Annotated in this window: 57 protein-coding genes and 1 pseudogene (2 of these 58 cut by a window edge); 23 read left to right on the top strand and 35 right to left on the bottom strand. The window is 60.6% G+C overall.

The genetic code is table 11. The features are described 5' to 3' along the window. The 14 genes from nuoF to ABWL43_RS17250 form a co-directional block, all read right to left on the bottom strand. Positions 1–335 carry the 5' end (the start) of an NADH-quinone oxidoreductase subunit NuoF gene (gene nuoF / locus ABWL43_RS17315; protein ID WP_106579872.1) on the bottom strand. 1,024 nt of this gene lie to the left of the window's left edge, so only the first 335 of its 1,359 coding nucleotides appear in the window; the start codon lies at positions 333–335; the stop codon falls past the left edge of the window. Next, a complete protein-coding gene (gene nuoE, locus ABWL43_RS17310; RefSeq protein WP_003174721.1) occupies positions 332–829 on the bottom strand; it encodes an NADH-quinone oxidoreductase subunit NuoE in 498 nt (165 codons plus the stop codon). The genes nuoF and nuoE overlap by 4 nt, the downstream gene beginning before the upstream one ends. A gap of 2 nt (positions 830–831) precedes the next feature. Beyond that, positions 832–2,616 carry an NADH-quinone oxidoreductase subunit C/D gene (gene nuoC / locus ABWL43_RS17305; protein ID WP_106579871.1) on the bottom strand — a complete coding sequence of 595 codons (1,785 nt, stop codon included), beginning with the start codon at positions 2,614–2,616 and terminating at the stop codon, positions 832–834. Between the two features lie 72 nt (positions 2,617–2,688). Continuing rightward, positions 2,689–3,363 (bottom strand): NADH-quinone oxidoreductase subunit B family protein, encoded by a 675-nt coding sequence (locus ABWL43_RS17300; RefSeq protein WP_003174719.1) that lies wholly within the window; start codon positions 3,361–3,363, stop codon positions 2,689–2,691. A 10-nt stretch (positions 3,364–3,373) separates the two neighbouring features. Next, positions 3,374–3,787, bottom strand: coding sequence for an NADH-quinone oxidoreductase subunit A (locus tag ABWL43_RS17295; RefSeq protein ID WP_003219575.1), 414 nt, complete (start codon positions 3,785–3,787; stop codon positions 3,374–3,376). A gap of 569 nt (positions 3,788–4,356) precedes the next feature. Then, complete coding sequence (gene aceA / locus ABWL43_RS17290; RefSeq protein WP_003219577.1) at positions 4,357–5,682, bottom strand: isocitrate lyase; 1,326 nt, start codon at positions 5,680–5,682, stop codon at positions 4,357–4,359. A 492-nt stretch (positions 5,683–6,174) separates the two neighbouring features. Beyond that, positions 6,175–6,912, bottom strand: a complete 738-nt coding sequence (locus ABWL43_RS17285) for a secretin N-terminal domain-containing protein (protein ID WP_404483269.1) — start codon at positions 6,910–6,912, stop codon at positions 6,175–6,177. Positions 6,913–7,172: 260 nt separating this feature from the next. Further along, entirely contained in the window at positions 7,173–7,595 is a 423-nt protein-coding gene (locus tag ABWL43_RS17280) for a GNAT family N-acetyltransferase (RefSeq protein ID WP_404483267.1), read from the bottom strand. Continuing rightward, a complete protein-coding gene (locus tag ABWL43_RS17275) occupies positions 7,588–8,754 on the bottom strand; it encodes a cupin domain-containing protein (protein ID WP_124417851.1) in 1,167 nt (388 codons plus the stop codon). Before ABWL43_RS17275 ends, ABWL43_RS17280 begins: the two co-directional genes overlap by 8 nt. An 84-nt stretch (positions 8,755–8,838) precedes the next feature. After that, complete coding sequence (purB, locus tag ABWL43_RS17270) at positions 8,839–10,209, bottom strand: adenylosuccinate lyase (RefSeq protein ID WP_119736269.1); 1,371 nt, start codon at positions 10,207–10,209, stop codon at positions 8,839–8,841. Positions 10,210–10,333: 124 nt separating this feature from the next. Next, a complete protein-coding gene (gene hflD / locus ABWL43_RS17265; RefSeq protein WP_046068637.1) occupies positions 10,334–10,957 on the bottom strand; it encodes a high frequency lysogenization protein HflD in 624 nt (207 codons plus the stop codon). Beyond that, positions 10,954–12,078: a tRNA 2-thiouridine(34) synthase MnmA gene (gene mnmA / locus ABWL43_RS17260; protein WP_262207367.1), complete on the bottom strand. Its 1,125-nt coding sequence runs from the start codon at positions 12,076–12,078 to the stop codon at positions 10,954–10,956. Before mnmA ends, hflD begins: the two co-directional genes overlap by 4 nt. 59 nt (positions 12,079–12,137) lie before the next feature. Next, positions 12,138–12,584, bottom strand: coding sequence for an NUDIX hydrolase (locus ABWL43_RS17255; RefSeq protein WP_124417848.1), 447 nt, complete (start codon positions 12,582–12,584; stop codon positions 12,138–12,140). A gap of 220 nt (positions 12,585–12,804) precedes the next feature. After that, complete coding sequence (locus ABWL43_RS17250) at positions 12,805–15,030, bottom strand: NADP-dependent isocitrate dehydrogenase (RefSeq protein ID WP_404483264.1); 2,226 nt, start codon at positions 15,028–15,030, stop codon at positions 12,805–12,807. 493 nt (positions 15,031–15,523) lie between these two features. Between ABWL43_RS17250 and icd the strand changes: the two genes are divergently transcribed. Further along, positions 15,524–16,780 (top strand): NADP-dependent isocitrate dehydrogenase, encoded by a 1,257-nt coding sequence (gene icd, locus ABWL43_RS17245; RefSeq protein WP_122729012.1) that lies wholly within the window; start codon positions 15,524–15,526, stop codon positions 16,778–16,780. Between the two features lie 79 nt (positions 16,781–16,859). Here the strand turns inward: icd and cspD are convergent, their stop codons facing one another. Next, complete coding sequence (cspD, locus tag ABWL43_RS17240; protein WP_145164692.1) at positions 16,860–17,171, bottom strand: cold shock domain-containing protein CspD; 312 nt, start codon at positions 17,169–17,171, stop codon at positions 16,860–16,862. 223 nt (positions 17,172–17,394) lie between these two features. On the opposite strand from cspD, the gene clpS reads away from it, so the two are divergent. After that, on the top strand, positions 17,395–17,763 hold the full coding sequence (gene clpS / locus ABWL43_RS17235) for an ATP-dependent Clp protease adapter ClpS (protein ID WP_005789091.1): 369 nt from the start codon (positions 17,395–17,397) through the stop codon (positions 17,761–17,763). A gap of 29 nt (positions 17,764–17,792) precedes the next feature. After that, on the top strand, positions 17,793–20,063 hold the full coding sequence (gene clpA, locus ABWL43_RS17230; protein WP_106579861.1) for an ATP-dependent Clp protease ATP-binding subunit ClpA: 2,271 nt from the start codon (positions 17,793–17,795) through the stop codon (positions 20,061–20,063). Positions 20,064–20,281: 218 nt separating this feature from the next. Here clpA and infA read toward each other — a convergent pair whose 3' ends face one another. The 3 genes from infA to aat all read right to left on the bottom strand — a co-directional run bounded on the left by infA (position 20,282) and on the right by aat (position 22,045). Continuing rightward, on the bottom strand, positions 20,282–20,500 hold the full coding sequence (gene infA, locus ABWL43_RS17225; RefSeq protein ID WP_002553999.1) for a translation initiation factor IF-1: 219 nt from the start codon (positions 20,498–20,500) through the stop codon (positions 20,282–20,284). A 100-nt stretch (positions 20,501–20,600) separates the two neighbouring features. Next, positions 20,601–21,308: an arginyltransferase gene (locus tag ABWL43_RS17220; protein ID WP_145164694.1), complete on the bottom strand. Its 708-nt coding sequence runs from the start codon at positions 21,306–21,308 to the stop codon at positions 20,601–20,603. A gap of 56 nt (positions 21,309–21,364) precedes the next feature. After that, complete coding sequence (gene aat, locus ABWL43_RS17215) at positions 21,365–22,045, bottom strand: leucyl/phenylalanyl-tRNA--protein transferase (RefSeq protein WP_404483261.1); 681 nt, start codon at positions 22,043–22,045, stop codon at positions 21,365–21,367. A gap of 498 nt (positions 22,046–22,543) precedes the next feature. Between aat and ABWL43_RS17210 the strand changes: the two genes are divergently transcribed. The 6 genes from ABWL43_RS17210 to cysG are packed head-to-tail and all read left to right on the top strand — an operon-like array spanning position 22,544 to position 30,045. After that, on the top strand, positions 22,544–24,952 hold the full coding sequence (locus tag ABWL43_RS17210; RefSeq protein ID WP_145164713.1) for a DNA translocase FtsK: 2,409 nt from the start codon (positions 22,544–22,546) through the stop codon (positions 24,950–24,952). A 54-nt stretch (positions 24,953–25,006) separates the two neighbouring features. After that, positions 25,007–25,630, top strand: coding sequence for an outer membrane lipoprotein chaperone LolA (gene lolA / locus ABWL43_RS17205; protein WP_106579857.1), 624 nt, complete (start codon positions 25,007–25,009; stop codon positions 25,628–25,630). 27 nt (positions 25,631–25,657) lie between these two features. Beyond that, positions 25,658–26,980: a replication-associated recombination protein A gene (locus ABWL43_RS17200; RefSeq protein WP_106579856.1), complete on the top strand. Its 1,323-nt coding sequence runs from the start codon at positions 25,658–25,660 to the stop codon at positions 26,978–26,980. Next, a complete protein-coding gene (crcB, locus tag ABWL43_RS17195) occupies positions 26,980–27,354 on the top strand; it encodes a fluoride efflux transporter CrcB (RefSeq protein ID WP_034098661.1) in 375 nt (124 codons plus the stop codon). The genes ABWL43_RS17200 and crcB overlap by 1 nt, the downstream gene beginning before the upstream one ends. 15 nt (positions 27,355–27,369) lie before the next feature. After that, entirely contained in the window at positions 27,370–28,650 is a 1,281-nt protein-coding gene (gene serS, locus ABWL43_RS17190) for a serine--tRNA ligase (protein ID WP_262207354.1), read from the top strand. Next, positions 28,651–30,045, top strand: a complete 1,395-nt coding sequence (gene cysG / locus ABWL43_RS17185) for a siroheme synthase CysG (RefSeq protein ID WP_119736257.1) — start codon at positions 28,651–28,653, stop codon at positions 30,043–30,045. Between the two features lie 190 nt (positions 30,046–30,235). Here cysG and ABWL43_RS17180 read toward each other — a convergent pair whose 3' ends face one another. From ABWL43_RS17180 to tusD, 6 genes are all read right to left on the bottom strand, one after another. Beyond that, entirely contained in the window at positions 30,236–31,231 is a 996-nt protein-coding gene (locus ABWL43_RS17180) for a glutathione S-transferase family protein (RefSeq protein WP_404483257.1), read from the bottom strand. A gap of 88 nt (positions 31,232–31,319) precedes the next feature. After that, positions 31,320–32,321, bottom strand: coding sequence for a glycosyl transferase family protein (locus ABWL43_RS17175; RefSeq protein WP_404483255.1), 1,002 nt, complete (start codon positions 32,319–32,321; stop codon positions 31,320–31,322). Further along, positions 32,318–32,653 carry a TusE/DsrC/DsvC family sulfur relay protein gene (locus tag ABWL43_RS17170; protein ID WP_145164721.1) on the bottom strand — a complete coding sequence of 112 codons (336 nt, stop codon included), beginning with the start codon at positions 32,651–32,653 and terminating at the stop codon, positions 32,318–32,320. The genes ABWL43_RS17175 and ABWL43_RS17170 overlap by 4 nt, the downstream gene beginning before the upstream one ends. Next, positions 32,650–32,928 (bottom strand): sulfurtransferase complex subunit TusB, encoded by a 279-nt coding sequence (gene tusB, locus ABWL43_RS17165; RefSeq protein WP_404483253.1) that lies wholly within the window; start codon positions 32,926–32,928, stop codon positions 32,650–32,652. Before tusB ends, ABWL43_RS17170 begins: the two co-directional genes overlap by 4 nt. Next, on the bottom strand, positions 32,928–33,278 hold the full coding sequence (gene tusC, locus ABWL43_RS17160; RefSeq protein ID WP_145164725.1) for a sulfurtransferase complex subunit TusC: 351 nt from the start codon (positions 33,276–33,278) through the stop codon (positions 32,928–32,930). The genes tusB and tusC overlap by 1 nt, the downstream gene beginning before the upstream one ends. 1 nt (position 33,279) lies before the next feature. Then, positions 33,280–33,672: a sulfurtransferase complex subunit TusD gene (tusD, locus tag ABWL43_RS17155; RefSeq protein ID WP_145164727.1), complete on the bottom strand. Its 393-nt coding sequence runs from the start codon at positions 33,670–33,672 to the stop codon at positions 33,280–33,282. Positions 33,673–33,829: 157 nt separating this feature from the next. On the opposite strand from tusD, the gene ABWL43_RS17150 reads away from it, so the two are divergent. Continuing rightward, positions 33,830–35,011 (top strand): CaiB/BaiF CoA transferase family protein, encoded by a 1,182-nt coding sequence (locus tag ABWL43_RS17150; RefSeq protein ID WP_404483252.1) that lies wholly within the window; start codon positions 33,830–33,832, stop codon positions 35,009–35,011. 91 nt (positions 35,012–35,102) lie between these two features. On the opposite strand, the gene ABWL43_RS17145 is transcribed toward ABWL43_RS17150, so the two are convergent. Continuing rightward, positions 35,103–35,597 carry a SprT family zinc-dependent metalloprotease gene (locus ABWL43_RS17145; RefSeq protein ID WP_064454959.1) on the bottom strand — a complete coding sequence of 165 codons (495 nt, stop codon included), beginning with the start codon at positions 35,595–35,597 and terminating at the stop codon, positions 35,103–35,105. A gap of 128 nt (positions 35,598–35,725) precedes the next feature. Continuing rightward, the gene (locus ABWL43_RS17140; RefSeq protein ID WP_106579846.1) at positions 35,726–36,328 is read right to left on the bottom strand and encodes a Yip1 family protein; all 603 of its coding nucleotides are present in this window, start codon (positions 36,326–36,328) and stop codon (positions 35,726–35,728) included. Positions 36,329–36,690: 362 nt separating this feature from the next. Between ABWL43_RS17140 and ttcA the strand changes: the two genes are divergently transcribed. Together ttcA and ABWL43_RS17130 are read left to right on the top strand one after the other, a co-directional pair. Beyond that, entirely contained in the window at positions 36,691–37,515 is an 825-nt protein-coding gene (ttcA, locus tag ABWL43_RS17135; RefSeq protein WP_106579845.1) for a tRNA 2-thiocytidine(32) synthetase TtcA, read from the top strand. A gap of 67 nt (positions 37,516–37,582) precedes the next feature. Beyond that, entirely contained in the window at positions 37,583–38,254 is a 672-nt protein-coding gene (locus ABWL43_RS17130) for a DNA-3-methyladenine glycosylase I (protein ID WP_404483249.1), read from the top strand. Between the two features lie 94 nt (positions 38,255–38,348). Here ABWL43_RS17130 and ABWL43_RS17125 read toward each other — a convergent pair whose 3' ends face one another. Genes ABWL43_RS17125 through arsC form a run of 3 tightly spaced genes read right to left on the bottom strand, consistent with a single transcriptional unit; the run spans position 38,349 to position 39,716 of the window. Further along, on the bottom strand, positions 38,349–38,768 hold the full coding sequence (locus ABWL43_RS17125; protein ID WP_404483247.1) for a DUF2069 domain-containing protein: 420 nt from the start codon (positions 38,766–38,768) through the stop codon (positions 38,349–38,351). Continuing rightward, positions 38,752–39,366: an NAD(P)H:quinone oxidoreductase gene (gene wrbA / locus ABWL43_RS17120; RefSeq protein WP_106579842.1), complete on the bottom strand. Its 615-nt coding sequence runs from the start codon at positions 39,364–39,366 to the stop codon at positions 38,752–38,754. Before wrbA ends, ABWL43_RS17125 begins: the two co-directional genes overlap by 17 nt. Further along, a complete protein-coding gene (arsC, locus tag ABWL43_RS17115) occupies positions 39,363–39,716 on the bottom strand; it encodes an arsenate reductase (glutaredoxin) (RefSeq protein WP_404483245.1) in 354 nt (117 codons plus the stop codon). Before arsC ends, wrbA begins: the two co-directional genes overlap by 4 nt. Before the next feature lie 116 nt (positions 39,717–39,832). On the opposite strand from arsC, the gene ABWL43_RS17110 reads away from it, so the two are divergent. Next, positions 39,833–40,294: a TlpA disulfide reductase family protein gene (locus ABWL43_RS17110; protein ID WP_197628999.1), complete on the top strand. Its 462-nt coding sequence runs from the start codon at positions 39,833–39,835 to the stop codon at positions 40,292–40,294. A gap of 116 nt (positions 40,295–40,410) precedes the next feature. Here ABWL43_RS17110 and ABWL43_RS17105 read toward each other — a convergent pair whose 3' ends face one another. The 4 genes and pseudogenes from ABWL43_RS17105 to ABWL43_RS17090 all read right to left on the bottom strand — a co-directional run bounded on the left by ABWL43_RS17105 (position 40,411) and on the right by ABWL43_RS17090 (position 45,160). After that, entirely contained in the window at positions 40,411–40,815 is a 405-nt protein-coding gene (locus ABWL43_RS17105; RefSeq protein ID WP_145164738.1) for an META domain-containing protein, read from the bottom strand. Next, positions 40,812–41,252, bottom strand: a complete 441-nt coding sequence (locus ABWL43_RS17100; RefSeq protein ID WP_106579838.1) for a hypothetical protein — start codon at positions 41,250–41,252, stop codon at positions 40,812–40,814. The genes ABWL43_RS17105 and ABWL43_RS17100 overlap by 4 nt, the downstream gene beginning before the upstream one ends. A 71-nt stretch (positions 41,253–41,323) precedes the next feature. Then, positions 41,324–42,313 (bottom strand): 2-hydroxyacid dehydrogenase, encoded by a 990-nt coding sequence (locus tag ABWL43_RS17095; protein WP_404483242.1) that lies wholly within the window; start codon positions 42,311–42,313, stop codon positions 41,324–41,326. A gap of 94 nt (positions 42,314–42,407) precedes the next feature. Further along, positions 42,408–45,160, bottom strand: a pseudogene (locus ABWL43_RS17090) (response regulator). Positions 45,161–45,365: 205 nt separating this feature from the next. Here ABWL43_RS17090 and ABWL43_RS17085 point away from each other — a divergent pair. Then, entirely contained in the window at positions 45,366–46,091 is a 726-nt protein-coding gene (locus ABWL43_RS17085) for a response regulator transcription factor (protein WP_404483240.1), read from the top strand. Further along, the gene (locus ABWL43_RS17080) at positions 46,078–47,436 is read left to right on the top strand and encodes a histidine kinase sensor domain-containing protein (RefSeq protein ID WP_404488442.1); all 1,359 of its coding nucleotides are present in this window, start codon (positions 46,078–46,080) and stop codon (positions 47,434–47,436) included. Before ABWL43_RS17085 ends, ABWL43_RS17080 begins: the two co-directional genes overlap by 14 nt. Before the next feature lie 3 nt (positions 47,437–47,439). On the opposite strand, the gene ABWL43_RS17075 is transcribed toward ABWL43_RS17080, so the two are convergent. Next, a complete protein-coding gene (locus ABWL43_RS17075) occupies positions 47,440–47,955 on the bottom strand; it encodes a DUF2062 domain-containing protein (RefSeq protein WP_404483238.1) in 516 nt (171 codons plus the stop codon). Positions 47,956–48,090: 135 nt separating this feature from the next. On the opposite strand from ABWL43_RS17075, the gene ABWL43_RS17070 reads away from it, so the two are divergent. From ABWL43_RS17070 to murB, 8 genes are all read left to right on the top strand, one after another. Continuing rightward, positions 48,091–50,316, top strand: coding sequence for a DNA internalization-related competence protein ComEC/Rec2 (locus ABWL43_RS17070; protein ID WP_404483236.1), 2,226 nt, complete (start codon positions 48,091–48,093; stop codon positions 50,314–50,316). Between the two features lie 109 nt (positions 50,317–50,425). Beyond that, on the top strand, positions 50,426–51,061 hold the full coding sequence (locus ABWL43_RS17065; protein WP_106579832.1) for a MotA/TolQ/ExbB proton channel family protein: 636 nt from the start codon (positions 50,426–50,428) through the stop codon (positions 51,059–51,061). Continuing rightward, positions 51,058–51,486, top strand: a complete 429-nt coding sequence (locus ABWL43_RS17060) for a biopolymer transporter ExbD (RefSeq protein ID WP_106579831.1) — start codon at positions 51,058–51,060, stop codon at positions 51,484–51,486. The genes ABWL43_RS17065 and ABWL43_RS17060 overlap by 4 nt, the downstream gene beginning before the upstream one ends. Then, positions 51,486–52,496, top strand: coding sequence for a tetraacyldisaccharide 4'-kinase (lpxK, locus tag ABWL43_RS17055; RefSeq protein ID WP_262207330.1), 1,011 nt, complete (start codon positions 51,486–51,488; stop codon positions 52,494–52,496). Before ABWL43_RS17060 ends, lpxK begins: the two co-directional genes overlap by 1 nt. Positions 52,497–52,520: 24 nt before the next feature. Further along, positions 52,521–52,706: a Trm112 family protein gene (locus ABWL43_RS17050; RefSeq protein ID WP_003174668.1), complete on the top strand. Its 186-nt coding sequence runs from the start codon at positions 52,521–52,523 to the stop codon at positions 52,704–52,706. Next, positions 52,703–53,467, top strand: a complete 765-nt coding sequence (gene kdsB, locus ABWL43_RS17045; RefSeq protein WP_145164751.1) for a 3-deoxy-manno-octulosonate cytidylyltransferase — start codon at positions 52,703–52,705, stop codon at positions 53,465–53,467. The genes ABWL43_RS17050 and kdsB overlap by 4 nt, the downstream gene beginning before the upstream one ends. Then, positions 53,467–53,931, top strand: coding sequence for a low molecular weight protein-tyrosine-phosphatase (locus tag ABWL43_RS17040; protein ID WP_242199496.1), 465 nt, complete (start codon positions 53,467–53,469; stop codon positions 53,929–53,931). Before kdsB ends, ABWL43_RS17040 begins: the two co-directional genes overlap by 1 nt. Continuing rightward, on the top strand, positions 53,928–54,947 hold the full coding sequence (gene murB, locus ABWL43_RS17035) for a UDP-N-acetylmuramate dehydrogenase (protein ID WP_369303011.1): 1,020 nt from the start codon (positions 53,928–53,930) through the stop codon (positions 54,945–54,947). Before ABWL43_RS17040 ends, murB begins: the two co-directional genes overlap by 4 nt. Before the next feature lie 62 nt (positions 54,948–55,009). On the opposite strand, the gene ABWL43_RS17030 is transcribed toward murB, so the two are convergent. Then, a protein-coding gene (locus tag ABWL43_RS17030; RefSeq protein WP_145164757.1) for a Bax inhibitor-1/YccA family protein crosses the window boundary here: on the bottom strand, positions 55,010–55,342 show its final stretch. 339 nt of this gene lie beyond the right edge of the window; only the last 333 of its 672 coding nucleotides appear in the window; the start codon falls outside the window, past its right edge — the gene reads right to left on this strand; the stop codon is at positions 55,010–55,012.

Genomic DNA, 55,342 nt, shown 5'->3' with positions numbered 1-55,342 from the left:
AGCATGCGGTCTTTCCAGGTGTTGGGCTCCATTTCATCCGCGTTGCACAGCAGGTAGCGGATGTTGATGGATTCGTCTTTGGGCATCAGGCCCCACTTCACGCCCGTGGGGAAGCCTGCACCGCCGCGGCCTTTGAGGCCGGCGTCTTTCACGGTCTGGACGATGTCGTCCTGAGCCATGTCGGCGAAGGCTTTGCGCGCGGCGGCGTAACCGTTCTTGGCCTGGTACTCGTCGAGCCATACAGGCTCGCCGTCGTCACGCAGGCGCCAGGTCAGCGGGTGAGTCTCGGCCGAACGCTTGATCAGGTTGGCCGGGCCGAAAGATGTAAGGGTCATGGGTAGCCCTCGAGCAATTGGGTCACGCCAGCAGGCTGCACGTCACCGAATGTGTCGTCGTCAATCATCAACGCCGGCGCCTTGTCGCAGTTGCCCAGGCAGCACACCGGCAGCAGCGTGAAGCGGCCGTCCGGGGTGGTTTGGCCCAGGCCGATGCCCAGTTTGTTCTGGATCTCGCTGACCACTGACTCGTGGCCACCGATGTAGCAGACCATGCTGTCGCACACGCGAATGATGTGGCGGCCCACCGGCTGACGGAAGATCTGGCTGTAGAACGTGGCCACACCTTCAACGTCGCTGGCCGGGATGCCGAGGATCTCGCCGATGGCGTAGAGGGCGCCGTCCGGCACCCAGCCACGTTCCTTCTGGACGATCTTCAAGGCTTCGATCGACGCCGCGCGCGGGTCTTCGTAGTGATGCAGCTCGTGCTCGATGGCCGAGCGCTCGGTTTCACTCAGGGTGAAACGATCTGTTTGGATAAGCGTGCTGTTCATGCTTAGCGGTCCACGTCGGCCATAACGAAATCGATACTACCCAGGTACGCAATCAAGTCCGCGACCATCTCGCCTTTGATCACCGAAGGGATCTGCTGCAAGTGCGCGAAGCTTGGGGTACGAATCCGGGTGCGGTAGCTCATGGTGCCGCCATCGCTCGTCAGGTAATAACTGTTGATACCCTTGGTCGCTTCAATCATCTGGAAGGATTCGTTGGCCGGCATGACCGGGCCCCACGAAACTTGCAGGAAGTGCGTGATCAGGGTTTCGATGTGCTGCAGCGTGCGTTCTTTCGGCGGCGGCGTAGTCAGCGGGTGATCCGCCTTGTACGGACCTGCCGGCATGTTGCGCATGCACTGCTCGATGATCTTCAGGCTCTGGCGCATTTCTTCGACGCGCACGATGCAACGGTCGTAGGCATCGCCGTTGGCCGCCAGCGGTACTTCGAATTCGAAGTTCTCGTAGCCGGAGTACGGGCGTGCTTTACGCAGGTCGAAGTCGCAGCCGGTGGAACGCAGGCCGGCACCGGTGACGCCCCATTCCAGGGCCTCTTTGGTGTTGTACTGCGCGACGCCGATGGTACGACCCTTGAGGATGCTGTTGTCCAGCGCGGCTTTCTGGTACTCGTCCAGACGCTTGGGCATCCAGTCGATGAATTCCTTGACCAGGCGCTCCCAGCCGTTTGGCAGGTCGTGCGCCACGCCGCCGATGCGGTACCAGGCCGGGTGCAGACGGAAACCGGTGATGGCTTCGATAACCTTGTAGGCGCGCTGACGGTCGGTGAAGGTGAAGAACACCGGGGTCATGGCGCCAACGTCCTGGATATAGGTACCCAGGAACAGCAGGTGGCTGGTGATCCGGAAGAACTCGGCCATCATGATGCGGATGGTGTCGACGCGGTCCGGCACCTTGATGCCGGCCAGCTTCTCGACCGAGAGCACGTACGGCAGGTTGTTCATCACGCCGCCGAGGTAGTCGATACGGTCGGTGTACGGAATGAAGCTGTGCCAGGACTGACGTTCGGCCATCTTCTCGGCACCACGGTGGTGGTAACCGATGTCCGGCACGCAGTCGACGATTTCTTCGCCGTCCAGTTGCAGGATGATACGGAAGGCACCGTGGGCCGAAGGGTGGTTCGGGCCCAGGTTGAGGAACATGTAGTCCTCGTTGGTGCCGGAGCGTTTCATGCCCCAGTCTTCCGGACGGAAGCGTGCAGCCTCTTCTTCCAGCTGCTGCTTGGCGAGCGTCAGGCTGAACGGATCGAATTCGGTGGCGCGCGCAGGGTAGTCCTTGCGCAGCGGGTGACCTTCCCAGGTGGGCGGCATCATGATGCGCGTCAGGTGCGGGTGGCCCGGGAAGTCGATGCCGAACATGTCCCAGACTTCGCGCTCATACCAGCTGGCGTTCGGCCAGATGCCGGTGATGGTCGGAATGCTCAGGTCGCTTTCGGACAGGGCAACCTTGATCATCACGTCGCTGTTACGCTCCAGCGACATCAGGTGATAGAACACGGTGAAATCGGCGCCGCTCGGCAGCCCCTGGCGCTTGGTGCGCAGACGCTCGTCCACGCCATGCAGGTCATAGAGCATGACGTACGGCTTGGGCAGGTTGCGCAGGAAAGTCAGGACTTCGACGAGCTTGGCACGCGCCACCCACAGCACCGGCATACCGGTGCGTGTGGCCTGGGCGGTGAAGGCGTCAGGGCCAAAACGGTTATTGAGTTCGACAACCACATCCTGGTCGTCTGCCTTATAAGGCGGGATGCGTCGAGCACTGCCTGTAGTCATGGTTTTTTATCGCTTTCGGTCAACGTAAAGAATGAAGCCAGGTTTTCGTTCTATAAAAGAACCGGTGCTGGATCAGACTTCGTCGGGGCTGCGCAGGTTGGTGACTGCGATTCGCTGTTCGCGGCGCTGTTCCTTTTGTGACGGCATCTCGGCGCGATACACGCCTTGATCGCCGACAACCCAGGAAAGTGGGCGACGCTCCTTGCCAATCGATTCCTGCAACAGCATCAAGCCTTGCAGAAACGCTTCGGGGCGGGGCGGGCAGCCAGGCACGTAGACGTCCACGGGCAGGAACTTGTCCACCCCTTGAACGACGGAGTAGATGTCGTACATGCCACCGGAGTTGGCGCACGAACCCATGGAGATAACCCACTTTGGCTCGAGCATTTGCTCGTAGAGACGCTGAATGATCGGCGCCATCTTGATAAAGCAGGTGCCGGCGATAACCATGAAATCCGCCTGGCGCGGTGATGCCCGGATAACTTCGGCGCCAAAGCGCGCGATGTCGTGGGGCGCCGTGAAGGCGGTGGTCATTTCCACGTAGCAGCACGAAAGACCGAAGTTGTACGGCCACAGGGAGTTCTTACGCCCCCAATTGACCGCGCCACTCAGCACGTCTTCGAGCTTGCCCATGTAGATGTTTTTGTGGACTTGGTCTTCTAACGGGTCGGAAACGGTTTCGCGTTCGCCGATTGGGTACTGCTCGTTAGGAGCATCCGGGTCGATCCTGGTGAGATTGTATTGCATCGCCAAAGCCTCATTGTTTCAGCTTCGCTTGCCGCTTGCGACGAGCTTCCGGAGCCCAGTCAAGGGCGCCCACTCGAAATAGGTAGACAAGGCCTGCCAACAGAATTGCTATGAAAACGAGGGCTTCGACGAATCCGGTCCAGCCGCTTTCGCGGACGGACACAGACCAGGCAAAGAGAAAGAGGGCTTCGATATCGAAGATCACGAACAGCATCGCGACCAGATAGAATTTGGCTGAGAGCCGCAAGCGGGCGCCACCTGTAGGCAGCATGCCGGACTCGAACGGTTCATTTTTGCTGCGGCCCCAGGCTTTTGACCCGAGGAGGCTGGAGACACCAAGCATGAAGGCGCAAAGGCCGACAACACCGAGGAGGAAAATGGCAAAGCCCCAGTTGTGGGCCATGAGTCCTGTCGCTTCGGTCATGCTGGAAATCCTTAACAGAGAGCAAAGGTCTCTGAGCTCGAAAAAGTAACGATGCAGTGACGATATGTCGCACTGCAATCAATCGCGGTGATTTTATGGCTAAACACCGGGCAAGTAAAATTCCGATAGCGAAATTATTCGACGGAATAAGCACATAGTGCACCTTCTTGGGGCTGTAGCCCTTGTGGGGCGGGGATTAGCGGGCATTTAATCAATTCTGTTTTGTTTAACGGGTAACGAAGTTTTCATGCGCTAAATGATAATGAATATTGTTTGCGCAGGGTTTAAGCGAATGTTTCTCGTGTGGCGGGGGAAGTTGCCGTTACTTGCTTGATTGGTGCTTAGTTGCTGGTGGGGATCTTTTAACTGATTTGATTCGGGCAAACACCGCTCTGGATCAATGTTTTGCGCAAAACCTTCAGGTTGCATGCATTCCCACATTTTTAATCTCCTGTGTCTCAGGGCGTTTTTTCCGGGCAAAAAAACGCCCCGAACCAGTCGGGGCGTGATTGTTGTGCGGCAATGCGGTTAGGTCTTCCATGGGGCCGCAATGGCCGTGTACTCGCTACTTAGTGGAACTGCTCTTCTTCGGTCGAACCGGTCAACGCGGTCACGGACGAGGTGCCGCCCTGGATCACGGTGGTCATGTCGTCGAAGTAGCCGGTGCCCACTTCCTGCTGGTGCGCCACAAAGGTGTAACCCTTGGCGGCGTCAGCGAATTCCTGCTCCTGCAGCTTCACGTAGGCGGTCATGTCGTTGCGGGCGTAGTCGTGCGCCAGGTTGAACATGCTGTGCCACATGTTGTGAATGCCGGCCAGGGTGATGAACTGGTGCTTGTAACCCATGGCGGAAAGTTCGCGCTGGAACTTGGCGATGGTCGCGTCGTCCAGGTTCTTCTTCCAGTTGAAAGAAGGCGAGCAGTTGTAGGACAGCAGCTGGTCCGGGTATTCCTTCTTGATCGCTTCGGCAAAGCGACGCGCTTCGTCCAGGTCCGGCTTGGCGGTTTCGCACCAGATCAGGTCGGCGTACGGCGCGTAGGCCAGGCCGCGAGCGATGGCCTGGTCGAGGCCGGCGCGCACTTTATAGAAGCCTTCCTGGGTACGTTCGCCGGTTACGAATGGCTGGTCGTACGGGTCGCAGTCCGACGTCAGCAAGTCAGCGGCGTTCGCATCGGTACGGGCCAGGATGATGGTCGGGGTGCCAGCCACGTCGGCAGCCAGGCGAGCAGCAGTCAGCTTCTGTACGGCTTCCTGAGTCGGCACCAGTACCTTGCCGCCCATGTGGCCGCATTTCTTCACCGACGCCAGTTGGTCTTCGAAGTGCACGCCGGCAGCGCCAGCCTCGATCATGCTCTTCATCAGCTCGTAGGCGTTGAGTACGCCGCCGAAACCGGCTTCAGCGTCCGCCACGATTGGTGCGAAGTAGTCGATATAGCCTTCGTCGCCCGGGCCTTTACCGGCTTTCCACTGGATCTGGTCGGCGCGGCGGAACGAGTTGTTGATGCGCTTGACCACGGTGGGTACCGAGTCCACCGGGTACAGCGATTGGTCGGGGTACATGGATTCAGCGGAGTTGTTGTCCGCTGCCACTTGCCAGCCGGACAGGTAGATCGCCTGGATACCGGCTTTTACCTGCTGGACTGCCTGGCCGCCAGTGAGGGCGCCCATGCAGTTGACGAAATCTTTTTCGGGACGGAAGGACGGCTTGGCACCCTGGGTGACCAGCTTCCACAGCTTCTCGGCGCCGAGTTTTGCAAAGGTGTGCTCAGGTTGAACCGAGCCACGCAGGCGGACGACGTCAGCAGCGGAATAAGCGCGGGTTACGCCTTTCCAGCGTGGGTTTTCAGCCCAATCTTTTTCAAGGGCTGCAATTTGCTGTTCGCGTGTCAGTGCCATGGGAAAAACCTCGTCGCATAGGTCTAGGTGGAAAATTCCATTTGCCAGCCACGTACTCAGTGCGTGGTGATGGCTGCTCGCTGACCAGAAGCTTGGCGGTCAAGCCGGGTTTGGCGGGGAGGGCGACGGGATGAACGACAGGCTCAAGGGGGAGTTGAGCAGGTAAGGGCGAACTGCGAACGGTCTTCGGGCATCGTGGGCCTTTGTACAATCCATCAGTGTGTAGCCGGGTTACCTGGTTAGCTTCCGTCCCTCGGGACAACTTCGTTCCAGTCGCAACCTCGTCAAACACACCTTGTGGGCGGTACAGACACGAATCGGCTCAGGTGGGTAGCTTAGAGCGGCGATCCGAAGGCCCTTGCCAGGGCCCCTGATTAGCGGGAGCGAGGCCATCATGCACAGGCTTTTTTGGCTCGTCAAATGTTTTGTAGTGCTTTTTTTAAAGCACTACATCTTTAGTCTAAGACGACTCATCAGTCAGTTTTTGGTGCTTCAGTTCAAGGTGTCGACCTTGACCCGCAAAGTCAGGTCATCACGGCCTTGAGTAGAGTAATTGCGGGCTGTAGAGGATTTGTCGGCCTGGGTCTCACGGTTGACGCCAGCCAGGGGGATCCACTCGCCCAGCCTGCCGCTGACAGTTGTGTCGGTACTCTGAACGTTCACTACATCGGGACGTTCCTGGCTCATGCGGTCACGGTTGGTGCTGATGGCCAGGTGCACGGTCTCGCCGGTGACGCTGGCGGTGACGTAAAAGCCTTGGGTGACGTTGCGATACTGGGTCTGGTTTTGCGGGCGGCCGTAGGCGTCGGGCTGAGTAGTGGTCAGCGGTACGCTCTGGCCAACCTGGATCAGCGCGGGCACGCCTTCACTGGCCTGGATCTGCTGGATGCCGCCGTCGCGGCTGGCGGTACCGTAGCTGATGATGCGCGTCTGGTTGTCGCCGCTGTTCTGCTGGTTGTTTTCGTTGGTGTCGACGGTAATCAGCAGGCGCTTGGCGGGTGTGTCCAACTGCGCGAGCAGCGCGCGCAGGTCCTCGATCTTGCCTGGGTCGGCGTTCACAATCAGCTGGTTGCCGTAGGCGCTGACGCTGCCGTCCTTGCCGATGAAGTTCTGCGCCACCGGCAGCAGGTCGGCGCTGGTGCGGTTGCTCAGGTTGACGACCGCGGTGTCGGCGATTGCCGAGGCGCTGACAGTCAGGAGGAGGGCGGTGAGCAGGGTGCGTAGGGACATGTCCGTTATCTCTGCGAGTCATTTAGCGTGATAGTGCCAGTTTGTCGGCCTGGCAGGTCGCAAGTTTAGTCGTGAGCCGGCTTGGTGCAGTGAGCGGCCTCGTTGTGACGAGCGAGCTTGTTGTGGCGAGCGGGCTTGCCCCGCGCTGGGCTGCGCAGCGGCCCCAATAAAAAACGCCGCGTTCTTTCAGAAAGAACGCGGCGTCTGGTTTTAGGGTCGCTGCGCAGCCCAGCGCGGGGCAAGCCCGCTCGCCACAGGGATCAGCTTTCGCGCACCATGTCCACATGCGGAATACCGACTTCAAGAAACTCATCGCTGACAATCTTGAAGCCCAGCCGCTCATAGAACGGCGCCGCATACACCTGCGCACTCAGAAACTGCTTGGTCTGACCGCGTTGCTCGGCCAGCCCAATCACCGCTTCCATCAGCTTGTCGCCAACCTTCAGGCCGCGCCAGTCCTTGAGCACCGATACACGCCCGATCTCGCCACTGGGCAGCAGGCGCGCAGTACCAATCGGAAAATCGCCTTCGAACGCCAGAAAATGCACGGCGTCGGCGTCGTCCGCGTCCCACTCAAGCTCAGGTGGAACCGATTGCTCAGCGATAAATACCGCTTCACGAATGCGCCGAATCTCGTCGATATCCTTTCGCCAGTCCGCGACACTTACGTGAATCTTATTCATCGGCAAATCCCAGGCTTCCTTGCTTGACCAATTCGCACAGCAGGTCGCGACCGTCTTCGTCTGCGAGCCACTCGCCGAGGTTTTCGCTGTGCAGGGCGTCGGCCGAGCACACCAGCTTCAACAGCTCGCGCAGTTTGCCTGGCAGGTAACGGCTTTGGCCGCTGGCGAACAGCAGTACATCGTCATCGACTTCCGACCACGCCATGCGCGCGCTTGGGTTGCGCACCAGGATCGCGCCGCCTTCCAGGCTGTTGACGAAGTCCTCTTCGCCCAATTCTTCGCCCGCCACCAGTTCAGGGTAGCGCGGCTCGGTCATGAACTGGCCAAACCAAGTCAGCAGCATGCGCTCGTCGCTCATGTGCTCGGCCAGCAGGCTCTTCAGGCGGTCCAGCGCGTCACCCTGGATCTGGTGCGGGTCGCTTGCCGGCTGGGCGTCGGCGTCGGTGTAACGCTCTTCGTCTGTCAGGTACTGGCTGAGGAAGTCGGTGAAGTGGGTCAGCACTTCAGCGGCGCTTGGCGCGCGAAAGCCTACCGAATAGGTCATGCAGTCATCTTCGGCGATACCGAAGTGTGCCAGGCGTGGCGGCAGGTAGAGCATATCGCCCGGTTCCAGCACCCATTCTTCGCTTTGTTCGAATTCGGCGAGGATGCGCAGGTCGGCATGCTGCAGCAGCGGGCTTTCGGAGTTGCACATCTGGCCGATTTTCCAGTTGCGCTTGCCTTGGGCTTGCAGCAGGAACACGTCGTAGTTATCGAAGTGCGGGCCAACGCTGCCGCCAGGTGCGGCAAAGCTGATCATCACATCGTCGATGCGCCAGCTTGGCAGGAAGCGAAAGTGCTCCAGCAACTCGGCGACTTCCGGCACGAACTGATCGACGGCCTGCACCAGCAGGGTCCACTCACGCTCGGGCAGGGTGCTGAAGGCGTCTTCGGCGAATGGGCCGCGACGCAGCTCCCACGGGCGTTCGCCGTGTTCGATCACCAGGCGCGATTCAACTTCTTCTTCCAGGGCCAAGCCGGCCAGTTCGTCGGCGTCGATCGGGCTTTCGAAATCAGGGATGGCCTGACGGATCAGCAACGGTTTTTTCTGCCAGTAGTCGCGCAGGAATTCGCGTGCCGTGATGCCGCCCAGAAGTTGAAGAGGAATATCAGGATTCATGTGTAACCTATTGAAAGAAAGCACTTTTAAGACAGGAATAAAAACGCCCGGCGCGGCCGGGCGTCTCAAGAGGGCTTGCGCGAATCAGATGCGCTTGGCTTGGGCCACCGCGTTGCCGATGTAGTTGGCCGGGGTGAGCAGTTTCAGCTCGGCCTTGGCAGCGGCTGGCATATCCAGGCCGTCGATGAAAGTTTGCAGCGCCTCGGGGCTGATGCCCTTGCCGCGCGTCAATTCTTTAAGCTTCTCGTACGGGTTTTCGATGTTGTAGCGGCGCATCACGGTCTGAATCGGCTCGGCCAACACTTCCCAGCACGCGTCCAGGTCAGCGGCGATTTTCTGCTCGTTGAGCTCAAGCTTGCTGATGCCCTTGAGGCTGGCTTCGTACGCGATCACGCTGTGAGCGAAGCCCACGCCGAGGTTGCGCAGTACGGTGGAGTCGGTCAGGTCGCGCTGCCAGCGGGAGATCGGCAACTTGCTGGCCAGGTGCTGGAACAGGGCGTTGGCGATGCCGAGGTTGCCTTCGGAGTTTTCGAAGTCGATCGGGTTGACCTTGTGCGGCATGGTCGAGGAACCGATTTCACCGGCAATGGTGCGCTGCTTGAAGTAGCCCAGGGAGATGTAACCCCAGATATCGCGGTCGAAGTCGATCAGGATGGTGTTGAAGCGTGCAATCGCGTCGAACAGCTCGGCGATGTAGTCGTGCGGTTCGATCTGCGTGGTGTAAGGGTTGAAGCCCAGGCCCAGCTCGTCTTCGATGAACGCGCGGGCATTTTCTTCCCAGTCGATTTCCGGGTAGGCAGAGAGGTGGGCGTTGTAGTTGCCCACGGCGCCGTTGATTTTGCCCAGCAGTGGCACGGCGGCGACTTGAGCGATCTGACGCTCCAGGCGGTACACCACGTTGGCCAGTTCTTTGCCCAAAGTGGTCGGCGAAGCCGGCTGGCCGTGGGTGCGCGACAGCATCGGTACGTCGGCGAAACGGATCGCCAGTTCGCGGATGGCGTTGGCGGTCTGGCGCATCAGCGGCAGCATCACGTCATCGCGGCCTTCGCGCAGCATCAGGGCGTGGGACAGGTTGTTGATGTCCTCGCTGGTGCAGGCAAAGTGGATGAACTCGCTGACCTTGGCCAGTTCCGGCAGCTTGGCCGCTTGCTCTTTGAGCAGGTATTCGATGGCTTTTACGTCGTGGTTGGTGGTGCGCTCGATCTCTTTGACACGCTCGGCGTGCTCCAGAGCGAAGTTTTCCGCCAGGGCGTTCAGCACCGCGTTGGCTTCGGCGGAGAACGCCGGCACTTCGCTGATGCCAGGGTGAGCGGCCAGGCGCTGGAGCCAGCGCACTTCAACCAGAACACGAGCACGGATCAGGCCGTATTCGCTGAAAATAGGGCGCAGGGCCTGGGTTTTGCCGGCGTAGCGGCCGTCAACAGGGGAAACCGCAGTGAGCGAAGAAAGCTGCATGGGGTGTTCTCGGACAGTCGGGCAACGAAATGGGGCGCGTATCATACATGAAAAAATCCGCCGGTCCGTTGCCAACTGACCGGCGTATTACGCGTGAGGCGATAAAAATCCTGGTTGCTGCGACTTATTCGTTGCGCATCAACGGGTAAAGCTCTTTGAGCAATTTGCGTCGGCTGATCACCAGCTGCCAACGATGACCGCCCAACTGGCGCCACAACCGTGCCGAACGGATACCGGCCAGGAGCAGGGCGCGGATTTTAGAGGCATTGTTGGGTTGCTGCAGGTTGCGCATGTCGCCGTGCACCTGGATGCGTTGGCGCAAGGTGCTCAAGGTGTCCTGGTACAGCGCGCCGCAGGCGGCGATCACGTTTTCGTGGGCCGGGCCGAAGTGCTCGACCTGGGATTGGATCTGCGGCAGGCGCTTGCCGATGGTCTCGAGCATGTCGTCACGCTTGGCCAATTGGCGCTCAAGGCCGAGCATCGACAGGGCGTAGCGCAGGGGTTCGCGCTGCAAGGTGCTCGGATCGCGCTCCAGTGCGCCGATCAGCGCGCGATAGCCTTCGCGCAGCGCCAGGTCGTCGCCGCCATAGACTTCCAGGGTGTCCTTGGGGTCGCGGATCAGCAGGCTGCCGAGCATGCAGGTCAGGCCTGCCTCCGTCACTTGGCCGGTCTTGGCGATCTTGTCGACCAGTACCGCAGCGAGGAAAACCCCACCGAGTGCGGTCAGTTGCTCCTGGGTCGGGCTCATGCCGGGTTGCTCCAGGGTTCGGCGACTTCAATCACGCCGCCCCCCAGGCAAATTTCGCCGTCATAAAACACCACGGACTGGCCAGGCGTGACCGCGCGTTGCGGGTCATCGAACGTGGCGCGATAGCCACTGGCGGTTTTCTCCAGGGTGCAAGGCTGGTCGCTCTGGCGATAGCGCACCTTGGCGGTCAGGCGGCGCGGCGTGCTCAGGTCGATCGGGTTGACCCAATAGATCTCCGAGGCCAGCAGTGCGCCCGAGAACAGCAGCGGGTGTTCATTGCCCTGGCCAACGATCAGCACATTGTTTTCCAGGTCCTTGACCAGCACGTACCACGGCTCTTCACCTGCGTCTTTCAAACCGCCGATGCCCAGGCCCTGACGCTGGCCGATGGTGTGGTACATCAGGCCGTGGTGGCGACCGATGACATCACCTTCGGTGGTTTTGATTTCACCCGGTTGTGCCGGCAGGTACTGCTTGAGGAAGTCGCTGAAGCGGCGCTCGCCGATAAAGCAGATCCCGGTGGAGTCCTTTTTCTTGGCGGTGGCCAGGCCGTGTTTCTCGGCAATCCTGCGCACTTCGGGTTTTTCCAGCTCGCCCACCGGGAACAGGGTCTTGGCGATCTGTTCGCCGCCGACGGCGTGCAGGAAGTAGCTCTGGTCCTTGTTCGGGTCCAGGCCTTTGAGCAGTTCGGTGCGGTCATCCACGTCGCGACGGCGCACGTAGTGGCCGGTAGCGATCAGGTCGGCGCCAAGGATCATGGCGTAGTCGAGAAACGCCTTGAACTTGATTTCGCGGTTGCACAGGATGTCCGGGTTCGGCGTGCGGCCGGCCTTGTATTCGGCCAGGAAGTGCTCGAACACGTTGTCCCAGTACTCGGCGGCGAAATTGGCGGTGTGCAACTTGATGCCGATCTTGTCGCACACGGCCTGGGCGTCCGCGAGGTCGTCCATGGCGGTGCAATATTCCGTTCCATCGTCTTCTTCCCAGTTCTTCATGAACAGGCCTTCCACCTCATAACCCTGCTCCATGAGCAGAACGGCGGAAACGGAAGAATCCACGCCGCCGGACATACCGACGATGACGCGCTTCTTTTGTGTGTCAGAAGGGGCTGGATCACGCATAGGATTTCAACGGGTGTCTTTAAAAAGGACGCGATTCTAGCAGGCTCGCGTCCGCAAGGCTAAAGAGAAGGGCGGATCAGTTCCAGACTGTGGCGCTGGCCGCTCAAATAATCATCGATGCAACGGATGATCAACTCGCTGCGCCAGTCATCGCGCAGGGCCATCAGCTCGTCGCGGGTCAGCCAGCGGGCGCGGACGATGCCGTCGTCCAGTTGATAGTCCGGGTGGTGTTTCAGCGCCTTGGCGGTGAAGCAGACCCGCTGGTAGGTCACGCCATTGCTGGGCGCGGTGTACAGGTAGATCCCGACAATGCCGGTAGCCTCGACGTCCCAGCCGGTTTCTTCAAGGGTTTCGCGCACGGCGGCTTCGGTCAGGGTTTCGTTCGGGTCCAGGTGGCCGGCGGGCTGGTTGAGCACGGCGCGGCCGCCCTTGAGTTCCTCGACCATCAGGAAGCGGCCGTTGTCTTCGACGAGGGTGGCGACGGTGATGTGGGGTTGCCAGGTCATGGGAGGCCTCGATTCAAGATATGACGCGGTGTTTGGGCACAATTGCGGTCAGTGTGGGAGGGGGCTTGCCCCCGATGACGGTGTGTCAATTACCAATAGCTCGACTGATCCATCGCTATCGGGGGCAAGCCCCTTCCCACATTTGATCCGGTTTCTTGCGTAGAACGGCAAAAACAGAAACCCCGGCACGGGGCCGGGGCTTCTTTGCATCCTTACAACCTTACTTCAACTTGGCAATCGCCGCGTTGAGGGTGTTGCTTGGGCGCATGGCTTTGCTGGTCAGTTCCGGGTTCGGCGCGTAGTAGCCGCCGATATCCACTGGCTTGCCCTGCACGGCGTTCAGCTCGGCAACGATGGTCGCCTCGTTGTCGCTCAGGGTTTTGGCCAGTTCGCCGAACTGCGCTTGCAGTGCAGTGTCTTCGGTCTGGGCGGCCAGGGCTTGAGCCCAGTACAGCGCCAGGTAGAAGTGGCTGCCGCGGTTGTCGATGTTGCCGACTTTGCGCGATGGCGACTTGTTGTTGTCCAGGAACTGGCCAGTGGCCTGGTCCAGGGTCTTGGACAGCACCAGGGCTTTCGGGTTGTTGTAAGTGACACCCAAATGCTCAAGGGATGCTGCCAGGGCCAGGAACTCGCCCAGGGAATCCCAGCGCAGGAAGTTCTCTTCAACCAGCTGCTGCACGTGTTTCGGAGCCGAACCGCCGGCGCCGGTTTCGAACAGGCCACCGCCGTTCATCAGCGGCACGATCGACAGCATCTTGGCGCTGGTGCCCAGTTCCATGATCGGGAACAGGTCGGTCAGGTAGTCGCGCAGTACGTTGCCGGTCACCGAGATGGTGTCCAGGCCTTTGCGGGTGCGCTCCAGGGTGAACTTCATCGCGTCGACCGGCGACATGATGCGGATGTCCAGGCCGTCGGTGTTGTGGTCTTTCAGGTAGGCCTGAACTTTCTCGACCACGACGCCGTCGTGCGCGCGCTGTGGGTCCAGCCAGAAAATGGCCGGGGTGCTGCTGGCGCGGGCACGGTTGACGGCCAGTTTGACCCAGTCCTGGATCGGCGCGTCTTTGGTCTGGCACATGCGGAAGATGTCGCCGGCTTCAACAGCCTGTTCCATCAGCAGGTTGCCCTTGCTGTCGGTGACGCGGACAACGCCGTCAGCCTTGATCTGGAAGGTCTTGTCGTGAGAGCCGTACTCTTCGGCTTTCTTCGCCATCAGGCCAACGTTTGGCACGCTGCCCATGGTGGTTGGGTCGAAAGCGCCATTGGCCTTGCAGTCTTCGATGACGGCTTGGTAGATGGTGGCGTAGCAGCGATCCGGGATCACCGCCTTGGTGTCGTGCAGCTGGCCGTCGGTGCCCCACATCTTGCCGGAGTCACGGATCATGGCCGGCATCGAGGCGTCGACGATGACGTCGCTCGGCACGTGCAGGTTGGTGATGCCTTTGTCGGAGTTGACCATCGCAAGCGATGGGCGAGCGGCGTAGACCGCCTTAATGTCGGCTTCGATCTGCGCTTGCTGCTCGGCCGGCAAGGCCTTGATGCGAGCGTACAGGTCGCCGATGCCGTTGTTCAGGTTGAAGCCGATCTGCTCCAGCACGGCAGCGTGCTTGGTCAGGGCGTCTTTATAGAACTCGGCAACGATCTGGCCGAACATGATCGGGTCGGAGACCTTCATCATGGTGGCTTTGAGGTGAACCGACAGCAGCACGCCTTGTTTCTTGGCGTCTTCGATTTCGGCGGCGATGAACGCGCGCAGGGCTTTTTTGCTCAGCACGGCGGTGTCGATGATTTCGCCAGCTTGTACCGAAGTCTTTTCTTTCAGCACGGTAGCGGTGCCGTCTTTGGCAACCAGCTCGATCTTCACTGCGTCAGCGGCTTCGATCTGTACGGCTTTTTCGCTGCCGTAGAAGTCGCCGTTGCTCATGTGAGCGACGTGCGACTTGGAGTCTGCAGCCCAGGCGCCCATTTTGTGCGGGTGCTTGCGTGCGTAGTTCTTGACCGACAGCGGTGCGCGGCGGTCAGAGTTGCCTTCGCGCAGTACCGGGTTCACGGCGCTGCCCTTGACCTTGTCGTAACGTGCACGGGTTTCTTTTTCCGCGTCGGTGGTTACGGTTTCCGGGTAGTCCGGCAGGGCGTAGCCCTGGGCCTGCAGCTCCTTGATCGCCGCTTGCAGCTGCGGGGTCGAGGCGCTGATGTTAGGCAGCTTGATGATGTTGGCTTCAGGCGTAACGGCCAGGTCGCCCAGTTCGGCGAGGTGGTCCGGGATAGCCTTGGTGCCCAGTTGCTCGGGGAAGCTTGCGAGGATGCGCGCGGCGAGGGAAATGTCGCGGGTTTCCACAGCAATATCAGCGGAAGCGGTGAAGGCCTCTACGATAGGCAGCAATGAATAGGTGGCGAGGGCTGGGGCTTCGTCGGTGAAGGTGTAGATGATCTTCGAGCGGGTGGGCATATTCGGATTAACTCTCTTCTTTGCTGAAAGCGTGCGCAGAAACTCGAGATGCGCCGGGTGGAGCGCGTTCGTTCAAAGTCATCCATGAGCGAAATGTCGAGGTTTCTTCGCGGTGATGTTGGGTTGCATCAGTCGAGCGTCAAGCGGTTGGACTATTGTAATAGTCCTGCTTTCTGGCTGAAGGCTACTGTCTAGAGCGGTCAGCTGTCGTGACTCTTGGGTCAGCGGCGGCATTATACATACGTCGCTATGCTTACGCCGAGCCTTCATACAAAAGGTGCGTCGTCCATTGGTCTAAAGGTCGCAGGTTGCCAGGTACGACTAACGTCGCACGATGTGCTCAAGATTGGCGATTTTGCCTTTGCTTTCAGGCTTGTAGGCGACCAAATATGCTGTTTTCGATGCAAATGAGCGTGGCGCGAGGTTTCAGTCGCCATATATCTGGAGTAGGCTCGAACGCAGCCAGATGTTCAATCCATAGATGGAGTTCAGCATGGGATACAAGAAGATTCAGGTTCCGGCAGTCGGCGACAAAATCACCGTCAATGCAGACCATTCTCTCAATGTTCCTGACCAACCGATCATCCCTTATATAGAAGGCGACGGTATTGGCGTCGACATCAGCCCGGTGATGATCAAGGTGGTCGACGCCGCTGTTGAAAAGGCTTACGGCGGCAAGCGCAAGATCTCTTGGATGGAGGTGTACGCGGGCGAGAAAGCGACTCAAGTCTACGATCAGGACACCTGGCTGCCCCAGGAAACCCTGGATGCGGTCAAGGATTACGTGGTCTCCATCAAGGGGCCCCTGACCACGCCGGTCGGCGGTGGCATTCGTTCGTTGAACGTGGCCCTGCGTCAACAACTCGACCTTTATGTGTGCCTGCGCCCGGTGCGCTGGTTTGAAGGTGTGCCCAGCCCGGTCAAAAAGCCTGGCGATGTCGATATGACGATCTTTCGTGAGAACTCCGAGGATATTTACGCCGGCATCGAGTGGAAGGCCGGCTCGCCGGAAGCGATCAAGGTGATCAAGTTTCTCAAGGAAGAAATGGGCGTCACCAAGATCCGCTTCGACCAGGACTGCGGGATTGGCGTCAAGCCGGTCTCCAAAGAGGGCACCAAACGTCTGGCGCGTAAGGCCCTGCAATATGTGGTGGATAACGACCGTGATTCGCTGACCATTGTGCACAAAGGCAACATCATGAAGTTCACCGAGGGCGCCTTCAAGGAGTGGGCCTACGAAGTGGCGGCTGAAGAATTTGGTGCGACGCTGCTCGACGGTGGGCCGTGGATGCAGTTCAAAAATCCTAAAACCGGCAAGAACGTGGTGGTCAAGGACGCCATTGCCGATGCCATGCTTCAGCAAATTCTGCTGCGTCCGGCCGAATATGACGTGATCGCGACCCTCAACCTGAACGGTGACTACCTTTCCGACGCCCTGGCGGCGGAGGTGGGAGGGATTGGTATTGCGCCGGGGGCCAACCTGTCCGATACCGTGGCGATGTTCGAAGCCACCCATGGCACGGCGCCCAAGTATGCGGGCAAGGATCAGGTCAACCCGGGTTCATTGATCCTGTCGGCGGAAATGATGCTGCGCCATATGGGCTGGACCGAAGCCGCCGACTTGATCATCAAGGGCACCAATGGCGCGATTTCGGCCAAGACCGTGACCTATGACTTCGAGCGCTTGATGGACGGCGCCAAGCTGGTGTCGTCATCGGGCTTTGGTGATGCGCTGATTTCGCATATGTAAATCACGGGCCATAAAAAACCGGCCATTCTGAAGTCTCGGAATGGCCGGTTTTTTGTGGGGCGCTTACTGAAAAAACTGATCAGGCCGTTTGCTTCTTCTTTGATTGAGTGGGCTGATCTGTCTTGAGCTTCTTTTCGTGCATTTCTTCAGGTGGTTGCGCCTCTGTTTGCGCCTCAGCCGCCGAGATTGCAACCGCGTGCAGTCCCTTGGGCCCCTGAATGGTTTCAAATGTCACTGCTTGGCCCGCTTTCAGCGTCTTGTACCCGTCCATGGTAATCGCTGAATAATGCGCAAAGAGATCTTCTTCGGGTTTTCCTTCTGCATTTATGAAACCGTAGCCTTTGGCATTGTTAAACCATTTGACCTTGCCATTGATCTTGACGCCAGACATACCATATCCCTCTGCACCAGACTCCATCACTGGAGTATCATCCAGTTTATCCGTCCTAACCCGAATAAATAAGGTTGACTGCGCGGACCTTTTTTACCCACTGTGGGCTCTATTGGTTGTAACACTGATTCGCCGATAGTCAAGGCGACCATTGGGTCAGAGTTGAAATTCTGACAGGTCGCCCCCATCACTGTACTTGAACCACTGACGAACCTTTCTTTCCATGCATGCAAACAGCCAGATTCGACTAACATTCAATCAGGATCGCCCGGATCAGGAACATGACGACGACGGTTCTGCGGGCATTGCTGTTCAGGAAGCGAAGCCTGCCTTACAGGCGCCGCCGATGTACAAGGTGGTTTTGTTCAATGATGACTACACACCGATGGATTTCGTGGTCGAAGTGCTCGAGGTGTTTTTTAACCTGAACCGCGAGTTGGCGACCAAGGTAATGCTGGCCGTTCACACAGAAGGACGGGCAGTATGTGGAGTGTTTACCCGCGACATCGCCGAGACAAAGGCCATGCAGGTCAACCAGTACGCCAGGGAAAGCCAGCATCCGCTACTCTGTGAAATCGAGAAGGACGGTTAACGCCGACCACTTGGGTATGAGGTGAAGCTATGTTAAACCGCGAGCTCGAAGTCACCCTCAATCTTGCCTTCAAGGAGGCCCGTTCGAAGCGTCATGAATTCATGACCGTCGAGCACCTGCTGCTGGCACTTTTGGATAACGAAGCTGCCGCCACCGTGCTACGTGCGTGCGGCGCCAACCTCGACAAACTCAAGCATGACCTGCAGGAGTTTATCGACTCCACTACGCCACTGATTCCCGTGCATGACGAGGACCGCGAAACCCAGCCAACCCTGGGCTTCCAGCGGGTCTTGCAGCGTGCGGTATTCCACGTCCAGAGCTCCGGCAAGCGTGAAGTCACAGGCGCCAATGTGCTTGTGGCTATCTTCAGCGAACAGGAAAGCCAGGCAGTGTTTCTGCTCAAGCAGCAGAGCGTTGCGCGTATTGATGTCGTCAACTACATCGCCCACGGTATCTCCAAGGTGCCAGGGCACGGCGATCATTCCGAGGGTGAGCAGGATATGCAGGACGACGAGGGCGGTGAGTCTTCTTCTTCAAGCAACCCGCTGGATGCCTATGCCAGCAACCTCAACGAGTTGGCGCGCCAGGGGCGGATCGATCCGCTGGTGGGCCGCGAGCTTGAAGTTGAGCGTGTAGCGCAGATCCTCGCGCGTCGTCGCAAAAACAACCCATTGCTGGTGGGCGAGGCGGGCGTGGGTAAAACCGCGATTGCTGAAGGCCTGGCCAAACGTATTGTCGATAATCAGGTGCCTGACCTGCTGGCCAACAGTGTCGTCTACTCCCTTGACCTGGGCGCATTGCTCGCCGGGACCAAGTACCGTGGCGACTTCGAGAAGCGCTTCAAGGCGCTGCTCGGTGAGCTGAAAAAGCGCCCGCAGGCGATCCTGTTTATCGATGAGATCCACACCATCATTGGCGCCGGTGCGGCTTCCGGTGGGGTGATGGACGCCTCCAACCTGCTCAAGCCGTTGCTGTCGTCGGGTGATATCCGCTGCATCGGTTCGACCACCTTCCAGGAATTTCGCGGGATCTTCGAGAAAGACCGCGCCTTGGCGCGTCGCTTCCAGAAAGTCGACGTGTCCGAGCCTTCGGTTGAAGACACCATCGGCATCCTGCGTGGGCTCAAGGGGCGTTTCGAAGCGCACCATGGCATCGAGTACACCGATGAGGCGTTGCGCGCAGCGGCCGAGCTGGCGTCACGCTACATCAATGACCGGCATATGCCGGACAAGGCCATCGACGTCATCGACGAGGCGGGTGCCTACCAGCGCCTGCAACCGGTAGAGAAGCGCGTGAAGCGCATCGACGTGCCTCAGGTCGAGGACATCGTGGCGAAGATCGCGCGGATTCCGCCAAAACACGTCACCAGTTCCGACAAGGAACTGCTGCGTAACCTGGAGCGTGACCTCAAGCTCACCGTGTTCGGTCAGGATGCGGCCATCGACTCGCTGTCCACCGCGATCAAGCTGTCGCGCGCGGGCCTCAAGTCGCCGGACAAGCCGGTCGGTTCGTTCCTGTTCGCAGGCCCTACCGGCGTCGGCAAGACCGAGGCGGCGCGGCAGTTGGCCAAGGCCATGGGCATTGAGCTGGTGCGCTTTGACATGTCCGAATACATGGAGCGCCACACGGTGTCGCGCCTGATCGGTGCGCCTCCGGGCTACGTCGGTTTCGACCAGGGCGGTCTGTTGACCGAAGCAATCACCAAGCAGCCGCATTGCGTGTTGCTGCTCGATGAAATCGAGAAGGCCCACCCGGAAGTCTTCAACCTGCTGCTGCAGGTCATGGACCACGGGACCCTGACTGATAACAACGGGCGCAAGGCGGACTTCCGCAACGTGATCGTGATCATGACCACCAACGCCGGTGCTGAAACCGCCGCGCGGGCTTCGATCGGCTTTACGCATCAGGATCACTCCTCTGATGCAATGGAAGTGATCAAGAAAAGCTTCACGCCGGAGTTCCGCAACCGCCTGGACACCATTATCCAGTTTGGTCGCCTCAGCCATGAGGTTATCAAAAGCGTGGTGGATAAGTTCCTTACCGAGCTTCAAGCGCAGTTGGAAGACAAGCGCGTGCAGCTGGACGTAACGGACGCGGCGCGCAATTGGTTGGCGGAGGGTGGTTACGACGCGGCAATGGGCGCTCGCCCAATGGCACGTCTGATCCAGGACAAGATCAAGCGGCCATTGGCCGAAGAGATCCTGTTCGGCGAGCTCTCCGACCATGGTGGCGTGGTGCATATCGATTTGAAGGACGGCGAGCTGACCTTCGATTTCGAAACCACGGCCGAAATGGCCTGATATCGCTGACCGCAACAAAGCAAAAAGGCGCCCAAGGGCGCCTTTTTGCTGTCTGTCTCAAACACTGAAGATCAACTGTGGGAGCTGGCTTGCCTGCGATTGGATGGATCAGTCAGCGACGCGCTTACTGTCATACCGCTATCGCCAGGCAAGCAACTCCTTTATTAATCGCACACACAAAAACGCCCGGCAGAACCGGGCGTTTTGTATTGACTTGATTAACGAGCGCGGTAAGTGATGCGCCCTTTGCTCAAGTCATAGGGCGTCAGCTCGACGCGCACCTTGTCACCGGTAAGAATACGAATGTAGTTCTTGCGCATCTTGCCGGAGATATGCGCGGTTACGACGTGCCCATTTTCCAACTCCACACGAAACATGGTGTTGGGCAGGGTGTCGACGACAGTGCCTTCCATTTCGAAGCTGTCTTCTTTCGACATGCAGTAAAGCCCTCGGTATCCAGTGAATGGCCCGGTGCAACTGCGCCAGGCAAAAGCGGCGTGCATTGTGCCCGAAAAAGGGTGTTTAAGCCAAGGGGTTCTAGTTAAGCGTGACCCATCTTTGATTAATAAGTAGCTCAATCGGCCGATATTGGGTCTTGTAGTTCATCTTTTTGCAGTTTTTTATCCAGTAACCGAGGTACACCGCCTCCAGTTCCAGGCGCAAGGCTTCACCGATTTGCCACAGAATTGCAAAGCGTCCCAGGCTGCGACGTTCTTCGCTTGGCTCGTAGAACGTGTACACCGCCGACAGGCCGTTGGGCAGCAGATCGGTCACGGCCACCGCCAGCAGGCGTCCGTCCAGGCGAAACTCATAGAACCGAGAAAACGGCAGGTCGCGCACCAGGAATGTCGAAAACTGATCGCGACTGGGTGGGAACATATCGCCGTCGGCATGGCGTTGTTCGATGTAGCGCTGGTAGAGATCGAAATATTCTTCGCTGTACTGAGGCTTGGTGGCGGTCACCGTCAGGTCGGCATTGCGCTTGAGGATACGTTTCTGGTTACGGTCCGGCAAAAACTGCGCAGCCGGGATGCGTGCCGGCACGCAAGCATTGCAGTTCTGGCAATGGGGGCGGTACAGGTGATCGCCGCTGCGCCGAAAACCCATCTCTGACAGGTCGGCGTACACGTGCACGTCCATTGGCTGGCTGGGGTCGAGGAACAGCGTGGTGGCCTGCTCGTCGGGCAGATAGCTGCAAGAGTGGGCTTGAGTGGCATAAAACTTCAAGCGCGCCAGCTCGGTCATGATCAACCCTCGGGATAAGCTTTGAAATAAGTGTAAGCCAGGTGCGAGAAAGTCGCCTAGGAAACCCACGGTCCAGAGCTGGGTTGGTCCAAATGGTTGCGCAGGAAGGCCGCGAAATCACTGCGCGGTATGGCGCGCGCGCCAAGGCTGTGCAGGTGATCATTGGGCATCTGGCAGTCGATCAACACAAAACCCCAGGCCTGCAACTGCCGGGTCAGGGTGGCGAAACCGAATTTCGACGCGTTGTCGGCACGGCTGAACATGGATTCGCCAAAGAACAATTGGCCCATCGCCAGCCCATACAGACCGCCAACCAGTTCGCCGCCATCCCACACTTCCACTGAGTGCGCGTAGCCGCGCTGGTGCAGCTCCAGGTAGGCGCTCTGGATGCCCTCGGTGATCCAGGTGCCATCGGCGTAGCTGCGCGGTGCGGCGCACGCCTGGATGACGGCAGCGAAGTCCTGGTCGAACGTCACGCTATAACGCTGCTGGCGCAGCAGTTTGCCGAGGCTGCGCGAGACATGCAGTTCGTCGGGGAATATCACGGTGCGCGGGTCGGGTGACCACCAAAGAATCGGCTGGCCTTGCGAGAACCATGGAAAGCAGCCATGGCGGTAAGCCTCGATCAGGCGTTCGGCCGACAGGTCGCCGCCGGCGGCAAGCAGGCCATTGGGTTCGCGCATGGCCTTGGCCAGCGGCGGAAAAGTCAGGGAGTCGCGTTGCAACCAGGTCAGCATGGCATCCAGGCTTACGGAAGGGGAGGGGAGTGGCAGACGGGTCGCCTGCCGCGGCAGGGGTGATTATTGTCGACACAGCGCTGTGGGGCCAGCCCGAATCGGGGATCGACGAGGATTAGCGTGAGCGCGTGTTTCTGCAACTCTGTGCCCGAGGCGCGGTCGTAATCGGGTCCAGGCAATGCAGGCCATTTGCCAAGCTTGCCTGGATTGCTAAAAACAGCTCATAAGCCTTTGTCAGCAAAGACAATGCATGCTCAAATTGAACATGCTGTGACACTTCATTTGTCTATGCTGCTCAGTGATCGGCAAGGGCGTGGCATCACGGGCGCAAACCCGTACAATGCGGCCATTGTGGCGTTATCGCCATTTCACCCTTTCATCACCCAGTGTTAAAAGTAGATTCAGCGACGTTCGTTCATTTTTCAGCCGCTCGGATTGAGCGGTAGTGTGCAGTCATTCAACAGATGGACGCGCTAAAGGCGCAGGAAAAGACCCGTTTTGAAGAAATCCGCCGCAACACCTAAAGCAGCAGTCGTGCCGGCCTGGCGCCAGCATCTGCACTACCGACTCAAGGAAGGGGCGCTGATCGCCATCGGCGCCCTGTGCCTGTTCCTGATGATGGCCTTGCTGACCTATGGCAAGGACGATCCGGGCTGGAGCCACAACAGCAAGATCGAAGACGTGCAGAACTTCGGTGGACCTGCCGGTTCCTACAGCGCCGACATTCTGTTCATGGTGCTGGGTTACTTCGCGTATATCTTCCCGCTGTTGCTGGCGATCAAGACCTGGCAGATCTTCCGCCAGCGCCACGAGCCGTGGCAGTGGAGCGGCTGGCTGTTCTCCTGGCGCTTGATCGGCTTGGTGTTTCTGGTGCTGTCCGGTGCGGCCCTGGCGCACATCCACTTTCATGCGCCTACCGGTTTGCCGGCGGGCGCGGGCGGTGCGCTGGGCGAGAGCCTTGGCGACCTGGCGCGCAAGAGCCTGAATATCCAGGGCAGCACCTTGATGTTCATCGCGTTGTTCCTGTTCGGCCTGACGGTATTCACCGACCTGTCGTGGTTCAAGGTGATGGACGTCACCGGCAAGATCACGCTCGACCTGCTCGAATTGTTCCAGGGTGCGGCCAACCGCTGGTGGTCGGCGCGTGTTGATCGCAAGCGCATGGTGGCGCAGCTGCGTGAGGTGGATACCCGCGTCAATGAGGTCGTGGCCCCGACCACGCCGGACCGACGCGAGCAGGCCAAGGTCAAGGAACGCCTGATCGAGCGCGAGCAGGCCCTGAGCAAGCACATGTCGGACCGCGAGAAGCAGGTGCCGCCGGTGATCGCCCCGGCGCCGCCTAAGGCTCCCGAGCCGAGCCATCGCGTACAGAAAGAGAAACAGGCCCCGTTGTTTATCGACAGCGCCGTGGAAGGCACCTTGCCGCCGATCTCGATTCTCGACCCGGCCGAAAAGAAACAACTCAATTATTCCCCGGAATCCCTGGCGGCCGTCGGCCATCTGCTGGAAATCAAACTCAAGGAATTCGGCGTCGAAGTTTCCGTCGACTCGATCCACCCGGGTCCGGTTATTACCCGTTACGAAATCCAGCCCGCCGCCGGCGTCAAGGTCAGCCGCATTTCCAACCTGGCCAAAGACCTGGCCCGCTCCCTGGCCGTGACCAGCGTGCGTGTGGTGGAAGTGATCCCCGGCAAGACCACCGTGGGCATCGAGATTCCCAATGAAGACCGGCAGATCGTGCGCTTCTCCGAAGTGCTGTCGACGCCGGAATACGACAACTTCAAATCGCCGGTCACCTTGGCCCTGGGCCATGACATCGGCGGCAAGCCGGTGATCACCGACCTGGCGAAAATGCCGCACTTGCTGGTTGCCGGTACCACCGGTTCCGGTAAGTCGGTAGGCGTGAACGCGATGATCCTGTCGATCCTGTTCAAGTCCGGCCCGGATGACGCCAAGCTGATCATGATCGACCCGAAGATGTTGGAATTGTCGATCTACGAAGGCATTCCGCACCTGCTCTGCCCGGTGGTCACCGACATGAAGGACGCCGCCAACGCATTGCGTTGGAGCGTGGCCGAGATGGAGCGCCGCTACAAGCTGATGGCGAAGATGGGCGTACGAAACCTGTCGGGCTTCAACGCCAAGGTCAAGGAAGCCCAGGACGCCGGCACGCCACTGACCGACCCACTGTACAAGCGCGAAAATATCCACGACGAAGCGCCGCTGCTGACCAAGCTGCCGACCATCGTGGTTGTGGTCGACGAATTTGCCGACATGATGATGATCGTCGGCAAGAAGGTTGAAGAGCTGATCGCACGTATCGCCCAGAAAGCCCGGGCTGCTGGCATCCACTTGATCCTGGCGACCCAGCGGCCATCGGTGGACGTGATCACGGGTCTGATCAAGGCCAACATCCCGACGCGGATGGCGTTCCAGGTTTCCAGCAAGATCGACTCGCGCACCATCATCGACCAGGGCGGCGCCGAGCAACTGTTGGGTCACGGTGACATGCTCTACATGCCGCCCGGCACCAGCCTGCCGATCCGGGTTCACGGCGCGTTCGTTTCCGATGACGAAGTACACCGCGTGGTGGAAGCCTGGAAACTGCGCGGCGCGCCGGAATACAACGACGACATCCTCGCCGGTGTCGAAGAGGCCGGCAGCGGCTTCGACGGTGGCAGCAGCGGTGGTGACGACGACGCCGAGACCGACGCGCTGTACGACGAGGCCGTGGCGTTCGTGCTTGAAAGCCGCCGTGCCTCGATCTCTGCGGTACAGCGCAAACTGAAAATCGGCTACAACCGCGCCGCCCGCATGATCGAAGCCATGGAAAACGCTGGCGTCGTGACCGCAATGAACACCAACGGCTCGCGCGAAGTCATCGCCCCCGGGCAGATGCGCGACTGATCTCGTGCCGCGTGGCAGCACGCGGCTCGCCTTAACGACTCAATGAGGACTCCCATGCGTCTTATCCGCATGCTGTTGTTGCCAGCCCTGGCCCTGACTGCTGTTTCAGCCCACGCTGATCCGGCCTCCGTGGCCAGCCTGACCAACCTGTTGGACAAATCCAAGACCCTGACGGCGCGCTTTTCCCAGTTGACCCTGGATGGCGGCGGCACCCAGTTGCAGGAAACCGCCGGTGAAATGGCCGTGCAGCGCCCGGGCCTGTTCTACTGGAAAACCGACGCGCCGAACGAGCAGACCATCGTCTCCGACGGCCAGAAAGTCACCTTGTGGGACCCGGACCTGGAGCAGGCGACCATCAAAAAGCTCGACCCGCGCCTGAACCAGACGCCGGCGCTGCTGCTGTCGGGCGATGTGTCGAAAATCAGCGACAGTTTTGATATCACCTCCAAGCAAACCAGCAACGTGATTGAGTTCACCCTCAAGCCCAAGTCCAAGGACACGTTGTTCGACAGCCTGCAGCTATCGTTTGGCAATGGCGTGATCAACAACATGCGCCTGATCGACAGCGTTGGTCAGCGCACCGATATCCTGTTCTCCGCGGTCAAGGCCAACGGCGTTGTCGATGCCTCCAAGTTCAAGTTCGTCATCCCCAAGGGTGCCGACGTGATCCAGGAATAAACTGTTTAGAGGTTTCAAGCGCTGCCCATGGATTTGTTTCGAAGTGACCCGATTGCTCAACCCTTGGCCGCGCGTTTGCGTTCGACCAACCTGGACGAGTACGTCGGGCAAGAACACCTGCTCGCTCGCGGTAAGCCATTGCGCGAAGCCCTGGAGCAGGGTGCGCTGCACTCGATGATTTTCTGGGGGCCGCCGGGCGTGGGTAAGACCACCCTGGCGCGCTTGCTGGCGAAGGTCTCGGATGCGCACTTCGAAACGGTTTCGGCGGTGTTGGCGGGGGTCAAGGAGATCCGCCAGGCGGTTGAGGTGGCCAAGCAGCAGGCCGGGCAATACGGCAAGCGCACCATCCTGTTCGTTGATGAGGTGCATCGCTTCAACAAGTCGCAGCAGGATGCGTTTTTGCCGTATGTGGAGGACGGCACGCTGATTTTTATCGGCGCCACCACCGAAAACCCGTCGTTTGAACTCAACAACGCGCTGCTGTCGCGGGCGCGGGTCTATGTGCTCAAGAGCCTGGACGAAGCGGCGATGCGCAAGCTGTTGCAGCGTGCATTGAGCGAAGACAAGGGCCTGGGCAAACGCCAGCTCAGCCTCAGCGACGAAGGCTTCAAGATTTTGATGAGCGCCGCCGATGGCGACGGTCGTCGCTTTCTCAACCTGCTGGAAAACGCGTCGGATCTGGCCGAAGACCACAGCGAGATCGGCGTCGACCTCCTGCAAAGCCTGCTGGGCGACACCCGCCGGCGCTTCGACAAGGGCGGCGAAGCCTTTTACGACCAGATCTCGGCGCTGCACAAATCCGTACGCGGCTCCAACCCTGACGGCGCGCTGTACTGGTTTGCGCGGATGATCGACGGCGGCTGCGACCCGTTGTACCTGGCGCGCCGTGTGGTGCGCATGGCCAGCGAAGACATCGGCAATGCCGACCCGCGCGCGCTGAGCCTGTGCCTCGCCGCCTGGGAAGTGCAGGAACGCCTCGGCAGCCCGGAAGGCGAGTTGGCGGTGGCGCAGGCCATCACTTACTTGGCGTGCGCACCCAAAAGCAACGCCGTGTACATGGGCTTCAAGTCGGCCCTGCGCGCCGCGGCCGAACACGGCTCGCTGGAAGTGCCCTTGCACCTGCGCAACGCCCCGACCAAGCTGATGAAGCAATTGGGCTACGGCGACGAATACCGCTATGCCCATGACGAGCCGGACGCCTATGCCGCCGGTGAAGATTATTTTCCCGATGAGCTTGAGCCGCAGCCGTTCTACCAGCCGGTGCCCCGTGGGCTGGAGCTGAAGATTGGTGAAAAGCTCAATCACCTCGCCCAACTCGATCGCCTCAGCCCCAAACAGCGGAGAAAGTAGTGCTCAAGACCATTCTTGCCGTGTCCGTAGCCGGCATCGCTGGTACATTATTGCGTTTCGCCACCGGTACGTGGGTGAGCGCCAATTGGCCCAAGCATTTTTATGCGGCGACCCTGGCGGTCAACCTGGTGGGCTGCTTGATCATCGGGCTGTTGTACGGCTGGTTCCTGTTGCGCCCGGAAGTGCCGATTGAGATTCGCGCCGGCTTGATTGTCGGCTTTGTAGGCGGTCTGACGACCTTTTCATCCTTTTCACTGGATACGCTGCGCCTGCTGGAAAGCGGGCAAGCCCTGGTTGCCTTCGGCTACTTGGGTATCAGCGTGTTCGGCGGGCTGCTCGCCACCTGGGCTGGCCTGTCCTTGACCAAACTTTGATAACGAGAGACCGACATGCTCGATTCCAAACTGTTACGTAGCAACCTTCAGGACGTAGCGGACCGCCTGGCATCCCGTGGCTTTGCCTTGGATGTTGCGCGCATCGAAGCGCTGGAAGAACAGCGCAAGACCGTCCAGACCCGCACCGAAGCACTGCAGGCTGAGCGCAATGCACGTTCCAAATCCATCGGTCAGGCCAAGCAGCGCGGCGAAGACATTGCGCCGCTGATGGCCGACGTCGAGCGTATGGGCACTGAGCTGTCCGACGGCAAAGTCGAGCTGGAAGGCATTCAGAGCGAGCTGGACTCGATCCTGCTGGGCATCCCCAACCTGCCGCACGAATCGGTGCCGATTGGCGAAGACGAAGACGGCAACGTCGAGGTGCGCCGCTGGGGCACGCCCAAGGTCTTTGATTTCGAGATCAAGGACCACGTTGCACTCGGCGAGCTGACCGGTGGCCTGGATTTTGAAACCGCCGCCAAAATGTCCGGCGCACGCTTTGCCTTGCTGCGCGGCCCGATCGCGCGCATGCACCGCGCCCTGGCGCAGTTCATGATCAACCTGCACACCGCCGAGCACGGCTACGAAGAGGCCTACACCCCGTACCTGGTGCAGGCGCCGGCGCTGATGGGCACCAGCCAGCTGCCGAAATTCGAAGAAGACCTGTTCAAGATCAGCCGCGACGGCGAAGCCGACCTGTACCTGATCCCGACGGCCGAAGTGTCGCTGACCAACATCGTCGCCGGCGAGATCCTCGACGCCAAGCAGCTGCCGATCAAGTTCGTGGCCCACAGCCCGTGCTTTCGCAGTGAAGCCGGTGCTTCGGGGCGCGATACCCGCGGCATGATCCGCCAGCACCAGTTCGACAAAGTCGAGATGGTGCAAGTGGTCGAGCCGTCGACCTCGATGGAAGCCCTGGAAGGCCTGACCGCCAACGCCGAGCGCGTGCTGCAACTGCTGGAGCTGCCGTATCGCGTCTTGGCGCTGTGCACCGGCGACATGGGTTTCAGTGCCGTGAAGACCTACGACCTCGAAGTGTGGGTGCCGAGCCAGGACAAATACCGTGAGATTTCGTCGTGCTCCAACTGCGGTGACTTCCAGGCCCGTCGCATGCAGGCGCGTTTCCGCAACCCGGAAACCGGCAAGCCGGAGCTGGTGCACACCCTCAACGGTTCGGGTCTGGCCGTCGGCCGTACGCTCGTAGCCGTGTTGGAAAACTACCAGCAGGCTGACGGTTCGATTCGTGTGCCTGAAGTGCTCAAGCCTTACATGGCGGGCGTTGAGGTCATCGGCTAAATGGAATTTCTGCCGCTGTTTCATAACCTGCGCGGCAGTCGTGTGTTGGTCGTCGGTGGCGGGGAGATTGCCTTGCGCAAATCCCGGCTGCTGGCCGACGCCGGTGCGTTGTTGCGGGTGGTTGCTCCCCAGATCGAAGACCAGTTGCGTGAACTGGTGCTGGGCAGTGGCGGGGAACTGATTTTGCGCGGTTATCAGGAGCCCGACCTCGACGGTTGCACCCTGATCATCGCCGCGACCGACGACGAGCCGCTGAACGCGCAAGTGTCCAGTGATGCCAAGCGTCGCTGCGTGCCGGTCAACGTGGTGGACGCGCCAGCCTTGTGCAGCGTGATCTTCCCGGCGATTGTCGACCGTTCGCCCTTGGTGATTGCAGTGTCCAGTGGCGGCGATGCGCCGGTGTTGGCACGCCTGATCCGCGCCAAGCTGGAAACCTGGATTCCGTCCACCTATGGCCAATTGGCCGGGTTGGCGGCGCGTTTTCGTGCCCAGGTCAAAGGTTTGTATCCGGATGTGCAGCAGCGTCGCGCGTTCTGGGAAGAAGTTTTCCAGGGCCCGATTGCCGACCGCCAGTTGGCCGGGCAGGGCGATGAGGCCGAGCGCCTGCTGATCGAAAAGGTCAACGGGAAACCGCCGCATGCGCCGGGCGAAGTTTACCTGGTGGGCGCAGGCCCGGGTGATCCGGACCTGCTGACCTTCCGCGCCTTGCGCCTGATGCAGCAAGCCGACGTGGTGCTGTACGACCGCTTGGTGGCGCCGGCCATTCTCGAGCTGTGCCGTCGCGATGCCGAACGGGTTTACGTCGGCAAGCGTCGCGCCGACCACGCCGTGCCGCAGGACCAGATCAACCAGCAATTGGTGGACTTGGCCAAGCAAGGCAAGCGTGTGCTGCGTCTCAAGGGTGGCGATCCGTTCATCTTTGGCCGTGGTGGCGAAGAGATCGAGGAGTTGGCGGCCCACGGCATTCCGTTTCAGGTGGTGCCGGGTATCACGGCAGCCAGTGGTTGCGCGGCGTATGCGGGGATTCCGCTGACCCATCGCGACTATGCGCAGTCGGTGCGGTTTATCACCGGGCATTTGAAAAACGGCACCTCGGACCTGCCTTGGCATGACCTCGTTGGCCCCTCGCAGACCTTGGTGTTTTACATGGGCTTGATCGGCTTGCCGATCATCTGCGAACAGCTGATCAAGCATGGGCGCTCGGCGGATACGCCGGCGGCGTTGATCCAGCAGGGCACCACTTCCAACCAGCGTGTCTTCACCGGCACCCTGGCGGATTTGCCGCGCATGGTGGCGGAGCATGAAGTGCATGCGCCAACACTGGTGATCGTCGGTGAAGTGGTGGTGTTGCGCGAAAAGCTGAAGTGGTTCGAAGGCGCACAATCCCAGGTCTGACACCGCCCTTGAGTGCGTGATTTGAGTGTGGCGAGCGGGCTTGCCCCGCGTTGGGCTGCGCAGCAGCCCTAAAGCCAGACACCGCGGTTTGCTTGGCAGAACGCGGTGTTTTTACGGGGGCTGCTGCGCAGCCCAACGCGGGGCAAGCCCGCTCGCCACGAAAGCCCAATTGCTACCGGAAGAGGCGGTGTCAGTTCCAGACGGCTTTACCGCTTAGCCGCTCGCGATCATGCCCGGCATCAAAATGCTGCAACGGCCCTTTCGGCACAATCCCCGTCGGATTGATGGTGCGATGGCTCGCGTAGTAATGCCCCTTGATATGCGCAAAATCCACCGTCTCGGCCACGCCTGGCCACTGATACATCTCCCTCAGCCAGTTCGACAAACTCGGGTAATCGGCAATCCGCCGCAGGTTGCATTTGAAGTGGCTGTAATACACCGCATCAAAGCGAATCAGCGTGGTGAACAGCCGCACATCGGCTTCGGTCAGGTATTCGCCGGCCAAGTAGCGGTGCTTACCCAAGTGCTGCTCCAGGTGGTCCAGTTCGGCAAACACATCGTCAAACGCGCTTTCATAAGCCTTTTGCGAGGTGGCGAAGCCTGCGCGGTACACGCCGTTGTTCACCGCGGGATAGATGCGCTCGTTCAGCGCGTCAATCGTCTGGCGAAGCCCCTCGGGATAGAAGTCCAGCGTGTTGCCGGTCAGGTGGTTGAACGCGCTGTTGAACATGCGGATGATCTCCGCCGACTCATTACTGACGATGCGCTTGAGCTGCTTGTCCCACAGCACCGGCACGGTCACGCGGCCAGTGTAGTCGGCGGTGTCGGCGGTGTAGCGCTGATGCATGTAGGCAAAATCGTCGAGCTTGTCGCCGGTAGAGCCGTGGGACTTGTCGAAGGTCCAGCCGTTTTCCAGCATCAACCAACTGACCACGGACACCTCGATCAGGCTTTCCAGGCCCTTGAGCTTGCGCAGGATCAGCGTGCGATGCGCCCAGGGGCAGGCGAGGGAAACATACAGGTGGTAGCGACCGGCTTCGGCCTTGAAGCCACCTTCGCCACTCGGGCCGGGCTCACCGTCGGCGGTCACCCAATTGCGGCGCTGTGCCTGCTCGCGCTGGAAAGCGCCGTCTGCGCTACTTTCGTACCACTGGTCTTTCCAGTGTCCTTCGATCAGCAAACCCATGACTGGCTCCTTGGCTAATAAGCGTTGGAGGCCAGTGTAAAGGGATGAGTTCGAACTAAAAGCGCAAAGACTGCGGGGGAATGATCGATTAAATCGATTTGTCCCGCGCGTCCCAGTATTGCTGGGCCAATGCGAACGCCTGCTCTCGCGGATGGCCGATGCCGCGTAATGCCAGGGCCATGGTCGCGATCAGTGCCAATTGCGGGTAGCTGTCTTGAGCGTCACCCCGCCACACGGCTTTCAAGTGTTCGGGTTCCAGGCTGGCGGGTTTGACGTGGCGTTGGGCGGAGAGGGCGGGCCATTCTTCATCCCAGCTTTGGCCGCCGGTGGTGCCATACAGGTGACTGACGGTGTCCGGATTGATCTCGACTTCGCCGCCATCGCCCTTGACCACGATCACATTGTCGCCAAGCAGGCCGCTGGCATCGCGGTGTACGCCCTGGTAACCGGGATGGAAAATGCTTTGCAGGCCGCAGCGCGCATTCAGCGGGTTGAGCAGGCGCGCCAGCGAGTGGATCGGCGAGCGCAGGCCCAGGGTGTTGCGCAGGTCGATCATGCGTTGCAGTTGTGGTGCCCAGTCGCCCAGGGGAATAAACGCCAAGTTGCCGTGTTCGAGCGCCGTTTCGACCTGCTGCCAGTTACGGCACAACGGGATCTGTAAACCTTCCAGCAATTGCTCGGTGTACAACCGGCCAGCGGTGTGCGCACCGCCGCCGTGCATGAGGATGCGCACCCCGTTTTGCGCCAGGCACTTGGCTGCCAGCAAATACCACGGCAGGTGGCGTTTTTTACCGGCGTAGGTTGGCCAGTCGACATCCACCTTCAGCGCCGGCGCGTTCAGGCGTTCGCGTACGGCTTGGGTGAAACCTGCGAGCTCTTCCGGGCTTTCTTCCTTGTGGCGCAGCAACATCAGGAAGGCGCCGAGCTGGGTGTCCTCGACCTTGTCGTCGAGCAGCATGCCCATGGCTTCGCGGGCTTCCTCACGGCTGAGGTTGCGCGCGCCGCGCTTGCCTTTGCCCAGGATGCGCACGAACTGCGCAAACGGGTGCTCGGCAGGGGTTTCAAAGGTCAGCGGGGCAAAGTCGGTCATAAGCAATTCGTCGGCCTGGGCAGGCCCGCCAACTTGGCGGCGAGTTTGGCGGGAGTGCCGTTGAACAGTGTGTTGAGGTGCAGGCTGTTGCCCTTTTCCGGTCCCAGCTTCAAGGCGGTGTACTTGATCAGTGGGCGCGTGGCCGGGGACAGCTGGAACTCTTCATAGAACCCGCGCAGCAGTTCGAGGATTTCCCAATGGGCGGCGGTCAATTCCAGGGGCTCGGCGGCGGCCAGTGCGTTGGCGACCTCTGCAGACCAGTCATTGAGGTCGACGAGGTAGCCGTCCTTGTCCAGTTCGAGGGTGCGTTCGCCTACGGTCAGGGTGTTCATAGCCAGCTGTTGACCTTGTCGTAGTCGATGGACAACTGCACAAAACCCGGGTAGTCCACGCTGTCGGCCCAGTCCGGTAGTGGCAGATTGCGCGCGAGCATGTCTTCGGCCAGTACAAAAACCTTCACGCCTTTGGTTTGCAGCGCCGCGTTGTGCAGGCCGTAGGCGCCGTCGCCGCACAGCAGAATCGCGTCCGCACTGCCGCACACGCGCAGGCAACTGGCGAGGCGGCTATCGGTAAACGGTGAATGAGACACCACATGTAAAGTCGACATCAGAGGGTAATCACCTGGTCGTAACGGTCAATCAATTTGCAAATAGCGTCGTTGCTCAGTGCCTGGGCGCTGGCAGGGGCTGTGAGCCCGCGTTCGGCCAGGCTGTGGCCGCAGGCGAACACGTCATCAATGCCAAACAGGCCCAACGCCTGCAGGTTGGCGCTCAAATCCTTTTGCTGCACGGCGTTGGCGTTTTGCTGCGGCGCCAGTTGAAACACGCCGTCGTCCATAAACAGCAGGCCGATCGGCAAGTCGAACGCCCCGCCCGCCAGCACAATATCCAGGGCTTCGCGCGCGCTTGGCCCGGACCACGGCGCCTGGCGGCTGATTACCAATAAGGATCTGGACATGTCACGGCCCTCCAAAACAGATCAGGCGGTCGGCGGCCTGCGCGGCATCGTGCAATTGTCCAAGGCCCGACAAGGCCCACGGCGCATCCAGGTTCACCGCGCTGCGTTGATAGCGCGTGGCTTCTTCGCTATTGAGCACGCCACGGCGCAAGGCGGCGGCAATGCACACCACGCCGTCCAGCTGGTGCGCGCTGACAAATTCGCGCCATTGCCGGGCAATATCTTGCTCATCCTGGGGCGCGACGATGTTGCTGGAGGCGCTGTACACGCCGTCCTGATAAAAAAACAGCCGCACAATTTCATGCCCACCGGCAATCGCCGCTTGGGCAAACAGCAAGGCGCGGCGCGAGGAGGGCGCGTGGGCGGCGGAAAACAGCGCAATTGCGAACTTCATGGAACACTCTGCTAGCAAACGTGGGCCAATGATAAAGCCGCCGCGGCGAAAAAGCCCGCCGTGATCAAAACGGTCACCCTCGCTGATCGTTCTGACGATTGCCGGTAGGATCAAGCCTGCCTACGCTGTGGGCATTCGAAACCGAAATGGAGTCTCCATGTCAGGTCCCTTGGCGTCCCTCAAAGTGCTGGATTTTTCCACCTTGCTACCTGGCCCGTTCGCGTCCTTGATGCTCGCGGACATGGGCGCCGAGGTGCTGCGGATCGAATCGCCTACGCGCGTGGATCTGTTGCGCGTTCTGCCGCCGCATGATCAAGGCACGTCGGCCAGCCACGCCTACCTCAATCGCAATAAGCGCAGCCTGGCGCTGGACCTCAAGCAGGCCGAGGCGCTGGAGATCGTGCGTGAGCTGGTCAAGGACTACGACATCGTTCTTGAGCAGTTTCGCCCCGGCGTAATGGAGCGTTTGGGACTGGGTTATGCGGCGCTCAAGGCGATCAACCCCAGGCTGATCTACGTATCGATCACCGGCTACGGCCAGACTGGCCCCTATAAGGACCGCGCCGGGCACGATATCAATTACCTGGCGCTGGCCGGCATTGCCAGCCACACCGGGCGCCAGGACAGCGGGCCACTGCCGCTGGGCGTGCAATTGGCGGATGTGGCCGGTGGTTCGCTGCACGCGGTGGTCGGGTTGCTGGCGGCGGTGATAGCGCGCCAGCACAGCGGCGTTGGCCAACACCTGGATGTGAGCATGACGGACTGTTCGTTCAGCCTGAACGCCATGGCCGGCGCGGGTTACCTGGCCTGTGGGGTCGAGCCGGAGTGGGAGACTCAGGTACTCAACGGCGGCAGTTTTTATGATTACTACCGCACGCGCGACGGGCGCTGGATGTCCGTCGGCAGCCTGGAGCCTGCGTTTATGCAGCAACTGTGCGCGGCGCTGGGGCGGCCGGAGTTGGCGGCGCAGGGGCTCTCGCCCAGGCCGGAACAGCAAAAAGCCCTGAAGCTGGCGCTGCAGGTTGAGTTCGAGAAGCGTAGTTTTGCTGAGTTGTGCAAGCTGTTTGCCGGGGTGGATGCGTGTGTTGAGCCGGTGTTGAGCCTGAGTGAAGCGGTGGAGCACCCGCAGTTGAAGGCGCGGACGCTGATCAGCCAAGTGCCACGCGGCGATGGTTCGACTCAGGCGCAAATCGCCTGCCCGTTGAAATTTTCCGAGGGGTTGCCGGAGGCTCGGCATATTGGGGCGGCGGTGGGGGCGCATACGGATGAAGTGTTGGAAGAACTGGGGCTCAGTGCGCAACGAATTGCAGAATTGCGGCGGGCCAAGGTGATTGGTTAACTGTTCGGCCGCTATCGCAGGCAAGCCAGCTCCCACATTTGATCGGCGGCGCGGTCAAAATGTGGGAGCTGGCTTGCCTGCGATGGGGCCCTCACTCCACCCGGGTTTCCCCGGTGTACACCAAGGTATGCCGGCACCGCCTGCACAAATACCGTCGCCCCTGGTTCACCAACCCATGGCGCTGGGCTGAAAACGGGAAATCACTGTCGGCACACGGGCAGCGATAGATGTAACGCGTGACTTGCCGACGCTTGATTGCATAGGTGTGGCAGCGATCCGGCGGCAGTTCGTATACCCCGCGCATGATCAATTGCCATTCCTCGCCATGGGGCTGGATGCGTTCACCAAACAATTGATGGGCGATCAGGTGCGCAACCTCATGGGCCACGGTCTGCTTGAGGAAATGTTGGCTGTTTTCACGGTACAGCTGTGGGTTGAAGCGCAGCAGGTTCTCGTGCAAATGCGCGACACCGGCCTTCTGGCCCCGCAGCTTGAGGCTGACCTGGGGGCGTTTGAAGCTTCGTTTAAAAAAGGATTCGGCTTGCAGGAAACAATCTTCGACGCGGGTATTGAGTTGCTCGGGCATGCTGACCATCTCTCCAGAGGCGCCCAGTATGCCGCAAAAGCAGGTGTTTCCGAATCTGTCAGGCGCCGAATGGTCATGCATGACGCACAAAGCCACCTTGCGGTGGCTTTGCCTGCGGGGTCAGCCGCTCAGTTGGTGTAGATCGGGCCTACGCCCAAACCCCAGACGATCACGGTAAACGCCATAATCGCCACCAGTACCACCAGACCCACCGCCAGCACCGAGCTGGAAAACAGGAACCCCTCGTCCGGGTCAATGCTCATGAAGGTCGGCAGCCCCACATACAGCAGGTACACCGTGTAACAGATGGCGGCCGTGCCGACGACCATGCCCAGCCACATATGCGGATACAACGCCGCCAGCCCACCGATAAACAGCGGGGTCGCGGTGTAGGTGGCAAATGCCACGCACCGCGCCATGCTGGGGCTGGCGTCGTAGGTGCGGGCCATCCAATGAATGAACGCGCCCATTACCGCCACGCCGCCGAGCATGGCCGCATACGACATCAGGGTCATCCATAGAGCGCTTTCCTGGGTCAGCATCACCGGCGCGCGGCTGCCGATAACCCAGCCCACCCGGGTAGTGCCGATAAACGCCGAAACGGCGGGGATCGCCGCGAGAATCAGGGTGTGAGTCAGGTACATGTGGCCGATGCTTTCTTCCTTATCGCCACGAATTTCCCGCCATTCCTGGTCGGGATGGGTAAACAGCCCCACGACGTGATGGATCATGCCAGTCACTCCTGTCGTTATTACCATCGCCCCCCATCGGAGCGCCCACGGGCCAAAGGCCTCAAAGGTCCCGGATAGTTGTGCGACCTTACGTCGCAGTATAGGAAGTGATGACCGGAAAAACTGTAGGGCTTTAGAGCAAATTGCGCTGTAAAGAGTGGCGCTAATCGCGGTGAGGTCTGTCAGTAATGACTCGGTCCACTGTGAAGGTCGGCTTGCCTGCAATAGCGGTGGGCCAGCAAATTTTAATGGTTGTGTGACACCGCTATCGCAGGCAAGCCAGCTCCCACAATGGAACTCGGTCGGTCATGAAGGTAAAATGCCCGGCTTTTCGTCACACACCTCTAGCGGATCCAAGCGCCATGGGCACTCTTACGGTCAACCAGAACAAACTGCAAAAACGCCTGCGTCGCCTGGCCGGTGAAGCGGTCGCCGATTTCAACATGATCGAGGACGGCGACAAGGTCATGGTCTGCCTCTCCGGCGGCAAAGACAGTTACACCATGCTCGACGTGCTGCTGCACCTGCAAAAGGTCGCGCCAATCAAGTTCGAGATCGTCGCTGTCAACATGGACCAGAAACAGCCGGGCTTCCCCGAGCACGTATTGCCTGCCTACCTGAAAGCGCTGGGCATCGAGTACCACATCGTCGAAAAAGACACCTATTCGGTGGTCAAGGAGTTGATCCCCGAAGGCAAGACCACCTGCTCGCTGTGTTCGCGCCTGCGCCGTGGCACGCTCTACACCTTTGCCGATGAGATCGGCGCAACCAAGATGGCCCTCGGTCATCACCGTGATGACATCGTCGAGACGTTCTTCCTTAATATGTTTTTCAACGGCTCCCTCAAGGCCATGCCGCCCAAGCTGCGCGCCGATGACGGCCGCAACGTGGTGATCCGGCCGCTCGCGTATTGCAACGAGAAAGACATCCAGGCCTACTCCGACTTCAAGCAATTCCCGATCATCCCGTGCAACCTGTGCGGCTCCCAGGAAAACCTGCAGCGCCAGGTGGTCAAGGAAATGCTCGTGGACTGGGAGCGCAAGACCCCGGGCCGCACCGAAAGCATCTTCCGCAGCCTGCAGAATGTGATCCCCTCGCAGCTGGCCGACCGCAACCTGTTCGACTTCACCAGCCTGAAAATCGATGAGAGCGCCGCGTCGCGCTTCGTCAATGTTGTGAACCTCTAACACGTTTCAACGCTCTGAAAGACGGCGCTTACGGGCGCCGTCTTCAATTCAATTGCCAGGAGAGGGCATGCGCGATTACAAGTGGCTGCACGAATATTGTCTGAACCGTTTTGGTTCAGCGGCTGAGTTGGAAGCCCACCTGCCTGTGCCCAAGACCCCGGCACAGTTGCGCAAAATCAGTGACGATCGCTACCTGTCCACCCTGGCGCTGCGGGTATTTCGCGCCGGGCTCAAGCACAGTGTGGTGGATGGCAAGTGGCCCGCGTTCGAGCAGGTGTTTTTCGGTTTTGACCCGGAAAAGGTCGTGCTGATGGGCGCCGAACACCTGGAGCGCCTGATGCAGGACACGCGCATCATTCGTCACCTGGGCAAGCTCAAGAGCGTGCCGCGCAATGCGCAGATGATTCTGGACATTGAGCAGGAAAAGGGCAGCTTCGGCGCGTTTGTTGCCGACTGGCCGGTGACCGATATCGTCGGTCTGTGGAAGTACCTGAGCAAGCACGGCCACCAGTTGGGCGGGCTGTCGGCGCCGCGTTTTTTGCGCATGGTGGGCAAGGACACGTTTGTACCGAGCTATGACGTGGTGGCGGCGTTGAATGCGCAGAAGATCGTCGACAAAGTGCCGACCAGCCTGCGGGATTTGGCGACGGTGCAGGGCGCGTTCAACCAATGGCACGCCGAGAGCGGGCGGCCGATGTGTCAGTTGTCGATGATGTTGGCTTACACAGTGAATTATTGAGGCCGAGTTGATCCTATCGCAGGCAAGCCAGCTCCCACATTTGATCGGCGGCGCGTTCAAAATGTGGGCGCTGGCTTGCCTGCGATAGCGGTCTTCAGGCCGGCTGCAAATCTGCCGCCAGCCGCCGATTCAACTGATGCCGCCAGCGCACATATAACAGTGCGGTACAAAACACCGCCAGGCTCGCGAGCATCTCCAGCACCCCGAACCACTGGCGGTTCGGGTCATAGGCCGCCAGTGCGCCCTTGATGAAATACAAGTTCACCACAAAGCACATCCACGAATGCCCGCGTGCGCTGCCGAGCAACATGCCCGGCGCCAGCACCAGCAGCGGCACCAGTTCGATCAGCAGAATCACCCACGGGCGCGCGCCGTGCAGGTCGGCGACGAACAGGTAATACCCGCACAGCAACCCCACCAGCCCAAGAAACGCCAGCAGGCTGAGCACGCGTGCGACGTAGACCCGTGGTTCCAGCCACGCCTGGGGCGGCAGGACCTTAGGCTTTCTGGCCACGGCCGTTCTCCAGCAGCATGGCGGTGGTGGCCAGGCGCAGGCCAAGGGCGCGGCACAGGGTGATTTCGTGCTGATCGAGCATGCGCTTGCCGTCGGGCCCCGAGTGATGGCTGGCGCCGTACGGCGTGCCGCCGCCCTGGGTGTCGAGCAATGCTTGTTCGCTGTAGGGCAGGCCGGTGATCAACATGCCATGGTGCAGCAACGGCAGCAGCATCGACATCAGCGTGGTTTCCTGGCCGCCGTGCAGGCTGGCCGTGGAGGTGAACACGCCGGCTGGCTTGCCGACGAGGGCGCCGGTCAGCCACAGGTTGCTGGTGCCGTCGAGGAAATACTTGAGCGGCGCGGCCATGTTGCCAAAGCGGGTCGGACTGCCGAGGGCCAGGCCCGAGCAGTTTTTCAGGTCATCGAGGCTGGCATACAGCGCGCCTTCGTCGGGAATGCTCGGTGCCACCGCTTCACACTCGGTGGAAATCGCCGGCACGGTACGCAATCTGGCTTCCATCCCGCCTTGCTCGATACCGCGGGCAATCTGCCGGGCCATTTCGCTCACCGAGCCATTGCGGCTGTAATACAACACCAGCACATACGGCGCGGTCACGGCAGCAGCTCCAGCAGGTTTTCCGGCGGGCGGCCAATGACGGCTTTATCGGCGGTTTCCAGGATCGGGCGTTCCATCAGCTTCGGGTGTTCGGCAATCGCGTCGATCAGTTGCGCTTCGCTGAGGCTGGCGTCGGCCAGGTTGAGAGCTTTGTATTCGTCTTCGCCGGTGCGCAGCAATTGGCGTGCGCTGATGCCCAGCTTGCCCAGCAGGGTCTTCAATTGCGCGGCGTTCAGCGGGGTTTCGAGGTAGCGCACGACGGTGGGTGTGAGGCCGCGGGCTTCCAGCAGTTCGAGCGCACCGCGGGATTTCGAGCAGCGCGGGTTGTGATAAAGCGTCAGATCGGTCATGTGCGGGTCGCATCTTGCGTAAGGTGGCGGGTATTCTACCTGCGCAGCGTCCTGTCCTTAAACCGTAAGAGGCGATAGGTCGCAGCCAACGTTCATTTTTTGCGAAGGATTACCCCATGACAAGGCGACTGATCGGTGCATTGGCGATCATCACAACCCTGCTGCTCAGCGGCTGCGGTAACGACTACGGCGTTGACCAATACGGTAAGAAGGTCGCGTCAGAACGCTTGGACAAACAGTGGGTGGTGGTCAATTACTGGGCGGAATGGTGTGGCCCGTGCCGCACGGAGATCCCGGAACTCAATGCCTTGGCCGAGCAGCTCAAAGGGCAGAACGTTGGGGTTTTCGGGGTCAACTTTGACAATGTGCAGGGTGAAGAACTCAAGGCCGCCAGCGAGAAGCTGGGGATCAAGTTCACCGTACTGGCGCAGAACCCGGAAGAGATTTTCGATATCCCGCGCAGCGAGGCGTTGCCGGTGACCTACATCATTGATGACAAGGGCAAGGTGCGCGAGCAGTTGATGGGTGAGCAGACGGCGCAAGGCGTGCTCGCCAAGCTCAAGGCCCTACGCGGTTAACTGTGTGGGAGCGGGCTTGCCTGCGATGCGGGCGACCCGGTATGCCTGTGATACCGAGTCGATGCTGTCCCAGGCAAGCCAGCTCCCACAGCAAAACCGGTGTGCAATGAAGTCGATCAGCCTTCTTCAAGCCACAGCCGAATAGGCTTGCCTTCAGCCGGCCAGAAACGCGTCTGCTCGATCGGCGAGATGTCCCAACGCTCGACGCCTTGCAGGGCCTGGAAGAAGCGGTGCTCCTGCTCCATCAAGGCCTCGGCGCAGAGTTTGCGAGTGCTGCCGATCTTGCCGAAGTTCAGCTTGTCACCCTCAACGGTGTACGGCGCAAACCAGTGGTTGCAACCGCCATTGCCGTAGGCGCGACCATCGGCGCCAAGGGTGACGGTCAGGTGCGCGTAATCCATCAGCGGCCGTTCACCAATCCATTCCACCACGTAGCTGTGATCCTGCTTGAGCTTCACCGCGTCGCCGGCGCAGCCGGTCAGGCCCATGCCGACGGCCGCGAGCAGCAGCAGGCCTTTCATTGCGCGGCCTGCTGGCATTTAGGGCAGCGGTGCTTGTCGCCTTCGCTGGCCCAGCCCAAGGCCTTGATGCGCGCGTTGGCGGCAGGTTGCAGCGGCTCTTTGGTCAGCTTGGTTTCTACCGCGAATTCAAATTCCAGCACGGTGTCGCAGCTGTCGCAGTTGACCTTCCAGGTATGAATTTCCAGCTCGCCGAATTTCGGCCCCTGGGCCATGGCGACCCATTGGCCTGCCGGGCGGATGGAGTAGCGCGCATCACCTTCGACGGTCAGGCGCATCGACAGGGTTTTACTGCCACGCAGGGTGACGATCAGCACGTCGCCGTGTTTGATCGAACCACCGTTGCCGGTGACTTGATAACGGCCCGGCACCAGGGCGCGGCATTCGATCAGGGTGTGTTGCGGGCTCAGCAAGCTGAAGCGGAAATCGTGTTCGGCCATGGATCCTCCAAATAGGCGCGGCATCCTACCACGGGTGCCGGCCTATCATGAGCCTGGTATGTGACCGCCGATCATCCTTCGACCAGGTTCTGCGGCTGGCCTTTGGCCCACGCGGCAATATTGCCCAACGTGGTGCTGGCGATGGCCGCCAGGGCCTCGCGGGTGAGAAATGCCTGGTGCGCGGTGATGATCACGTTGGGGAACGTCAGCAGGCGTGCGAGCACGTCGTCTTGCAGCGGCAGGTCGGAGCGGTCTTCGAAAAACAGCTGGGCCTCTTCTTCATACACATCCAGCCCCAGGTAGCCGAGTTGGCCGTCCTTGAGGGCTTCGATCAGCGCCGGCGTGTCCACCAGCCCGCCACGGCCGGTGTTGATCAGCATTGCGCCGCGCTGCATCTGCGCCAGGGAGCGGGCGTTGATCAGGTGTTTGCTGTCGGCGGTCAGTGGGCAGTGCAGGCTGATGATCTGCGCGTGCGCCAGCAGCTCGGGCAGGCTCACATAACGTGCGCCAAGGGCCTGCACTTGCGGGTTGGGGAAAGGGTCGTAGGCCAGCATTTGGCAGCCGAAGCCGGCCATTATCTTGGCGAACGTGGCGCCGATCTGCCCGGTGCCGACCACGCCGACGGTCTTGCCCACCAGGTCGAAACCGGTCAGCCCATGCAAGCTGAAATCGCCATCGCGGGTGCGGTTGTAGGCGCGATGCAGGCGGCGGTTAAGGGCGAGAATCAGCGCCACGGCATGCTCGGCCACCGCGTGGGGCGAGTAGGCCGGCACCCGCACGATGGTCAGGCCCAGGCGCTGGGCGGCGTGCAGGTCGACATGGTTGTAACCGGCCGAGCGCAGGGCAATCAGGCGCGTGCCGCCTGCGGCCAGTTGCTCCAGCACCGGGGCGCTGAGGTCGTCATTGATAAACGCGCAGACCACTTCGTGGTGTTCGGCCAGGGCCACGGTGTCGAGATTGAGTCGCGCAGGCTGAAATTGCAGCTCAAGGCCGGCCGGCAGTGGCTCGCCAAGAAAACTGTCGCGGTCGTAGGTCTGGCTGCTGAAAAGAATGACGCGCATCAAAAAAGCTCCCTGCAAGTTGCGAGTTGCAAACGCAGACCCTTGAAGACAGGAGCAAACCCGTGCCGCAAGCGCCCGCGCTTATAAAATAAACTCAGGCGCTGACGCGCGCCTCACTGGCCAGGCGGGCAATCGCCATGTCCAGTTCATCCAGGGCCGCCATGGCCTTGGCGTCGTCCTGCTTGAGCAAGGTCTCCGCGCGTTGGCAGGCGGCGCGCAATTGCGGCACGCCGCAGTAGCGGGTGGCGCCGTGCAGCCGGTGGACGCGCTCGATCAGGGCATTGTTGTCTTTGGCTTCGCGGGCGACGGTGATCGCCAGGCGGTCGGCTTCCAGAGAGGCCAGCAGCATGGCGAGCATGTCGGCGGCCAGATCGGCCTTGTTGGCCGCCAGACGCAGGCCTTCCTCATGGTCCAGTACCAACAGTTTCACGCCTGTGCCCGAACTGTCGCTGGTGCGTTCCGGGCCTTGGTTGCGCAGGGCCAGGCCGGTCCACTTCAGCACCACTTGGGCCAGTTGGCGTTCGCTGATGGGTTTGGTCAGGTAGTCGTCCATGCCGCTTTGCAGCAGCGCGCGTTTTTCGTTGGCCATGGCGTGGGCGGTGAGGGCGACCACCGGCAACGGCGTGCCGTGGCGCTCGCTTTCCCATTGGCGGATAGCCTCGGTGCTTTGGCGGCCGTCCATGCCGGGCATTTGTACGTCCATCAGCACCAGGTCGAACGTTTCCTGTTTCACCGCGTCAATGGCGGCATAACCGCTTTCTACCGCCTGCACCTTGGCGCCCATGTCTTCGAGCAGGGTTTGTACCAGCAGCAGGTTTGCCGGGTTGTCATCCACGCAGAGCACGCGCGGCGCGCGGCTGGACAGCGGCTCGCCGGGTTCGCTGCGCAAGGGGCGCGGGCTGATCAGGTCGGCCAGTGCACGGCGCAATTTGCGCGTGCAGGCCGGTTTGGCCTGCAACTGGCTGTTGGGGTTGGGCACCGATTGATTGAACAGCATCTGTTCGGTGGTTGGGCACAGCACCAGCACTTTACAGCCCAGGTGTTCCAGGTCCCACAAATGCTGGTTGAGGCGTTCGGGCGGAATATCATTGGCCGTGACGCCGAGCACGGCAAGGTCGATGGCCTGCTCGGTCTGATGCGCGCTGGTGATGCCGTTGGTCAGGCTTTCCAGGGTGTTGAACGGTGTCACTTCCAGGCCGCAATCTTCCAGTTGGTGTTGCAGGGCCTGGCGCGCCAGCTCGTGGTTTTCCAGCACCGCCACGCGACGCCCCAGCAGTGGCGCGCTGGGCAGATCGTCGACGTCATCGCGGGTTTTCGGCAGGTTGAGGCTGATCCAGAATTCAGAGCCTTCGCCCGGCGTGCTGTCGACGCCGATCTCGCCGCCCATCTGCTCGATCAGTCGTTTCGAGATCACCAGGCCCAAGCCGGTACCGCCCGGTTGCCGCGACAGGGAGTTATCGGCCTGGCTGAACGCCTGGAACAGTGCGCGCACGTCCTGGTTGGACAGGCCGATGCCGGGTCTTGCACACTGATACGCAGCTGCACGCTGTCCTCCTGTTCGTCCTCGACCATCGCGCGGGCAACGATAGTGCCTTCGCGGGTGAACTTGATCGCATTGCTGATCAGGTTGGTGAGGATCTGCTTGAGCCGCAACGGGTCGCCGACCAGCGCCAACGGGGTGTCGCGGTACACCAGGCTGACCAGTTCCAGCTGCTTGGCATGGGCGGCGGGCGCGAGGATGGTCAGGGTGTCTTGCAGCAAATCGCGCAGGTTGAACGGCACGCTGTCGAGCACCAGCTTGCCGGCCTCGATTTTCGAGAAGTCGAGAATTTCGTTGATGATGCCCAACAGGTTGTCGGCGGACTTTTCGATGGTGCCCAGGTAGTCCAGTTGGCGCGGCGACAGTTCGCTTTTTTGCAACAGGTGGGTGAAACCGAGAATGCCATTGAGCGGGGTGCGGATCTCATGGCTCATATTGGCCAGGAACTCCGACTTGATACGGCTGGCCTCCAGGGCCTCTTTGCGCGCCAGGTCCAGCTCGATGTTCTGGATTTCAATGGTTTCCAGGTTTTGGCGCACGTCTTCGGTGGCCTGATCGATGCTGTGCTGCAACTCTTCCTGGGCATTTTGCAGGGTTTCGGCCATGCGATTGATGCCCGAGGCCAGCTGATCCAGCTCCTGGCTGCCCAAGGGTGGCAAGCGGGTTTCCAGGTTGCCGTCCTTGAGTTGGGCCACGGCCAGCTTGATCTGGCCAATCGGCGAGTTGATCGTGCGGCTGATCCGCAGCGCGAGCGCGGCGGTGCAGATCAGGCCGATGGCGATCAACAGCAAGCTGGCGAACAGGCTGCGGTAGCCGCGCAACAACATGCCATTGTGCGACAGCTCTACCTCGACCCAACCCAGCAAACGGTCGGCTTCATCGGGGATCAGCTCGCCGGCGAGGTTGCGGTGGCGGCCAAATACCGGCAGCAGGTAGCGCGTGGCGTCATTGCCGGTGCGCTGCAGCAGGTGGGAACTGTTACCGACGGGCGGCTGGTTGAGCATGGTCGGGCCGGCGTGCGCCAGGGGCGAGCGGTCTGGCGCCAGAAACGACACGGCACGCACGTCCGGTTGTTCCAGCGACTGGGTAGCGATGCGTTCCAGCAGGTCGGTGTTCTTGCTACTCAGGGCCGGGGCTACCAGCGGCGCCAATTGCTCGGCAATCATTTCGCCACGCTGCAGCAACTGGGTTTGCAACTCCGAGAGCTGCATCCAGGTGAAATAACCCCCCAACAACAGGGCCATCAGGCTGGTCGGTAATAAGGTCAGCAACAGTACGCGGCCTTTTATCCCCATTCTTCTAAGCACGCCACTCTCCTGCTACCACATTGTTTTCGATTATCTGCGCGGGCATCCGGCCCACGCCACTTGCGCAGTGTAGCCATTTGCGCGGCCTGGAATCTCGCAAATTAATGACATACCGCGATCTTCGGGCCATTGAGAGCCGGGCGGCGATTGCCTGGGGCAGTTTAATCTTGAATAATCAGCGATTGAGAATGACTTGCAGACGCTAATGACTCCCGCAGCTGGCTCACCCAGTATCCTGACAATTGAAGATGACCCTGTGCTGGGTGCTTATGTGCATGAGCATCTGGGCCGCTGTGGCTTCCAGGTGACGTGGTGCCAGAATGGCCAGCAAGGTCTGCAAATGGCCCGCGACCAGGCGTTCGACGTGGTGTTGATGGATATCCTGTTGCCCGGGATGGACGGGTTGTCGATCCTCACCCACCTGCGCCAGAGCCATGCCATCCCGGTGATCCTGATGTCGGCGCTGGGCGCAGAAACCGACCGAATCAGTGGTTTTCGCCTCGGTGCGGATGACTATCTGCCCAAGCCATTCAGCATGATCGAGCTGCGGGTGCGCATTGAAGCCATCTTGCGCCGCGTGGCCCTGGACCGGCGCCCGCTGCCCACGCCTCTGGCGGTGCGCGACAACAGTCGCACGCTGCGCTTTGACGACGAGCTGTGCGACGTCTTCTATCAGGCGCACTGTGCCGGGCTGACCCGCAGCGAATACCGTCTGCTGGAAACCCTGCACCGCAATGCTGACGAAGTGCTCAGCAAGGCCTTCCTCTATCAGCATGTGTTGCAGCGCGGTTATGCGCCCCACGACCGCAGTCTGGACATGCATGTCAGCCAGATTCGCCGCAAGCTCAAGGCCATCGGCTACAGCGAGTGTGAAGTGCGCACGGTGTGGGGCAAGGGTTACGTACTGAGCGGCCATGATGAAGGGCGTTGAGCGGTTGCCGGGCAAGCATTCGTTATTCTGGAAACTGGCCTGCCTGCTGATCGCGTTCTGTTTGCTGATGATTTGGCTCAGTTGGTCCTGGGGCCGCTACATGGAAGAGCAGAATGCCTACGTGGCCGAGGAGTCGCGCGAGATTCTGCGGGGTTATGCCGCGGGCGCCGAACTGGCCTGGAGTACCCAGGGCAGGGTAGGTGTGGATGCCTGGTTAGCGCTTATGGCCAGGCGTGAGGCCACGTGGATCGGTGTGATCGGCAACGACTTGCAGTCTCTGAGCAGCACGCCACTGAGTGACAAAGAAAGCCAGCGCCTGACCTTTCTGCGCGGGCTGGAGTGGCCGGTCAGCCGGCATGTCAAAGGCCTGCCGTGGATGAAAATTCCGTTTCCGGTCGACCCAGGCGCGGGTTCGCTGGTGATTGAGCTGCCCCAACGTTTCATGCCGGGGCGCTACCAGCTGTTTTGGCGCGTGGTGACCAATGGCGTGATCCCCGGCCTGTTTACGCTGTTGCTGTGTATTGGGCTTTATCGGCTTTTGATCATGCCCCTCAATCAATTGCGTGAGCAGGCCAATGCCTGGCGCGCCGATCAATTGAATACGCGCATGTCGCCTGAGGCCACCAGCCGTCAGGACGAGCTGGGCGAACTGGGCCGGGCCTTTGACGATATGTCCGAGCGCTTGCAGGGCACGGTGGTGTTGCAGCAACAACTGCTGCGGGACATGTCCCACGAGCTGCGCACACCGTTGAGCCGTTTGCGCGTGGCCTGCGACAGTGAACAGGATTTGACGCAGTTGCGTGAGCGCCTGGGCCGGGAAATCGATGCCATGCAGCGCCTGGTGGAGGACAGCCTGCAGCTGGCCTGGTTGGACAGCGAGCGCACGCCGTTGCCCAATGAAGACATTCAACTCCCGGCCCTGTGGGACATGCTGAGGGAAAACGCCTGCTTTGAAAGTGATTGGCCGGCGTCGCGTTTACCCTGCCGGTTGCCCGCGGACTGCTGGGTACAGGGCAACCTGAACGCGCTGGCTCAGGCCCTGGAAAACATCCTGCGTAACGCCATTCGGCATTCTCCCCCGCATGGGCGGGTGCAGCTTGATGGCTGTCGAGACGCTGATTACTGGCATATCTGGCTCCAGGATCAGGGCGCCGGCATTGATGAGCGTGACCTGGAGCGTATTTTCGCGCCGTTCACACGCTTGGAAGGGTCACGGCCCGGTGATGGCGGTTTCGGTCTGGGCCTGAGCATCGCCCGCAATGCCGTGCAGCGTCAGGGCGGGCGTTTGTGGGCGGAAAATACCGGGCAAGGCCTGCGTGTGCATTTGCGTCTGCTGGCGCGTTAGCCTTCACCCGCGACGTTGTTTGCGCTTCTTCCACTGGTGCGCGACCCACCAACGCCAATAGCCCATGGTCAGGCAATAGGCCAGCGCGCCCAACACCAGCCCCACAACCACCGATCCCAACAGGAATGGCTGCCACAGCGTGCTCAACTGGCCGCTGATCCACTCCCAGGTGAGGTTGTCCGGCAGGCTGCGCGGCGGCACGTTCATCAGCCAGGCACCGGTCAGGTAAGTGCAGATAAACACCACCGGCATGGTGATCGGGTTGGTCAGCCACACCAGGCTGACAGCGATAGGCATATTGCCGCGCACCACAATCGCCAGGATCGCGGCCAGCAACATCTGCAGCGGAATCGGGATGAATGCCGCGAACAGGCCCACCGCCATGGCACGCGCGACGGAGTGCCGGTTCAGGTGCCAGAGGTTGGGATCATGCAGCAACGTGCCGAGAAATCGTAAAGACTTGTGTTCCCTGATACTCGTGGGATCGGGCATGTACCGTTTGAATAAGCGCCGGGGCATAAGGGGTCCAGGTCAGTTCGAGGGGCAAGTATGCCCGCATTCTATAAACAGAAAATTCAGACTTTGTGACAAAACATCATCGGCAGCGCTGGGCGAGCGACTAAGACTGAGTGGATCACTTGCAAGGGATGATTCATGAAAATCGGCATGTTTGCGCTCGGACTTGGCCTGCTTTCGTTGCGACTTTTACCCGCACTGCCGCCTACCGGATGGCTACTGGCCATTTGGGTGATTGCGTTGATGTTGTTGCCTTTTCGCACCTATCCGGTGGCCTTTTTCCTGTTCGGATTGGGCTGGGCGTGCCTGAGCGCGCAGTGGGCCTTGGACGACCGTCTGAAGCCGGCGCTGGATGGCCAGACGCGTTGGGTAGAAGGCCGCGTGACCGGGCTGCCGCAGCAGACAAGCACTGGCGTACGGTTTGAACTGACCGACAGCCGGTCACGCACAGCCCGCTTACCCAAGCGCATTCGGGTGTCCTGGCACGGTGGCCCGCCAGTAAAGAGTGGTGAGCGTTGGCGCCTGGCGATCACCTTGAGGCGGCCCGCGGGGCTGCTCAATTTTCACGGTTTTGACCACGAAGCCTGGCTGCTGGCCCAGCGCATCGGCGCCACGGGATCGGTCAAGGACGGCCAGCGCCTGACGCCAGCCCGCAATGCCTGGCGCGATGCTGTCCGGCAACACTTGGCGGCGGTGGACGCCCAAGGGCGCGAGGCGGGTTTGGCGGCGCTGGTGTTGGGCGATGGCTCTGGGCTGGCTGCCAGGGACTGGCAGGTATTGCAGGACACCGGAACCGTGCACCTGCTGGTGATCTCCGGCCAGCACATCGGCTTGCTGGCGGGGTTGATCTACGGCCTGGTGGCCGGGCTTGCGCGCCACGGCTGTTGGCCGCGAGCCTTGCCGTGGCTGCCATGGGCGTGTGGCCTGGCGTTTGCCGCCGCGCTGGGTTACGGCCTGTTGGCTGGGTTTGGTGTGCCGGTACAACGCGCCTGTGTGATGGTCGGCCTGGTATTGCTGTGGCGTCTGCGTTTCCGGCATTTGGGGATCTGGTGGCCACTGTTGTTGGCGCTCGACGCCGTGCTGGTGCTGGAACCGTTGGCGAGTTTGCAGCCGGGGTTCTGGTTGTCGTTCGCGGCCGTCGCGGTGCTGGTACTGGCGTTCAGCGGGCGCCTGGGCCCATGGAGTCTGTGGCACGCATGGACGCGTCCACAGTGGTTGATTGCCATCGGTTTGTTTCCGCTCCTGCTGGTGCTTGGCTTGCCTGTAAGCCTGAGTGCGCCAGTGGCCAATCTGTTTGCCGTGCCATGGATCAGCCTGGTGGTATTGCCATTGGCCCTACTGGGGACTGCGCTGCTGGCGATTCCGTTTGTGGGTGAAAGCTTGCTGTGGTTGGCCGGCGGCGCACTTGATGGGCTTTTCAGAGGGCTGACGCTGCTGGCGAGCCAGCAGCCGGCCTGGATACCGGCCGAGGTGCCCTTGGTGTATTGGTGTGTAAGCCTGGCGGGCGCGGTGTTGTTGCTGCTGCCCCAAGGCCTGCCGTTTCGGCTGCTGGGCTGGCCAATGCTGTTGCTGGCGGTCTTTCCACCCAGGCAGCCCGTGCCTTTTGGGCAGGTGGACGTGGTGCAACTGGATGTCGGCCAGGGGCAGGCGCTGATCCTGCGCACGCGCCATCACACCTTGCTTTACGATGCGGGGCCGCGTTCCGGCGAGTTTGATCTTGGCGCGCGCGTGGTGCTGCCCGCGTTGAAAAAACTCGGGGTCGACACCCTGGACCTGCTGGTGATCAGCCATGCTCACGCGGATCACGCGGGCGGTGCGCCAGCCGTTGCCCAGGGGCTTGCAGTCCAGCGGGTGATCGGAGGAGAAACCCAAGGCTTGCCGGCATTGCTCGATACTCAACCCTGCGTCAGTGGCGAGCAGTGGGAGTGGGACGGTGTAGCGTTTGAACTGTGGCAGTGGCCTGGCGCCACTAGCAGCAACCCGAAATCCTGTGTGTTGGGTGTAAAGGCCAACGGCGAACGCCTGCTGTTGACCGGCGATATCGACCGCGCTGCCGAACGGGCTTTCCTCGCGTCCCCCCTGGCGGTACGGACCGATTGGCTGCAGGCGCCGCATCATGGCAGTCGCAGTTCTTCATCCTGGCCCTTACTGGAACAGCTGGTGCCCAAATCGGTCCTGATCTCACGGGGGCGTGGCAACGCGTTCGGTCATCCGCACCCGCAGGTGCTGGCGCGTTATCAGGCGTCGGGCAGTCGCGTGTACGACAGCGCCGAGCAAGGCGCCGTGCGTGTGCAATTGGGCGCCTTTGAACCACCTGAAGTTGCTCGCAGTCAACGCCGCTTCTGGCGTGAGGCGTTACCGTAAATCAACCTCGCCCAAGACCCAGGCCCGCGACGGGCGGGCCGGTGGCTGACGAGCCCCGCTGACGAACCTATATGGTAAAGTGGCGCACTTTTTCGAGGGGACATTCACTGTGTGGGAATTGGTCAAATCCGGCGGCTGGATGATGTTGCCGATCATCTTGAGCTCCATCGCCGCACTCGGCATCGTCGCCGAACGCCTGTGGACCCTGCGTGCCAGCCGCATCACGCCCGAGCATTTGCTGGGGCAGGTGTGGGGCTGGATCAAAAACAAACAACTGGATAAAGACAAACTCAAGGAATTGCGCGCCAATTCCCCTTTGGGTGAAATCCTGGCTGCCGGCCTCGCCAACTCCAAACATGGTCGCGAGATCATGAAAGAGTGCATTGAGGAAGCCGCCGCGCGGGTCATCCATGAGATGGAGCGCTATATCAATGCGCTGGGCACCATCGCGGCCATGGCGCCATTGCTCGGCCTGTTGGGTACGGTGTTGGGCATGATTGATATTTTCAGCTCATTCATGGGCTCAGGCATGACCACTAATGCCGCGGTATTGGCAGGCGGTATCTCCAAGGCCCTGATTACTACGGCTGCGGGCCTGATGGTCGGTATTCCCTCGGTGTTTTTCCACCGTTTCCTGCAACGCCGCATCGATGAACTCGTGGTAGGCATGGAGCAGGAAGCCATCAAACTGGTGGAAGTGGTGCAGGGCGATCGTGATGTCGATTTCGTCGAGGGCCGGGTGTGAAATTTCGCCGCAAGCAACGGGAAAACGTTGATATCAACCTCGCGTCGCTGATTGACGTGGTGTTCATCCTGCTGCTGTTCTTCGTCGTCACCACCACGTTCACCCGGCAAACCCAGCTGCGTGTCGACTTGCCGGAAGCGGTGAGCGGTTCGCCGGCCGAGGACCAGGACGCCAAGCAACTGGATATTGCCATCAGCGCCGACGGGGTGTTTTCGGTGAATAACCAATTGCTTGAGAAAAATGACCTCACCAGCCTGATGGACGCCTTGCAGAAAGAATCCGGCGGCGATACCAACATGCCGCTTTCGATCAGTGCAGACGGCAAAACCCAGCATCAAGCCGTGATCACCGCGATGGATGCCGCCGGCAAGCTCGGCTTCACCCATCTGCGCATGACCACCGTAGAGGCGGCGGCCCAACCCTGATGGCCATGTCCGATCGTTTGCTCAAGGCCTGGTACGAAGGCCACCCGGCACTCACGCTGCTGCGGCCGCTGGAGTCTTTGTATCGGCGTGTGGTGCAGCGCAAACGTGCGCGTTTTCTCGCGGGTGAGGGCGCGATCTATCAATCGCCAGTACCGGTGGTGGTGGTCGGTAATATCACTGTGGGCGGAACGGGCAAAACGCCGCTGATTCTGTGGCTTATCGATCACTGCCGGCGCAGTGGTTTGCGGGTAGGGGTGGTCAGTCGCGGTTACGGTGCCAAACCGCCGCAGTTGCCGTGGCGGGTCGAGGCCAGCCACAGCCCTGAAGTGGCCGGTGACGAGCCGTTGCTGATCGTGCAGCGCAGCGGCGTCCCGCTGATGATTGACCCAGACCGCAGTCGCGCGGTGAAAGCGCTGCTGGCCAGCGAGCCGCTTGACCTGATTCTTTCCGACGACGGTCTGCAGCATTACCGCCTGGCCCGTGACCTTGAACTGGTGTTGATCGATGCCGCCCGTGGCCTCGGCAACCGTCGTTGCTTGCCGGCCGGACCTTTGCGCGAGCCGGTCGAGCGCCTGCAGAGCGTCGATGCGCTGCTCTATAACGGTGCCGCGTCCGATCGCGAGGATGGCTTCGCCTTCCGTCTCCAACCCACGGCACTGATCAATTTGAAAACCGGTGAGCGCCAACCCGCCGATTATTTTCCGGTGGGCCAGCAGGTCCATGCGGTCGCGGGTATTGGCAACCCGCAGCGTTTCTTCACTACCCTTGAAACGCTACACTGGCGGCCGATACCGCATGCGTTTGCCGATCACGCGCCCTACAGCGCCGACGTCTTGAATTTTACGCCGACATTGCCGTTGGTCATGACCGAAAAGGACGCGGTGAAGTGCCGCGCTTTTGCCCGTCCCGACTGGTGGTACCTTGCAGTGGATGCGCTGCCGTCACCGGCGTTTGTCGCCTGGTTCGACACGCAACTGATGCGCTTGCTGCCCGCCCGACTCTTGCCTTAAATCGCTTTTACCCAGGAAACGCTCATGGACACCAAACTGCTCGACATCCTCGCTTGCCCGATCTGCAAAGGCCCGCTCAAGCTCAGCGCCGACAAAACCGAGCTGATCAGCAAAGGCGCCGGCCTGGCGTACCCGATCCGTGATGGCATCCCGGTGATGCTGGAGAGCGAAGCCCGAACCCTGACCACCGATGAGCGTCTGGATAAATGACCACCGCCTTTACCGTTGTCATTCCTTCGCGCTATGCATCGACCCGCTTGCCGGGTAAGCCGCTGCAATTGATCGGCAACAAGCCGATGATCCAGCTGGTGTGGGAGCAGGCCTGCAAAAGCAGCGCCGAACGGGTCGTCGTGGCCACCGATGACCCACGCATCATCGAGGCCTGCAAAGGTTTTGGCGCCGAAGCAGTGTTGACCCGCGAAGACCACAACTCCGGCACCGACCGCCTGGCCGAAGTCGCCACGCAGCTGGGCTTGGCGGCTGATGCAATTGTGGTCAACGTGCAGGGCGACGAGCCATTGATCCCGCCGAGCGTGATCGATCAGGTCGCCGCCAACCTGGCTGCCCATGGCGAAGCGCGCATGGCGACCCTGGCCGAGCCTATCGAAGACATCGACACCCTGTTCAACCCGAACGTGGTCAAGGTGGTCAGCGACATCAATGGGCTGGCGCTGACATTCAGCCGCTCGACCCTGCCTTGGGCGCGCGATGCGTTTGCCAGGAGTCGCGACGTCTTGCCGGAGGGCGTGCCGTACCGCCGCCACATTGGTATCTATGCCTATCGCGCTGGTTTCCTGCATGACTTTGTCAGCTGGGGCCCGTGCTGGTTGGAAAACACCGAGTCTCTGGAGCAACTGCGTGCCTTGTGGCACGGCGTGCGTATCCATGTGGGCGACGCGCTGGAAGCACCGCCGGCCGGCGTCGATACCCACGAAGACCTTGAGCGCGTCCGTCGCCTGCTGGGGGCCTGATGGAGGTTCTGTTTGTCTGCCTGGGCAACATCTGCCGTTCGCCGACCGCCGAGGGCGTATTGCGCCGTAAACTGCGCGAAGCGGGCTTGGCAGGCCAGGTCGAAGTGGCGTCTGCGGGCACCGGTGATTGGCATGTCGGCAACCCGCCGGACCAGCGTAGCCAGCGTGCGGCGTTGGTGCGCGGGTATGATCTGTCGGCTCAGCGTGCCCAACAGGTCTCGCGTGCCGACTTTGCACGTTATGACCTGATCCTGGCTATGGACCACAGCAACCTGCGCAACCTCAAGGCGCTGCACCCCGGGCAGGGTAAAGCGGAGCTGGACTTGTTCCTGCGCCGTTTTGAGTCTGAAGTAGACGAGGTGCCAGACCCTTACTACGAAGGTGAACAAGGCTTTGAACGGGTTCTTGACCTGATCGAGCGCGCCTGTGATTTATTGGTAATCGAATTGAAGGGGCGGTTATGACCTTGCAGGTGCTTGCGCAGGTATCGCTCAAACCATTCAACAGCTTTGGCATCGACGTACGCGCCCAATTGTTTGCCGAGGCCCGTAGTGATGCCGATGTCCGCGAAGCCCTGGCTTACGCGGCTGCGCACGCAGTGCCGCTGCTGGTGATCGGTGGCGGTAGCAACTTGTTGCTGACCCAGGACATTCAAGCATTGGTGTTGCGCATGGCGACCCAAGGCATTCGCGTGTTGCAGGATGATGGGCAGCAGGTGGTGGTCGAAGCCGAGGCGGGCGAAGCGTGGCACCCGTTTGTACTGTGGACCCTGGAGCACGGTTTCTGTGGTCTGGAAAATCTCAGCCTGATCCCCGGCACCGTCGGGGCTGCGCCGATGCAGAACATTGGTGCCTATGGTGTAGAGATCAAGGATGTGTTTGCCGGGCTGACCGCTCTGGACCGCCAAACGGGCGAGCTGCGCGATTTCAGCCTGCAAGAGTGCAACTTCGCTTACCGCGACAGCCTGTTCAAACACCAAACCGGGCGCTGGTTGATTCTGCGCGTGCGTTTTGCCTTGAGTCGCACCAGTCACCTGAAGCTCGGCTACGGCCCGGTGCAGCAGCGCCTGGCCGGGCAGGGGATCACCGAGGCGACGCCCAGCGACGTCAGCCGCGCAATTTGCAGCATCCGCCGGGAAAAACTGCCGGACCCGGCCGAGCTGGGTAATGCCGGGAGCTTTTTCAAGAACCCGCTGGTGTCCCAAGCGCTGGCCGCAGAGCTACAGGCGCTGTACCCGGACCTGGTGGCTTACCCGCAGACTGACGGGCAGATGAAACTCGCGGCCGGCTGGCTGATCGATAAGGCCGGCTGGAAGGGCTTTCGTGATGGCGATGCGGGCGTACATAAGATGCAGGCACTGGTGCTGGTCAACTATGGTGGGGCGACAGGGCACGATATTGCGGACCTGGCGCTGCGTATCCAGCAGGACATTGCTGAACGCTTCAAGGTTGAGCTGGAAATGGAACCTAATCGGTACTGAACCGTTAGAAACTAAAATGCCCCGCATCTTTCGATGTGGGGCATTTTTTATGGCGCTAGCAATCAGTCATCACGGCCCATGATGCCGAAGATCTGCAACAGGCTGATGAACAGGTTGTAGATCGATACATACAGGCTGATGGTCGCCATGATGTAGTTGCGCTCACCGCCGTGGATGATGGCGCTGGTCTGGAACAGGATGCATACAGAGGAGAACAGCACAAACCCTGCGCTGATCGCCAACTGCAGGCCACTGATCTGGAAGAACATGCCTGCGACCACTGCTGCCAGCAACACGAAGAAGCCAGCGGTGATGAAACCGCCCAGGAAGCTCATGTCCTTGCGGCTGATCAGCACGTAGGCCGACAGCCCACCAAAGACCAGGGCCGTCATGGC

It is taken from the genome of Pseudomonas sp. HT11 (genome assembly GCF_044875395.1).
In the GTDB taxonomy this organism is placed as follows: domain Bacteria; phylum Pseudomonadota; class Gammaproteobacteria; order Pseudomonadales; family Pseudomonadaceae; genus Aquipseudomonas.
This window is presented reverse-complemented; position numbering and strand designations above follow the sequence as displayed.

Excerpts from the sequence above, each read along its gene's own strand:
- nuoE (WP_003174721.1), bottom strand. The coding sequence starts at position 829 with ATGAACAGCACGCTTATCCAAACAGATCGTTTCACCCTGAGTGAAACC.
- nuoC (WP_106579871.1), bottom strand. The coding sequence starts at position 2,616 with ATGACTACAGGCAGTGCTCGACGCATCCCGCCTTATAAGGCAGACGAC.
- ABWL43_RS17300 (WP_003174719.1), bottom strand. The coding sequence starts at position 3,363 with ATGCAATACAATCTCACCAGGATCGACCCGGATGCTCCTAACGAGCAG.
- ABWL43_RS17295 (WP_003219575.1), bottom strand. The coding sequence starts at position 3,787 with ATGACCGAAGCGACAGGACTCATGGCCCACAACTGGGGCTTTGCCATT.
- aceA (WP_003219577.1), bottom strand. The coding sequence starts at position 5,682 with ATGGCACTGACACGCGAACAGCAAATTGCAGCCCTTGAAAAAGATTGG.
- ABWL43_RS17285 (WP_404483269.1), bottom strand. The coding sequence starts at position 6,912 with ATGTCCCTACGCACCCTGCTCACCGCCCTCCTCCTGACTGTCAGCGCC.
- ABWL43_RS17280 (WP_404483267.1), bottom strand. The coding sequence starts at position 7,595 with ATGAATAAGATTCACGTAAGTGTCGCGGACTGGCGAAAGGATATCGAC.
- ABWL43_RS17275 (WP_124417851.1), bottom strand. The coding sequence starts at position 8,754 with ATGAATCCTGATATTCCTCTTCAACTTCTGGGCGGCATCACGGCACGC.
- purB (WP_119736269.1), bottom strand. The coding sequence starts at position 10,209 with ATGCAGCTTTCTTCGCTCACTGCGGTTTCCCCTGTTGACGGCCGCTAC.
- hflD (WP_046068637.1), bottom strand. The coding sequence starts at position 10,957 with ATGAGCCCGACCCAGGAGCAACTGACCGCACTCGGTGGGGTTTTCCTC.
- mnmA (WP_262207367.1), bottom strand. The coding sequence starts at position 12,078 with ATGCGTGATCCAGCCCCTTCTGACACACAAAAGAAGCGCGTCATCGTC.
- ABWL43_RS17255 (WP_124417848.1), bottom strand. The coding sequence starts at position 12,584 with ATGACCTGGCAACCCCACATCACCGTCGCCACCCTCGTCGAAGACAAC.
- ABWL43_RS17250 (WP_404483264.1), bottom strand. The coding sequence starts at position 15,030 with ATGCCCACCCGCTCGAAGATCATCTACACCTTCACCGACGAAGCCCCA.
- icd (WP_122729012.1), top strand. The coding sequence starts at position 15,524 with ATGGGATACAAGAAGATTCAGGTTCCGGCAGTCGGCGACAAAATCACC.
- cspD (WP_145164692.1), bottom strand. The coding sequence starts at position 17,171 with ATGTCTGGCGTCAAGATCAATGGCAAGGTCAAATGGTTTAACAATGCC.
- clpS (WP_005789091.1), top strand. The coding sequence starts at position 17,395 with ATGCATGCAAACAGCCAGATTCGACTAACATTCAATCAGGATCGCCCG.
- clpA (WP_106579861.1), top strand. The coding sequence starts at position 17,793 with ATGTTAAACCGCGAGCTCGAAGTCACCCTCAATCTTGCCTTCAAGGAG.
- infA (WP_002553999.1), bottom strand. The coding sequence starts at position 20,500 with ATGTCGAAAGAAGACAGCTTCGAAATGGAAGGCACTGTCGTCGACACC.
- ABWL43_RS17220 (WP_145164694.1), bottom strand. The coding sequence starts at position 21,308 with ATGACCGAGCTGGCGCGCTTGAAGTTTTATGCCACTCAAGCCCACTCT.
- aat (WP_404483261.1), bottom strand. The coding sequence starts at position 22,045 with ATGCTGACCTGGTTGCAACGCGACTCCCTGACTTTTCCGCCGCTGGCC.
- lolA (WP_106579857.1), top strand. The coding sequence starts at position 25,007 with ATGCGTCTTATCCGCATGCTGTTGTTGCCAGCCCTGGCCCTGACTGCT.
- ABWL43_RS17200 (WP_106579856.1), top strand. The coding sequence starts at position 25,658 with ATGGATTTGTTTCGAAGTGACCCGATTGCTCAACCCTTGGCCGCGCGT.
- serS (WP_262207354.1), top strand. The coding sequence starts at position 27,370 with ATGCTCGATTCCAAACTGTTACGTAGCAACCTTCAGGACGTAGCGGAC.
- cysG (WP_119736257.1), top strand. The coding sequence starts at position 28,651 with ATGGAATTTCTGCCGCTGTTTCATAACCTGCGCGGCAGTCGTGTGTTG.
- ABWL43_RS17180 (WP_404483257.1), bottom strand. The coding sequence starts at position 31,231 with ATGGGTTTGCTGATCGAAGGACACTGGAAAGACCAGTGGTACGAAAGT.
- ABWL43_RS17175 (WP_404483255.1), bottom strand. The coding sequence starts at position 32,321 with ATGACCGACTTTGCCCCGCTGACCTTTGAAACCCCTGCCGAGCACCCG.
- ABWL43_RS17170 (WP_145164721.1), bottom strand. The coding sequence starts at position 32,653 with ATGAACACCCTGACCGTAGGCGAACGCACCCTCGAACTGGACAAGGAC.
- tusB (WP_404483253.1), bottom strand. The coding sequence starts at position 32,928 with ATGTCGACTTTACATGTGGTGTCTCATTCACCGTTTACCGATAGCCGC.
- tusC (WP_145164725.1), bottom strand. The coding sequence starts at position 33,278 with ATGTCCAGATCCTTATTGGTAATCAGCCGCCAGGCGCCGTGGTCCGGG.
- tusD (WP_145164727.1), bottom strand. The coding sequence starts at position 33,672 with ATGAAGTTCGCAATTGCGCTGTTTTCCGCCGCCCACGCGCCCTCCTCG.
- ABWL43_RS17150 (WP_404483252.1), top strand. The coding sequence starts at position 33,830 with ATGTCAGGTCCCTTGGCGTCCCTCAAAGTGCTGGATTTTTCCACCTTG.
- ABWL43_RS17145 (WP_064454959.1), bottom strand. The coding sequence starts at position 35,597 with ATGCCCGAGCAACTCAATACCCGCGTCGAAGATTGTTTCCTGCAAGCC.
- ABWL43_RS17140 (WP_106579846.1), bottom strand. The coding sequence starts at position 36,328 with ATGATCCATCACGTCGTGGGGCTGTTTACCCATCCCGACCAGGAATGG.
- ttcA (WP_106579845.1), top strand. The coding sequence starts at position 36,691 with ATGGGCACTCTTACGGTCAACCAGAACAAACTGCAAAAACGCCTGCGT.
- ABWL43_RS17130 (WP_404483249.1), top strand. The coding sequence starts at position 37,583 with ATGCGCGATTACAAGTGGCTGCACGAATATTGTCTGAACCGTTTTGGT.
- arsC (WP_404483245.1), bottom strand. The coding sequence starts at position 39,716 with ATGACCGATCTGACGCTTTATCACAACCCGCGCTGCTCGAAATCCCGC.
- ABWL43_RS17110 (WP_197628999.1), top strand. The coding sequence starts at position 39,833 with ATGACAAGGCGACTGATCGGTGCATTGGCGATCATCACAACCCTGCTG.
- ABWL43_RS17105 (WP_145164738.1), bottom strand. The coding sequence starts at position 40,815 with ATGAAAGGCCTGCTGCTGCTCGCGGCCGTCGGCATGGGCCTGACCGGC.
- ABWL43_RS17100 (WP_106579838.1), bottom strand. The coding sequence starts at position 41,252 with ATGGCCGAACACGATTTCCGCTTCAGCTTGCTGAGCCCGCAACACACC.
- ABWL43_RS17095 (WP_404483242.1), bottom strand. The coding sequence starts at position 42,313 with ATGCGCGTCATTCTTTTCAGCAGCCAGACCTACGACCGCGACAGTTTT.
- ABWL43_RS17085 (WP_404483240.1), top strand. The coding sequence starts at position 45,366 with ATGACTCCCGCAGCTGGCTCACCCAGTATCCTGACAATTGAAGATGAC.
- ABWL43_RS17080 (WP_404488442.1), top strand. The coding sequence starts at position 46,078 with ATGAAGGGCGTTGAGCGGTTGCCGGGCAAGCATTCGTTATTCTGGAAA.
- ABWL43_RS17075 (WP_404483238.1), bottom strand. The coding sequence starts at position 47,955 with ATGCCCCGGCGCTTATTCAAACGGTACATGCCCGATCCCACGAGTATC.
- ABWL43_RS17070 (WP_404483236.1), top strand. The coding sequence starts at position 48,091 with ATGAAAATCGGCATGTTTGCGCTCGGACTTGGCCTGCTTTCGTTGCGA.
- lpxK (WP_262207330.1), top strand. The coding sequence starts at position 51,486 with ATGGCCATGTCCGATCGTTTGCTCAAGGCCTGGTACGAAGGCCACCCG.
- ABWL43_RS17050 (WP_003174668.1), top strand. The coding sequence starts at position 52,521 with ATGGACACCAAACTGCTCGACATCCTCGCTTGCCCGATCTGCAAAGGC.
- kdsB (WP_145164751.1), top strand. The coding sequence starts at position 52,703 with ATGACCACCGCCTTTACCGTTGTCATTCCTTCGCGCTATGCATCGACC.
- ABWL43_RS17040 (WP_242199496.1), top strand. The coding sequence starts at position 53,467 with ATGGAGGTTCTGTTTGTCTGCCTGGGCAACATCTGCCGTTCGCCGACC.
- murB (WP_369303011.1), top strand. The coding sequence starts at position 53,928 with ATGACCTTGCAGGTGCTTGCGCAGGTATCGCTCAAACCATTCAACAGC.